57 protein-coding genes and 2 tRNA genes (1 of these 59 only partly in view) are annotated in these 55573 nt (G+C 71.0%); 37 read left to right on the top strand and 22 right to left on the bottom strand.

Annotated elements, in window-relative coordinates:
* Positions 1-11: 11 nt before the first annotated feature.
* Both AB0H84_RS02055 and AB0H84_RS02050 read left to right on the top strand, forming a co-directional pair.
* Positions 12-707 carry a class I SAM-dependent methyltransferase gene (locus AB0H84_RS02055; protein ID WP_357596751.1) on the top strand — a complete coding sequence of 232 codons (696 nt, stop codon included), beginning with the start codon at positions 12-14 and terminating at the stop codon, positions 705-707.
* Positions 708-852: 145 nt separating this feature from the next.
* Complete coding sequence (locus tag AB0H84_RS02050) at positions 853-3648, top strand: tetratricopeptide repeat protein (protein WP_357596748.1); 2796 nt, start codon at positions 853-855, stop codon at positions 3646-3648.
* Between the two features lie 41 nt (positions 3649-3689).
* Here the strand turns inward: AB0H84_RS02050 and pip are convergent, their stop codons facing one another.
* Complete coding sequence (gene pip, locus AB0H84_RS02045) at positions 3690-4652, bottom strand: prolyl aminopeptidase (RefSeq protein WP_357596745.1); 963 nt, start codon at positions 4650-4652, stop codon at positions 3690-3692.
* A gap of 109 nt (positions 4653-4761) precedes the next feature.
* On the opposite strand from pip, the gene AB0H84_RS02040 reads away from it, so the two are divergent.
* The gene (locus AB0H84_RS02040) at positions 4762-5421 is read left to right on the top strand and encodes a 1,4-alpha-glucan branching protein (RefSeq protein ID WP_357596742.1); all 660 of its coding nucleotides are present in this window, start codon (positions 4762-4764) and stop codon (positions 5419-5421) included.
* 55 nt (positions 5422-5476) lie between these two features.
* Here AB0H84_RS02040 and AB0H84_RS02035 read toward each other — a convergent pair whose 3' ends face one another.
* Both AB0H84_RS02035 and AB0H84_RS02030 read right to left on the bottom strand, forming a co-directional pair.
* A complete protein-coding gene (locus AB0H84_RS02035) occupies positions 5477-5965 on the bottom strand; it encodes a hemerythrin domain-containing protein (RefSeq protein ID WP_357596739.1) in 489 nt (162 codons plus the stop codon).
* Between the two features lie 22 nt (positions 5966-5987).
* On the bottom strand, positions 5988-6650 hold the full coding sequence (locus tag AB0H84_RS02030; protein ID WP_357596736.1) for a hypothetical protein: 663 nt from the start codon (positions 6648-6650) through the stop codon (positions 5988-5990).
* A gap of 264 nt (positions 6651-6914) precedes the next feature.
* Between AB0H84_RS02030 and AB0H84_RS02025 the strand changes: the two genes are divergently transcribed.
* Positions 6915-8120, top strand: a complete 1206-nt coding sequence (locus AB0H84_RS02025) for an MFS transporter (protein ID WP_357596733.1) — start codon at positions 6915-6917, stop codon at positions 8118-8120.
* A gap of 22 nt (positions 8121-8142) precedes the next feature.
* Here AB0H84_RS02025 and AB0H84_RS02020 read toward each other — a convergent pair whose 3' ends face one another.
* From AB0H84_RS02020 to AB0H84_RS02005, 4 genes are all read right to left on the bottom strand, one after another.
* Positions 8143-8814 carry a serine hydrolase gene (locus AB0H84_RS02020; RefSeq protein ID WP_357596730.1) on the bottom strand — a complete coding sequence of 224 codons (672 nt, stop codon included), beginning with the start codon at positions 8812-8814 and terminating at the stop codon, positions 8143-8145.
* Positions 8814-9419: a serine hydrolase domain-containing protein gene (locus tag AB0H84_RS02015; RefSeq protein ID WP_357596727.1), complete on the bottom strand. Its 606-nt coding sequence runs from the start codon at positions 9417-9419 to the stop codon at positions 8814-8816. The genes AB0H84_RS02020 and AB0H84_RS02015 overlap by 1 nt, the downstream gene beginning before the upstream one ends.
* Positions 9420-9526: 107 nt before the next feature.
* Positions 9527-10003: a GNAT family N-acetyltransferase gene (locus tag AB0H84_RS02010; RefSeq protein WP_357596724.1), complete on the bottom strand. Its 477-nt coding sequence runs from the start codon at positions 10001-10003 to the stop codon at positions 9527-9529.
* 20 nt (positions 10004-10023) lie between these two features.
* Complete coding sequence (locus tag AB0H84_RS02005; RefSeq protein WP_357596721.1) at positions 10024-11283, bottom strand: alpha/beta fold hydrolase; 1260 nt, start codon at positions 11281-11283, stop codon at positions 10024-10026.
* Between the two features lie 119 nt (positions 11284-11402).
* Here AB0H84_RS02005 and AB0H84_RS02000 point away from each other — a divergent pair, with 119 nt between their 5' ends.
* Entirely contained in the window at positions 11403-12059 is a 657-nt protein-coding gene (locus tag AB0H84_RS02000) for a maleylpyruvate isomerase N-terminal domain-containing protein (protein WP_357596718.1), read from the top strand.
* Between the two features lie 6 nt (positions 12060-12065).
* Here AB0H84_RS02000 and AB0H84_RS01995 read toward each other — a convergent pair whose 3' ends face one another.
* A complete protein-coding gene (locus tag AB0H84_RS01995; RefSeq protein ID WP_357596715.1) occupies positions 12066-12770 on the bottom strand; it encodes a class I SAM-dependent methyltransferase in 705 nt (234 codons plus the stop codon).
* A gap of 97 nt (positions 12771-12867) precedes the next feature.
* On the opposite strand from AB0H84_RS01995, the gene AB0H84_RS01990 reads away from it, so the two are divergent.
* The 8 genes from AB0H84_RS01990 (at position 12868) to AB0H84_RS01955 (ending at position 21298) form a co-directional block, all read left to right on the top strand.
* Positions 12868-12996: a hypothetical protein gene (locus AB0H84_RS01990; RefSeq protein WP_357596712.1), complete on the top strand. Its 129-nt coding sequence runs from the start codon at positions 12868-12870 to the stop codon at positions 12994-12996.
* A gap of 160 nt (positions 12997-13156) precedes the next feature.
* The gene (locus AB0H84_RS01985) at positions 13157-13690 is read left to right on the top strand and encodes a PadR family transcriptional regulator (protein ID WP_357596709.1); all 534 of its coding nucleotides are present in this window, start codon (positions 13157-13159) and stop codon (positions 13688-13690) included.
* Positions 13687-14427 (top strand): ABC transporter ATP-binding protein, encoded by a 741-nt coding sequence (locus AB0H84_RS01980; RefSeq protein WP_357596706.1) that lies wholly within the window; start codon positions 13687-13689, stop codon positions 14425-14427. Before AB0H84_RS01985 ends, AB0H84_RS01980 begins: the two co-directional genes overlap by 4 nt.
* A gap of 5 nt (positions 14428-14432) precedes the next feature.
* On the top strand, positions 14433-16223 hold the full coding sequence (locus AB0H84_RS01975) for an FtsX-like permease family protein (protein ID WP_357596703.1): 1791 nt from the start codon (positions 14433-14435) through the stop codon (positions 16221-16223).
* A 222-nt stretch (positions 16224-16445) separates the two neighbouring features.
* Positions 16446-17525, top strand: coding sequence for a hypothetical protein (locus AB0H84_RS01970; protein ID WP_357596700.1), 1080 nt, complete (start codon positions 16446-16448; stop codon positions 17523-17525).
* 445 nt (positions 17526-17970) lie between these two features.
* Complete coding sequence (locus tag AB0H84_RS01965) at positions 17971-18648, top strand: VWA domain-containing protein (RefSeq protein ID WP_357596697.1); 678 nt, start codon at positions 17971-17973, stop codon at positions 18646-18648.
* A gap of 23 nt (positions 18649-18671) precedes the next feature.
* A complete protein-coding gene (locus AB0H84_RS01960) occupies positions 18672-19577 on the top strand; it encodes a protein phosphatase 2C domain-containing protein (protein ID WP_357596694.1) in 906 nt (301 codons plus the stop codon).
* Entirely contained in the window at positions 19574-21298 is a 1725-nt protein-coding gene (locus AB0H84_RS01955; protein ID WP_357596691.1) for a hypothetical protein, read from the top strand. The genes AB0H84_RS01960 and AB0H84_RS01955 overlap by 4 nt, the downstream gene beginning before the upstream one ends.
* 121 nt (positions 21299-21419) lie before the next feature.
* Here the strand turns inward: AB0H84_RS01955 and AB0H84_RS01950 are convergent, their stop codons facing one another.
* From AB0H84_RS01950 to AB0H84_RS01940, 3 genes are all read right to left on the bottom strand, one after another.
* A complete protein-coding gene (locus AB0H84_RS01950; protein ID WP_357596688.1) occupies positions 21420-22184 on the bottom strand; it encodes a class I SAM-dependent methyltransferase in 765 nt (254 codons plus the stop codon).
* A gap of 26 nt (positions 22185-22210) precedes the next feature.
* On the bottom strand, positions 22211-23431 hold the full coding sequence (locus AB0H84_RS01945; RefSeq protein WP_357596686.1) for a riboflavin synthase: 1221 nt from the start codon (positions 23429-23431) through the stop codon (positions 22211-22213).
* Between the two features lie 268 nt (positions 23432-23699).
* Positions 23700-25952, bottom strand: a complete 2253-nt coding sequence (locus tag AB0H84_RS01940) for an excinuclease ABC subunit UvrA (RefSeq protein ID WP_357596683.1) — start codon at positions 25950-25952, stop codon at positions 23700-23702.
* Positions 25953-25984: 32 nt separating this feature from the next.
* Here AB0H84_RS01940 and AB0H84_RS01935 point away from each other — a divergent pair, with 32 nt between their 5' ends.
* The 7 genes from AB0H84_RS01935 to AB0H84_RS01905 all read left to right on the top strand — a co-directional run bounded on the left by AB0H84_RS01935 (position 25985) and on the right by AB0H84_RS01905 (position 33707).
* Positions 25985-26965 (top strand): YafY family protein, encoded by a 981-nt coding sequence (locus AB0H84_RS01935; protein WP_357596680.1) that lies wholly within the window; start codon positions 25985-25987, stop codon positions 26963-26965.
* A 67-nt stretch (positions 26966-27032) separates the two neighbouring features.
* Positions 27033-27488: a signal peptidase I gene (lepB, locus tag AB0H84_RS01930; RefSeq protein WP_357596677.1), complete on the top strand. Its 456-nt coding sequence runs from the start codon at positions 27033-27035 to the stop codon at positions 27486-27488.
* Between the two features lie 10 nt (positions 27489-27498).
* Positions 27499-30384, top strand: a complete 2886-nt coding sequence (locus tag AB0H84_RS01925) for a BTAD domain-containing putative transcriptional regulator (RefSeq protein ID WP_357596674.1) — start codon at positions 27499-27501, stop codon at positions 30382-30384.
* Between the two features lie 73 nt (positions 30385-30457).
* Complete coding sequence (locus tag AB0H84_RS01920; RefSeq protein ID WP_357596671.1) at positions 30458-30649, top strand: hypothetical protein; 192 nt, start codon at positions 30458-30460, stop codon at positions 30647-30649.
* 60 nt (positions 30650-30709) lie between these two features.
* Positions 30710-31207 (top strand): hypothetical protein, encoded by a 498-nt coding sequence (locus AB0H84_RS01915; RefSeq protein WP_357596669.1) that lies wholly within the window; start codon positions 30710-30712, stop codon positions 31205-31207.
* Positions 31204-33036, top strand: a complete 1833-nt coding sequence (locus tag AB0H84_RS01910; protein WP_357596666.1) for an ABC transporter ATP-binding protein — start codon at positions 31204-31206, stop codon at positions 33034-33036. The genes AB0H84_RS01915 and AB0H84_RS01910 overlap by 4 nt, the downstream gene beginning before the upstream one ends.
* A 146-nt stretch (positions 33037-33182) precedes the next feature.
* Positions 33183-33707 carry a MauE/DoxX family redox-associated membrane protein gene (locus AB0H84_RS01905; RefSeq protein ID WP_357596663.1) on the top strand — a complete coding sequence of 175 codons (525 nt, stop codon included), beginning with the start codon at positions 33183-33185 and terminating at the stop codon, positions 33705-33707.
* A gap of 1 nt (position 33708) precedes the next feature.
* Here AB0H84_RS01905 and AB0H84_RS01900 read toward each other — a convergent pair whose 3' ends face one another.
* The 4 genes from AB0H84_RS01900 to AB0H84_RS01885 are packed head-to-tail and all read right to left on the bottom strand — an operon-like array spanning position 33709 to position 36693.
* Complete coding sequence (locus AB0H84_RS01900; protein WP_357596660.1) at positions 33709-34494, bottom strand: inositol monophosphatase family protein; 786 nt, start codon at positions 34492-34494, stop codon at positions 33709-33711.
* Between the two features lie 17 nt (positions 34495-34511).
* The gene (locus tag AB0H84_RS01895; RefSeq protein ID WP_357596657.1) at positions 34512-35015 is read right to left on the bottom strand and encodes an NUDIX domain-containing protein; all 504 of its coding nucleotides are present in this window, start codon (positions 35013-35015) and stop codon (positions 34512-34514) included.
* Between the two features lie 12 nt (positions 35016-35027).
* Entirely contained in the window at positions 35028-35771 is a 744-nt protein-coding gene (locus tag AB0H84_RS01890; protein WP_357596654.1) for an ABC transporter permease, read from the bottom strand.
* The gene (locus tag AB0H84_RS01885; protein WP_357596651.1) at positions 35752-36693 is read right to left on the bottom strand and encodes an ATP-binding cassette domain-containing protein; all 942 of its coding nucleotides are present in this window, start codon (positions 36691-36693) and stop codon (positions 35752-35754) included. Before AB0H84_RS01885 ends, AB0H84_RS01890 begins: the two co-directional genes overlap by 20 nt.
* 483 nt (positions 36694-37176) lie before the next feature.
* On the opposite strand from AB0H84_RS01885, the gene AB0H84_RS01880 reads away from it, so the two are divergent.
* The 12 genes from AB0H84_RS01880 (at position 37177) to AB0H84_RS01825 (ending at position 44083) form a co-directional block, all read left to right on the top strand.
* On the top strand, positions 37177-38145 hold the full coding sequence (locus AB0H84_RS01880) for a GH25 family lysozyme (protein WP_357596648.1): 969 nt from the start codon (positions 37177-37179) through the stop codon (positions 38143-38145).
* 84 nt (positions 38146-38229) lie between these two features.
* Positions 38230-38757 (top strand): NlpC/P60 family protein, encoded by a 528-nt coding sequence (locus AB0H84_RS01875; RefSeq protein WP_357596645.1) that lies wholly within the window; start codon positions 38230-38232, stop codon positions 38755-38757.
* A gap of 72 nt (positions 38758-38829) precedes the next feature.
* Entirely contained in the window at positions 38830-39060 is a 231-nt protein-coding gene (locus tag AB0H84_RS01870; protein ID WP_357596642.1) for a transposase, read from the top strand.
* A gap of 39 nt (positions 39061-39099) precedes the next feature.
* Positions 39100-39172: transfer RNA gene (locus AB0H84_RS01865), tRNA-Thr, on the top strand.
* Between the two features lie 58 nt (positions 39173-39230).
* Entirely contained in the window at positions 39231-39476 is a 246-nt protein-coding gene (locus AB0H84_RS01860) for a hypothetical protein (RefSeq protein WP_357596640.1), read from the top strand.
* A gap of 244 nt (positions 39477-39720) precedes the next feature.
* A tRNA-Met gene (locus AB0H84_RS01855) sits at positions 39721-39794 on the top strand.
* A 71-nt stretch (positions 39795-39865) separates the two neighbouring features.
* Positions 39866-40030 carry a 50S ribosomal protein L33 gene (rpmG, locus tag AB0H84_RS01850; RefSeq protein ID WP_019632658.1) on the top strand — a complete coding sequence of 55 codons (165 nt, stop codon included), beginning with the start codon at positions 39866-39868 and terminating at the stop codon, positions 40028-40030.
* Positions 40031-40219: 189 nt separating this feature from the next.
* On the top strand, positions 40220-40669 hold the full coding sequence (locus AB0H84_RS01845) for a MaoC family dehydratase N-terminal domain-containing protein (protein WP_357596637.1): 450 nt from the start codon (positions 40220-40222) through the stop codon (positions 40667-40669).
* Position 40670: 1 nt separating this feature from the next.
* Complete coding sequence (locus AB0H84_RS01840; protein WP_357596634.1) at positions 40671-41099, top strand: MaoC family dehydratase; 429 nt, start codon at positions 40671-40673, stop codon at positions 41097-41099.
* A gap of 101 nt (positions 41100-41200) precedes the next feature.
* Positions 41201-42214, top strand: coding sequence for a hypothetical protein (locus tag AB0H84_RS01835; RefSeq protein ID WP_357596632.1), 1014 nt, complete (start codon positions 41201-41203; stop codon positions 42212-42214).
* An 11-nt stretch (positions 42215-42225) separates the two neighbouring features.
* Positions 42226-43263 carry a UDP-N-acetylmuramate dehydrogenase gene (locus AB0H84_RS01830; protein ID WP_357596629.1) on the top strand — a complete coding sequence of 346 codons (1038 nt, stop codon included), beginning with the start codon at positions 42226-42228 and terminating at the stop codon, positions 43261-43263.
* Positions 43264-43516: 253 nt separating this feature from the next.
* Entirely contained in the window at positions 43517-44083 is a 567-nt protein-coding gene (locus tag AB0H84_RS01825) for a TMEM165/GDT1 family protein (protein WP_357596626.1), read from the top strand.
* Positions 44084-44093: 10 nt separating this feature from the next.
* Here the strand turns inward: AB0H84_RS01825 and AB0H84_RS01820 are convergent, their stop codons facing one another.
* Together AB0H84_RS01820 and AB0H84_RS01815 are read right to left on the bottom strand one after the other, a co-directional pair.
* Entirely contained in the window at positions 44094-46949 is a 2856-nt protein-coding gene (locus AB0H84_RS01820) for an AAA family ATPase (protein ID WP_357596623.1), read from the bottom strand.
* Positions 46950-47059: 110 nt separating this feature from the next.
* Positions 47060-47206, bottom strand: coding sequence for a hypothetical protein (locus AB0H84_RS01815; RefSeq protein WP_357596621.1), 147 nt, complete (start codon positions 47204-47206; stop codon positions 47060-47062).
* A 197-nt stretch (positions 47207-47403) separates the two neighbouring features.
* Here AB0H84_RS01815 and deoC point away from each other — a divergent pair, with 197 nt between their 5' ends.
* The 4 genes from deoC to AB0H84_RS01795 are packed head-to-tail and all read left to right on the top strand — an operon-like array spanning position 47404 to position 50785.
* A complete protein-coding gene (gene deoC, locus AB0H84_RS01810) occupies positions 47404-48333 on the top strand; it encodes a deoxyribose-phosphate aldolase (protein WP_357597879.1) in 930 nt (309 codons plus the stop codon).
* Positions 48333-49760, top strand: a complete 1428-nt coding sequence (locus AB0H84_RS01805) for an aldehyde dehydrogenase family protein (protein WP_357596618.1) — start codon at positions 48333-48335, stop codon at positions 49758-49760. The genes deoC and AB0H84_RS01805 overlap by 1 nt, the downstream gene beginning before the upstream one ends.
* On the top strand, positions 49753-49947 hold the full coding sequence (locus tag AB0H84_RS01800; RefSeq protein ID WP_357596615.1) for a hypothetical protein: 195 nt from the start codon (positions 49753-49755) through the stop codon (positions 49945-49947). Before AB0H84_RS01805 ends, AB0H84_RS01800 begins: the two co-directional genes overlap by 8 nt.
* Positions 49940-50785, top strand: coding sequence for an aldehyde dehydrogenase family protein (locus AB0H84_RS01795; RefSeq protein WP_357596612.1), 846 nt, complete (start codon positions 49940-49942; stop codon positions 50783-50785). The genes AB0H84_RS01800 and AB0H84_RS01795 overlap by 8 nt, the downstream gene beginning before the upstream one ends.
* Positions 50786-50789: 4 nt before the next feature.
* Here the strand turns inward: AB0H84_RS01795 and AB0H84_RS01790 are convergent, their stop codons facing one another.
* From AB0H84_RS01790 to AB0H84_RS01780, 3 genes are read right to left on the bottom strand one after another with little or no spacing between them, the layout of a single operon-like run.
* Positions 50790-51140, bottom strand: coding sequence for a hypothetical protein (locus tag AB0H84_RS01790; RefSeq protein ID WP_357596609.1), 351 nt, complete (start codon positions 51138-51140; stop codon positions 50790-50792).
* A complete protein-coding gene (locus tag AB0H84_RS01785; RefSeq protein ID WP_357596606.1) occupies positions 51127-51465 on the bottom strand; it encodes a hypothetical protein in 339 nt (112 codons plus the stop codon). Before AB0H84_RS01785 ends, AB0H84_RS01790 begins: the two co-directional genes overlap by 14 nt.
* A gap of 41 nt (positions 51466-51506) precedes the next feature.
* The gene (locus AB0H84_RS01780; RefSeq protein ID WP_357596603.1) at positions 51507-52949 is read right to left on the bottom strand and encodes an amidase; all 1443 of its coding nucleotides are present in this window, start codon (positions 52947-52949) and stop codon (positions 51507-51509) included.
* 58 nt (positions 52950-53007) lie between these two features.
* Between AB0H84_RS01780 and AB0H84_RS01775 the strand changes: the two genes are divergently transcribed.
* A complete protein-coding gene (locus tag AB0H84_RS01775) occupies positions 53008-54240 on the top strand; it encodes a pyridoxal-phosphate dependent enzyme (protein WP_357596601.1) in 1233 nt (410 codons plus the stop codon).
* On the opposite strand, the gene AB0H84_RS01770 is transcribed toward AB0H84_RS01775, so the two are convergent.
* Together AB0H84_RS01770 and AB0H84_RS01765 are read right to left on the bottom strand one after the other, a co-directional pair.
* Positions 54214-54882 carry a hypothetical protein gene (locus AB0H84_RS01770; protein ID WP_357596598.1) on the bottom strand — a complete coding sequence of 223 codons (669 nt, stop codon included), beginning with the start codon at positions 54880-54882 and terminating at the stop codon, positions 54214-54216. The genes AB0H84_RS01775 and AB0H84_RS01770 overlap by 27 nt on opposite strands.
* On the bottom strand, positions 54879-55573 hold the final stretch of the coding sequence (locus AB0H84_RS01765) for an ATP-dependent helicase C-terminal domain-containing protein (RefSeq protein ID WP_357596595.1). It continues 1909 nt past the right edge of the window; only the last 695 of its 2604 coding nucleotides appear in the window; its start codon lies beyond the right edge, outside the window; its stop codon occupies positions 54879-54881. Before AB0H84_RS01765 ends, AB0H84_RS01770 begins: the two co-directional genes overlap by 4 nt.

Here is a 55573-nt window from a genome sequence, read left to right as displayed (position 1 = left end):
ATGATGTTCCGATGGACAAGGCGACCGCTTACCATGACGCGCTCGGCGATCACTTCGCCAGGCATGCGGAGACGAGCCCCTACAACGCCTACACCGACAGGCCCGCGATGCTTCAGCTCGCGGGCGACGTCTCCGGGGCCAGGATCCTGGATGTCGGCTGTGGGGCAGGCCACTACGCGGCCGAGCTCTCGGCCCGCGGTGCCCAGGTGGTCGGGATCGAAGGCAGCGCCACACTGCTGCGCCACGCGCGGGCACGCGTGAACGGCCACGCCGAACTGCTTCTCCATGATCTCGAAGAGCCGCTCGGGTTCGCCGCTGACGCATCGTTCGACGGGGTGGTCTGCGCCCTCGTGTACGAGCACATCAGGAACCGGGTGCAACTGCTCGGCGAACTACGCCGCGTCCTGCGGCCAGGCGGATGGTTCCTGATGTCGACCACCCATCCGACAGCCGACTGGCGTCACTTCGGGGGCTCGTACTTCAGCCACGACTGGAGAGAGCTGCCCCTCGGGGACGGCGAGCTCTCGATCCACTACCAGCGCATGCCCTTGGAGACCTTCCTGGGCGAGCTGCTGGCCGCCGGGTTCGTGCTGGAGCAACTGATCGAACCGCGTCCCACGGCCGGCCTCCGGGAGATCGACGAAGCCGCCTACGACAAGCTGCACCAAGCGCCGTCCTTCCTGGCGGTGAAGCTGAAGCGCCCTTGAACGCACTCTGCGGACTCCATGACACGGCATTCCCGGTGCACTATTGAGCCATTGCGGGACCCTGCAGCTCTGGAGAGGACCGAGCATGGCCCCTCATCGCAATGCCGCACCTCGCCGGCGCCCAGCCGGGAAGACCGCGCGCAACGTGGCGTACGTCATCGCCGCAGCGGTGCTGACGATCAGCCTGGGTGTGGCGACCAACCAGGTTCTCAACGGCACCGATTTCCAGCCGCTGTGGCTGGTCCTCGGGCTGGTGCTGGCGGTGCTCACCATAGTGCTGCAGCGGTGGCTGGACCGGCGGAACCTCGCCGACGCCGAACTCCGGCCGGTCCTCTGGCCGGAGCTCATTGACGGCAGTGGCCGCCCCAAAGAACTGAGCGGGATCACTCCGCAGGATCTGGGGGCGCATGTCAACCGGTTCGCCGTCAGCGGGCAGCCACCCTACATTCCGCGTGCCGCCGACGATGCGCTGGCGGCGGCGTTCACCGGCGACGACGGCCCGCGGCTCGTGATCGTCCACGGGCCGCGGCTGGCGGGAGCCACCGCCACGCTCGCGCACGCGGTGCTCACTCACCTGCCCGGCCACTATCGGGTGGTGGCCTACCAGGACGATCCTCGCCTGCCGATCAGCGCGATGATCGAGCACGCGGGCCGTCATCGCGCCGATCACGGCGGTGTGGTGCTCTGGCTGGACGGCCTGACCCCGCAGCGCCTCGGCGAGCTGGCGGCGATCCCGCTGGAGCAGTTCACGCCGGGCTTGTGGGTGGCGGCCACCCTGGCCGACGGCGGGCCCCGGGAAGAGCCGCTCTCCGGCCGGGTGGCCAGATTCCTCGACGAGAACGCGGCGCGGGTCGAACTGCGGACCATCACGCCGACCGAGCGTCGAGCCCTCGAGTCCTGCGACGCCTACGCGGCTCTGCGGCCGGTGCTGGCCGAGGGGCATGAAGTGCTGATGGGCCGCCTCATGGTGGCCTGGGAGGAGATCCGCCGTGCCCTGGCGGCTGACGGGGAACGCTCCACCGACCGCATCGCGCTGCTGCACGCCGTCACCGATTGGTACCGGCTGCACCTGGACAGCCGGCGGCTGCTCACCCGCGACATCCTGGACCATCTCTTCCAGACCTACCGGCGGGAGATCGCCGCGCTGCCGCCCGATGCTCCCGTTCCCGTCACCGGCTACCGCTCTGCCCTGAAATGGGCCATGGCCGCCGACAGCAGCCGACCGCGGTTGATCGAGCTCAAGGCTTCCGGGTCGGGCCGGTTCTACGCTCCTCACTCGCTGCTGACCGTGTTCGCCGAGGACTTGGACGAAACGGCCTCCTGGCCCGTACACGACGCCTTATGGCTTTACGCCGACGAGTTCTTCGACGGGGACCAGCGCCGGGACATCGGCTATGCCGCCCTGCAGCGGCAGGCGTACGCGGCGGCGTTCTCCCTGTTGGACCACACCGACACCGACGTCGAGGCGGGCGTGTGGGGGCGCACCGCCCTTCAGTTGCATGACGCCGGAGACTTCGACGGGGCGCGCCGCTGGTGGCGGAGGGCGATCGCCCTCGGCCATCCTGACCACTCGCCGGAGGCGATGTACGAACTCGGCCTGATGGAGAAACGCCAGGGCAATTTCGAGGAGGCCCGGCGCTGGTACGGCGAGGCGATCGCCAGCGGTCATCCCGACCACGAAGCGTGTGCCAAAGGCGCCCTGGGGCTGATGGAGGAGCAGCAGGGCAATCTGGACGAGGCCCGGCACTGGTTCGGTGAGGCGATCGCCACCGGCCACCCCGACCATGCGCCCTGGTCCATGATCCATCTGGGCTGGTTGCTGCAGGAGCAGAACGAGATCGCCCCCGCCCGGCTCTGGTACGGCGAGGCGGTCGCCTCCGGCCATCTCGACCACGCCCCGTACGCGATGCACAACCTGGGGTTGCTGGAAAGGCAGCAAGGGCATGTGGAGGAGGCCCGGCGCTGGTACCGGGAGGCGATCGCCTCCGGTCACCCGAACGAGGCGCCCGCCGCGATGAACAGCCTGGCTGGTCTGGAGAAGGAGCAGGGCGATCTGGACGAGGCCCGGCGCTGGTACCGGGAGGCCGTCGCCTCTGGTCACCCGGATGCGGCGCCCATCGCGTTGCGCACGCTCGCCTGGCTGGCAAAGGACCGGGGTGATCTGGACGAGGCCCGAGACCTGTACCGGCAGACGATCGCCTCCGGTCATCCGAACGAGGCGCCCGCCGCGATGTGCAACCTCGGGTGGCTTGAACAGCAGCAAGAGAACATGGATGAGGCCAGGCGCTGGTATCACGGAGCGATAGCCTCCGGCCACGCCGGCAACGCGCCCATCGCCAAGCACAATCTTGGGTGGGTGGAGGAGCAGCAGGGCAATATGGAGGAGGCCCGGCGCTGGTGGCGGGAGGCGATCGCCTCCGGTCATCCGAACGAGGCGCCCGCCGCGATGCGCGCCCTCGCGTGGCTGGAAGATCACCACTGGGGGAACACGGAGCAGGCGCGGCAGTGGTACAGCAGGGCGATGACGTCCGGTCACCAGAAGGAGGCGCCTGCCGCGATGTGCAACCTCGCGGAGCTGGATGTGCGCCAAGGGAAGTTCGAGCAGGGCCGCCACTGGTATCGGGAGGCGATCGCCTCCGGCCACCCGGACTACGAGCCCGCCGCCAAGTATGGTCTCGGGTGGCTGGAGGAGCAGCAGGGCAACAAGGACGAGGCTCGCCGCTGGTACGGGGAGGTGATCGCCGGCGGGCACCCCGAGCAGGAGCCGCTCGCCCGCAAGGCGCTGCGTGATCTCGAGAGGCGGGAAGAGGATCTACGGCGGGCCGAGCACTACTCCCGGTACGGTTACCTCGCGTACGCCGACCCGTCGATGATGCGTCCCTCGCCCACCCCGGCCCCTGAGGACCGCCCGCCCGCGCAGGACCCTTCACCGCCCCGATGAAGCCGACAATGGGGAAACGCCGCGGGCGGGGTGGCCCAGGTTCAGCCCGCCCGGTCTGCGAAGCCGTCCAGTGCGGTGAGGATCTCCGTGTTCATGGTGGTGCTGCCGGTGTGCCCGGAGTCGTCGACGACCACGAGGCGGGCGTCCGGCCAGGCTTGTGCCAGTTCCCAGGCGTACTGGAGCGGCGCGCCCAGGTCGAAGCGGCCGTGGATGAGCACGCCGGGGATGCCGGCCAGCCGGTGGGCCTCGCGCAGCAGGACTCCCTCCTCCAGCCAGGCGCCGTTGGAGAAGTAGTGGCTGCAGATGCGGGTCAGGGCCAGCAGGGCGTCCGGCGGACGGTCGCTGTAGGCGTTCGGCTTGCCGTTGGTCTCCAGGGAGATCACGGCGTCCTCCCAGGCGGTCCAGTCCCGGGCGGCCCGGGCGCGGACGGCGGGGTCCGGGTCGGACATGAGGCGGGCGTAGGCGGCCAGCAGGTCGCCGTCGCGTTCGGCCTCGGGTACGCCGTCCCGGAAGCGCTGCCACTGCTCGGGGAAGAAGCGGCCGACGCCGCGGTACAGCCAGTCGATCTCGTAGCGACGGGTCATGGTGACGCCGGTGAAGACCATCTCTGACACCCGTTCGGGGAAGGCCTCGGCGTAGGCGAGCATGAGCGTGGATCCCCACGATCCGCCGTACAGCAGCCATCGGTCGACGCCGAGGTGCTCGCGCAGGCGCTCCATGTCGGCCACGAGGTGGTGCGTGGTGTTGGTGGACAGGTCGGCGTCCGGGTCGCTCGCGTGTGGTCGGCTGCGGCCGCAGTTGCGCTGGTCGAACAGGATGATGCGGTAGCGCCCGGGGTCGAACCAGCGGCGCTGACCAGGTGTGCAGCCGGAGCCTGGGCCGCCGTGGACGACCAGGGCGGGCTTGCCGCCGGGGTTGCCGCAGACTTCCCAGTAGACAAGGTGGCCGTCGCCGGTGTCGAGATATCCGTGGTCGTAGGGCTCGATGGGAGGAAAGCGGTGCATCCGACTAAAATAACAGCACTGTTGTATTCCTTGTCGGCTGAAGGACCGTTCTGCCGGTAGATGGGAAGATGCGAAGGCCGTACTGGCTGAATGGAAGAGAATCCTCGGCATGGCCGTCATCCACCACACCACCCTCAAGCCGACCAAGCTGGAACTGCTCACCTCCTGGCTGCCCTCCCGGCCGTGGTACGTCGGCGGCGCGGGCGCCCCGGCGCTGGCCAAGGCCGGCGGCTTCCGGCTGGACGACCCGCAGGGTGAGGTCGGGATCGAGTTCATGGTGGTCACCGACACCTCCGGCGCTGACCCGGCCAGCTACCTGGTGCCGCTCACCTATCGCGGCGCCCCGCTCGACGGGGCGGAGCACGCTCTCGTCGGCACCATGGAGCACGGCGTGCTGGGGCAGCGCTGGGCCTACGACGGCTGCCACGACCCGGTGCTGGTCGCCCAGTTGCTCGCCCTGGTCCAGGGCCGGGCCCAGGCCCAGGACCAGAACACCAGCGGCACCCCCGACCGGGAGGTCATCCGTTCCTACGACGGAGACGGCCTCTCCTCGCCGGACTTCACCGCCGCCGACGACCAGGAGGGCACCGAGCTGCTCGGGTCGCAAGGCACGTCCATCCGCTTGCAGCGGGTCCTTCGTCCCGCCCAGGACGGCGGGCCTCTCCTTCCGGCGGAAGCGATCGGCCACGTCGCCGGCTCCTGGCAGCTGCCGGATGGCACCCGCGCGCAGGGTCTGTTCGTCGTCTTGCACACCAGCCCGCGGATTTGACCGGTACGGTCGCCTTGACGGGGCGGCCGCCGCGCTGCCTTGGTGGTCAGAGCGCTCAACCCGGAGATCGGCCTGCGTGACGTCCGAGCCGACCTGCAGGAGATCGGCTACCCGTTCGAGCCTGGGCGCTGAGCGCCTCCAGTTCCTCCGCTCTGCGCTTCTTGAACGCTCTGCCGAGGTCCTCAAGCCGCTTCTTGCTGACGGACTTCGCCAGCTTGGGCAGGACCTTGCTCTCCTCCTCCTGCACGTGGCGATCGACCGACTTGGTCAGCTTGCCGAGCGTGCGGTCGAACTGTTTCGTCCCCGGCTCGGCCCGCATGAGCGCGTCGAGCAGGATCTCGATCTCTTTGTGCTCCTCGAAGCTGTGGTGGGCGTCGATATCCGGGTAGACCCGGTCTTCCTCCGCCCGCGAGTGCGCGATCAGGAGGGCGTGCAACTCGGCCACGACGGCCTGCTGGTCGCCCTCCTTGTTCTTGAGCCTCTGGAAGAGGCCCTCCACGGTCCGGTGGTCCTTGGTGATCAGGTCGATGACGTCGGTAGCCATGAGTCGGCAGCTACCCAGCAGGTCAGAGGCCATTCGCGGGGTAACGGCTCGACGTCGTCCAGCACGGCCACCTGCGCCGAAGCCAGGTCGGCGCGAGAGCGCAGGAGGCGGACCGGGTGCCGGTAACGACCGTGCTCGGTGGCGACATCGGCCAGGACCTCCACCACCACGCCCGGCTCGACCTTGATGTAGCTGATGGGGTCCGGCCGTCCGTAGACCCCGCCGGCCCACGCCGGCGGCAATCGCGGCGGCCAGGGATGGTCCGATCCGGCCGGCGCAGGTCACCGGTCAGCCCGCCCACGATCGCCTCCGTCGTGCTGCGGTACTTGAGTTTGAGCCAGCCCTGCGCCGACGGCTCGTACCGTGACCGGGCCGGCTTGATGACCAGCCCTTCGACGCCCGCCAGGTGCAGCGAGCCGTACCAGGCGCGGGCTTCGCTTTCGTCGGCCGTCTGCATGCCCAGCGCGAGCACGCCGGCCGCGGGGACGGACGTGAAGAGCTTCTCCAGCACCTTGCGGCGTTCGATCAGCGGCCTGGCCATCATGTCCCGGCCACGCACTCTCAACACGTCGAAAACGACGTAGTGGCACGGCTGCGTCCGGGCCAACTGCTCGGCCCCTCGATGTCCGGCGACCATGCGGTGCTGCAGCGCGGCGAAGTCGAGCCTGCCCGCAGACCAGCGCACGATCTCGCCATCGGCGCCATCAGGCTACGCAGACGCATGCCGCTCCCCCTGGTGACGCGGGGGGAGAACTCGGTGCCCGTCTACCCAGGTAGCAGGCACTCATGTGGCGGCGGTCGCCCCGTGCGAACTCAGTCGAACCCGTGGTGGCATAGTGGGGCCTCGGCGCCGCGCGTGTCCGGCTTCGGGCCGCACGCGTGCGGTTCGGGATCCGGGCGTCCACACGCCGCGGCGGGCCTCGTCGGGTGCGCGATTGGAGAGCGACGGATGCCGGGTGGACTCATCGCGCTGGCACTCGGCGGTTTCGGCATCGGTCTCACCGAGTTCCTGATCGCCGGGCTGCTGCCGCAGGTGGCGTCGAGTTTCGCGGTGTCCGAGGCGGCGGCGGGCTGGCTGATCTCCGGATACGCGTTAAGTGTCGCGGTCGGCGCGATCGCGCTGACCGCGGCGACGGCGCGGCTGCCCCGCAAGAGCGTGCTGGTCGGCCTGGTGGCGCTGTTCGTCATCGGCAACTTGCTGTCCGCCGTCGCGCCGAGCTACCCGGTGATGCTGCTCGGGCGGATCGTCGCGGCGTTGTGTCACGGTTCGTTCTTCGGTATCGGCTCGCTGGTCGCTCGCAGCCTGGTCGCGCCGGAGAGGAAGTCCCGCGCGGTGGCGGTCATGTTCGCCGGGCTGACGGTCGCGAACGTGCTGGGCGTGCCGTTCGGCGCGCTGGTCGGTGAGCACTGGGGCTGGAGAGCGGCTTTCTGGGCGGTCACCGGGATCGGCGTGCTCGCGCTGGCGGGGATCGTCGCTCTCGTCCCCGGCCGGGCCGGAGAGACGCGGCCGCCGGCAGTGACGGGCCGCTCCGATCCGATGCCGCCCAGCGGCCTGCGGGCGCAGTTTCGCGCGTTCCGGTCCTGGCAGGTCTGGCTGACCCTGACGGCCACCGCGCTCAGCTACGGCGGGATGTTCGGCGCGTTCAGCTACATCGCTTACACCTTCACCGAGGTCAGCGGCTTCTCCTCGGCGGATGTCGCCTGGTTGCTGATGGTGTACGGAGTCGGCCTGGTCGCCGGGAACCTGATCGGCGGCCGAGCGGCCGACCGTGACCGCGACCGCGCCCTGGTCCTCTCCCTGGTCGGACTGACCATCACCCTGGCCGTGTTCGGCCTGCTGGCCGGTAGCGCCACCGCGTCGGTGATACTGGTGTTTCTGATGGGGGTGTTCGGGTTCGCCAGCGTGCCCGGCATGATCACTCGCGTCACCGACGTCGCCCACGGGGCGGCGCTGGCCGCCAGCGCCAACGTGTCCGCGTCCAACATCGGCAACGCCCTTGGCGCCTGGCTCGGCGGTCTGGCCATCACCGCGGGCCTCGGATATGCCGCGCCGCTCTATGTCGGCGCGGGCATCGCCCTGACCTCCGTCGTCGTCATGGTCGTCGCCGCGCGCCCCGCCAGGTCATTCGCACGGCAGACCGGCCACTCCGTGTGAGCAGGCGCCTGAGGCGCCGCGCTCAACTCGCCGCCTGGTAGGCGGTGGTCCAGAAGTCGCGGTGCAGGCGCGGTGTGTGTGTCGAGTCCATCGCGCTCTGGGTCAGCAGGATGCCGACGAGGTCCTCGGCCGGGTCGGCGTACGCGGTGGTGCCCAGGCCGCCGTCCCAGCCGAACTGGCCCGGCGAGGCCAGGTCGCGGCGGTGGGTGCGGACCGCCATGCCGAAGCCGAACCCGCCGTGCCGGCCGAAGTGGTCGCCGAACGCGTCCTTCTCGACCTTCTGCGCCGGCGTCAGGTGGTCCATCGTCATGAGCTCGACCGAGGCCCGCGACAGGACGCGCTCGCCGCCCAGCGCCCCCTTGTTGAGCAGCATCCGGTAGAACGCGTGGTAGTCGTCCACGGTCGAGACCAGCCCGTCGCCGCCTGCCTGGAACACCGGCGGACGGCTGTACTTCCCGCCGGTGGCCTCGTCCCAGACGACCGGTTCGCCGGTCTCGGGGTCGTGCGCGTAGCTGGTCGGCAGCCGGTGGATCCGGTCGGCGGGTACGTGGAAGCCGGTGTCCTTCATGCCGAGCGGGGCGAACAGCCGCTCGCGCAGGAACTCCTCCAGCGACTGCCCGGTCACTCTGGCGACGAGCACGCCGAGCACGTCGGACCCGACGTGGTACTGCCACAGCTCGCCCGGCTGACGCATCAGCGGCAGCGTCCCGAGCCGCCGGATCCACTCCTCCGGACCGAAGTCCGGTGAGGTGGTGTCCAGGCCGAGCTCGCGGATCGCGGTCTGGATGGGTACGTGTCCGGCGCCGCCAGCACGACACCGAACCCGAAGGTGAAGGTCAGCAGGTCGCGTACGGTGATGGGGCGGGCCGCGGGCACCGTCTCGTCCAGCGGGGCGTCGATCCGGGCGAGCACCTGGCGGCCGGCCAGCTCGGGCAGCCACTCGTCGACCGGCTCGTCCAGCCGCAGCCGGCACTCCTCGACGAGGATCATCACTCCGGCGGCCGTGACCGGCTTGGTCAGCGACGCCATCCGGAAGATCGTGTCCCGCCGCATGGGCTCGGCGCCACCCGCGTGCATGGTGCCCATCGCCTCGACGCGCGTGTCGTCTCCCCGGCTGACCAGCGCGACCAGGCCGGGGACCGCGCCGGAGGCGACATGGCCGTTCAGCACGTCACGCATCCGCCGCAGGCCCGCCTCGGACAGCCCGGCGCGCCGGCCCTCTTCCCGGCGTCCCTGGGTCTCCCAAGCACCGCTGCCGTCCCAGGTGCCCTTCATGTCCCAACTGGTGATCTTCGACATGGTTCCCACTTCCGTTCGCGTGCGTCGTTCGCGTTATGCGCACAGTGTACTCACATGGGGAACGAAGTACGCAAGCTGGATCTTCCCGGGAACTCCGCCGGTCCGGATCAGCCCTGGTCGCGGGCCAGATCCAGCACCCCGACCGTCTGGCCTCCGCTCTGCTCGCCGGTGAGCCGGAACCCGAGCTTCCGGTAGAAGCCTTCGGGGCCGCCCTCTCCCGGCTCCCAGGAGACGTACATCTGCGTGCCGCCGCGACGTCTCACCTCGGCCGCCACCGATTCGACGGCGAAGCGGCCGACTCCGCGCCCCTGCGCGTCGGGTGTCACGTTGAGACGCCACAGGCCGGACCGGAAGTCGACCCCCTTGCCGTTCCAGTCGATGTCGAGGAAGGCCATGAGGAAGCCCACGGCGCGGTCGCCGTCGAGGATGAGCCGGGGCCAGGCTACGTTCGGGTAGACGTACGCCTCGGCCAGCGACTTCACCACCGGTGAGACGAAGTGCTCCTGGTCGGGGCGGACTTTCACCGCAATGGCCATGTCGATATTGGCGCGGGTGATAGGTGCGAGGCGGAGGCTTATGGTCATGTAAGAACCATATGAGCCGGTCACGCCCCCTGGCGGACTGCCAGCCAGTCGGCGATGTCGGCGACCACGGCGGGATCGACGTGCTGCGGAGAGGCGTAGTCCGCGGGCGTGGACGGGCCCGAGCCGGGGAAGAACAGGTGGTCGTCGGCGTCGTGGACGCGGATGGTGACGTCCGGCCGGTGGGCGAGGCCCGCCTGCCAGCCCGCGAGGTCGTCGGCGACGGTCACCTGATAGTCGCGGCCGCCCTGAAGGATGAGCATCGGCCTGTCCAGCGCCGCCGCCGTCGCCACGGGGTGATAACCGCGCAGGTCCAGCCAGTAAGCGCCCGAATACCCGAACGGCAGCTCCGCGGCCGGCGTGTCGGACGACAGGGCGGGGCTGTCGACGAGCGCGGCCTGACGCGTGATCGTCTCAACCGCGGCCTGCGCGCCGGGGTCCAGCGAGGCGAGGTGGCGAGCGACGCGTACGGCGGCCTGGTGCATGGGCTGGGTGTCGCCGGCCAGGATCACCAGGCCGGCCACGGACGGCTCGGCGGCGGCGACCCGTGGGGCGACCTTGCCGCCCATGCTGTGGCCTGCGACGTACACGCGCGCGGCATCGACGGCCGGGTGGCGCTGGAGCAGGCGGACGGCGGCGACGGCGTGCGGGACGTACTCGTCGCTCATCGTGAAACCGGGCTCGGCCGAGACCTCGCTGTGGGCGTACGTCACCTTGTCGAAGCGGAGCACCGCCACGCCACGGCCGGCCAGCCCCCAGGCCAGGTCCTTGAGCGGCTTGTTCGGGCCGGCGGTGCCGTCGCGGTCGAACGGTCCGCCGCCGCTGAGCAGCACCACGCCGGGCCACGGGCCGTCGCCGCGCGGCAGGCTCATCGTCCCGGGCACGGCCAGTGCGCCGGAGCCCACGGTGACCTCGTGCTCGCCGAACCTCTCGCGGCGGGCGTACGGCGGAGGCGTCCACTGCGGGGCGAGCGCGGGCGCGAGCCGCAGGCCCTGCAGCAGGCCCGTCTCGTCGACCGACATGACCACCGTCAGCCCGCCGCCCTCGCCCGTCACCGGCACGCTCACCCGGACCAGCCCTGCTCTGACCGGCTCGCCGGCCGGCGTCCCGATCGCGGAGATCCCCCCGATGCCGGAGGTCTGGCGCTCCCACTCGGCCTGCAACGTCTGCGCGGAAACCACCGCGCGCAGTGGCGGGGCGAACCGCTCCTCGATCTCCGCGAAACGCCCGTCGCGCGCCATCTCAACGACCGCCGCGGCGACCATGGCGGGGTCTGTTCTCATCGGCGATCCTTTCTCAATTTATGCGAACGGTAGCACATCATGAGATCGTTGGGATCCCACGATGGTGAAAGGGGCTAAATCGGTCGCCGCGGCGCTCCGGGCGCTGTTAGCTTGCGGCGGTGGACCTCTTCTCACGCTCCTGGACGGCGCTGCGCTCTGCCGTCGCCGAACTCCCGGACCAGGACTTCGCACGGCCGTCCGGCTGCGCCGGCTGGCTCGTGCGGGATCTGGTGTGCCACCTGATCATCGACGCTCAGGACGTCCTGATCACCCTCGTCACGCCCGCGGAAACCGAGCCGACGCGCGACGCGGTGACGTACTGGGAGGTCTCCCGGACGCCGCCGACCGGGGACGACCCGCTCGACGCGCTGACCGTGCGGCTGGCGGCCGCGTACGAGGAGCCCCGGCTGCTCAAGTTCCACCTCGACGACGTCGGCTCGGCCGCCGGTCGTGCCGCCGAACTCGCCGACCCGAAGCTCCGGGTCGGCACCCGGGACGAGGTGATCACCGTGGGCGACTACCTTTCCGTGTACGTCATGGAATGGACGCTGCACCACCTCGACCTGATCGCGCACCTCCCGGACGCGGCGGAGCCGCCCGCCGAGTGCCTGGCCCGTTGCCGCCAGATGCTGGAGGAGATCGCCAGGGCGGCGTTCCCCGCGTCGTTCTCCGACAAGGACGCGCTGCTGGTCGGCACCGGACGTCGGGTCCCGACCGACGCGGAGCGGGCCGAGCTGGGCGAGCTGGCCGGGAGGCTCCCCTTCGTCCTCGGGTGAGCGTCCTCAGGCGAGCCGCCAGGTGAGCAGCCCCTCCGGCGCGTCGGCCTGGACGAATCCGGCACCCACGAGTTCGCCTTGGAGCGTCTGCCAAGTCGGTCGGTAGCCGTGGCCCACGAGCTCTTCTTCGCTGATCACCTTGTCGCCCTGGGTGATCCGGTAGAGGTAGCGACCTCTGAAGGACTCCTCGTCCGACTCGAAAATCTCGGACGAGACCGTGTAGGTGTGCCGGCCCACCTGGCGGGAGTCCAGTTCCTTCAGCGGACGCGGTGCGGGGAGGCCGCCGTCGCGCCAGGTGAAGACCAGGAGACCGCCCGGTTCCAGGTGCTCCGCCAGCACCGGCCAGAGCCGCTTGCGGTAGTCGGGCTCCAGGGCGTACATCACGTTGATCATGACCATGGCCTCGACCGGCTCGTCCAGATCCAGGCTGAGCGCGTCATAGGGGAGCACGGTGACCCGCTCGAGCAGCTCCGGCCGCTCGCTCAGCCGGGAGAGCAGCATCCCGCGCATACCGGCGGACGGCTCCAGGGCGAAGAGCTCGGCCGAGGTCCATTCGGCCAAGGAAACGGTGATCAGGCCGCTGCCCGCGCCGATCTCCAGGACGCTCCTGTGGACCCCTGCGAGGACCGGCGGCAACTTCTCGCGCATGGTCGCCACGTGACTGTTCTCGGCGAGCAGGTCATAGAACGGGACGGAGATGAAGTGGGCCATGGGCGGCCATGGTAGCCCCCGGATTTCTTGATCGACTTCGTCGCAACGGCTCGCTACGGTAAGGCGTCCGACCTCGTCCGCCCCCAGGAAGTGCCGCGTGCTCCGTCACCGGTTATCCATCCCTGCCCTGCTCATCGTAGGTGTGTACGTCATCGCGCTGGCGGTCGCCGCCGTGTTCGCGCTGGCCGCGCTCGACGGACTCGTCGGCGGCGCGGCGGCGCAGTGAACCGTCCTCGCCGGGACAGGTCCGCCGGCCCGCCCCCTTGCCTCTGCCCTTCCTCCATCCCTCAGTTGATGGCGGGCCAGGCCAGGAGATCGCCAGATGTAGCGTTTTGACACCTCCCACGGGTAACCGCTATCTATTGGCTAACCGTTAGGGGGGTGGAGTGCAGGACGCAGTGCTGGCGATGCTCGCCAAGGAGCCGTCGCACGGGTACCACTTGCACGCTCGGCTGCGGCGCAGTCTCGGCCCGCTGGGCGAGTCGATGAACCGTGGTCAGATCTATGTGACGTTGGCCCGGTTGGAGCGAGCGGGGCTCGTGGTCTGTGAGCGGGCGGACGGCCTGCCCGAGCGGCCGGAGCGCAAGGTCTATGCGCTGACACCGGCCGGGCAGCAGCGGGTGGCCGCCTGGCTGGCCGAGGTGGGCTGGCCGAAACCGGACCTGGCGGAGTTTCATCTCAAGCTCGCCGTGGCCGCCGCGGCCCGGCTGGCCGACCCGGTGGAGCTGGTGGCGGCGCAGCGCCGGGAGTTGCTGCGCCGCTTGCGTGAGGCGCAGCAGGCGGCGCTGGCCGAGCCGGTGGGATCGGCCGCCGGCCTGCTGCTGGAAGGGGTCGTGCTGCGGTTGCAGGCGGATCTGCGCTGGCTGGATGCCTGTGAGCGGGCCTGGTCCAGGGTCGATGACGAAGTTGAGGATGCGTGAACGAGTCAAATGCCGCGGTCCGGGCCTGCGCCCTGGTGAAGACGCATGGTCAGGGGCACAGCCGGGTCCGCGCGGTGGACGAGGTCGATTTGGAGGTGCCGCAGGGGCAGATGCTGGCGGTGATGGGACCCAGCGGCTGCGGGAAGTCCACTCTGCTGCACTTGCTGGGTGGCCTGGAGCGGCCCACCGGTGGGGAGGTGTGGGTGGCCGGGCGGCGCATCGACACCTTGAGCGAGCGGGCCTTGGCGCGCATGCGGCGCCGGTTGGTGGGGTTCATCTTCCAGGCCTTCCATCTGGTGGAGGAGTTGTCGGCGGCTGAGAACGTGGAGCTGCCCGCGCTGCTGGCCGGGAGTTCGCGCCGCCAGGCCAGACGGCGCGCGAGCCTGCTGCTGGAACGGGTCGGGCTCACCGACCGTGCCCGGCACTTGCCCTCGCAACTGTCCGGCGGGCAGCGTCAGCGGGTCGCCGTCGCCCGCGCGCTGGTCAACGACCCGCTGGTGCTCCTGGCCGACGAGCCGACCGGCAATCTCGACACCGCCGCCACTCTCGACGTGCTGAGGATCTTCCAGGAGCTGCGTTCGGCGGGGCAGACCTTCGTGATCGTGACGCACGACGAGCGGGTGGCGGCCACCGCGGACCGGCTGGTCTCGATGCGCGACGGGATGTTCGTCGACGACACCCGGCTGGACGGCTCCCCCACGCGCGGGCTCGGCGGGCTGATCGGGCTGGAGGGCTGAACGTCATGGGCTCCATCGTGCTCGTCGTCCGCCTCGTCCTGGCCGACGTCCGCCGGCACAAGGCCCAGGCCGTGATGCTCCTGCTCGCGGTGACCGTGGCCACCGCCACGATGGCACTGGGCCTGTCCCTGCGCGGCGTGAGTGACGCGCTGTACGAGCAGACCCGCGCGGCCACCGCCGGGCCGGACGTGGTGGCACTGTCCGGCGACACGGACCCAGCCGTGACCTCGGCCCTGACCTCGCTGGCGAACGAGCCCGAAGTCACCGCCCACCACGGCCCCTATCGCATCGTCTACGCCACCCTCACCACGCGCGATTCCACCTCGTCCCCCGTGGTGGTGCAAGGCTTCGCCGAGACGCCCGGCACGGTCAACCGGCCGCTGGTGACCTCGGGGCGCTGGGTACGCTCCGGCGGCACGGTCCTCGAACGCGGCTTCGCCACAGCGCTGGGCGTCACCGTCGGCGACCGCGTCACCATCGCCGGCCGGTCGTACCCCGTCGTCGGGATCGCCGTGACCGCGGCCACCTCCATCTACCCCTGGGCGGCGCAGATCGGGCCGGGCGGCGGTCCCAGCGACTACAGTGGCCTCGCCTGGATGACCCGATCAGATGCCCGGGCCCTGGCGTCGTCCCACCACCTCCCGGTGACCCTGGCCCTGGACGTCAAGTTGCGTGACCCCGCCACGGCGCAGGCGTTCCTGGACGCCAACAGCGTCCCCACCGTCCCGGTGAACTTCCATACCTGGCAGTTCATTGCCGAGCAGGACATGGTGATCGTCAGGAACACCCAGCCGATCCTGGTCGTCGGCAGCTGGCTGCTCGGCTTCCTGGCCATCACCGGAGTGGCGGCGCTGGCCGCGGGGCGCGCCGTCGAGCAGACGCGCCGGGCCGGGCTGCTCAAGGCCGTCGGCGCCACCCCCGGTCTGATCGCCACCGTCCTGCTCACCGAATACCTGGCGCTGGCGCTGGTCGGCGACGCGCTGGGGCTGGTGATCGCCCGCCTGACCGTACCCGCCATCGCCAGCCCCACCGCCAGCCGGATCGGCGACGCGGCCGGACCGACCGGCGCCACCGTTGCCACGGCGACCCTCCTCGCCGTGGCGGTGGCGGTGCTGTCCACGCTGCGTCCCACGCTGCGGGCCATGCGGACGGCGACCGTCACGGCGCTGACCGCCACCGCGCACCAGCCACGTCACCGACCCTGGCTCACCGCGCTGTCCGCGCTGCTGCCCACGCCGCTCCTGCTCGGGCTGCGGCTCACCGCCCGCCGGCCGGGCCGCGCTGTGCTGCAGGCGTGCTCCACCGCCACCACAGTGATCGCGATCGTCGCCCTGCTGACCCTCTACGCCCAGCCGGAGAGGGGCTACGGCCTGGATGGCTCCTCCACCCTGCCCAACCTGCAGGGCGAGCACGACCGTCAGCTGATGCTCGCCGTCACCATCCTGCTGATCGCCCTCGCCGTCGTGAACACCATCACCTTCACCTGGACCACCGCCATAGAGGCCCGGCCGAACATGGCCATCGCCCGCACGCTCGGCGCCACCCCCGGACAGATCACCGCAGGCCTGTCCACCGCCCAGCTCCTGCCCGCGCTGCCCGGCGCCATCATCGGCATCCCTCTGGGCACCGGCCTGCTCTCGCTCTTCGCCGCCAGGAACTCGACGGAACCCCCCTCCTCCTGGCTGCTCGGCGCCGCACTCGCCACCCTCCTGACGACGGCGGTACTCACCGCCCTACCCGCACGCCTGGCGGCCCGCCGACCCGTGGCGCAGGCCCTCAGCGCCGAAGCAGCGTGACCGGCCCCGCTCAGCAGGCATCGGCAGCAGCGGCGCTCAGCGGACCGAGGCCCGCACAACCCCGCAGAGACCGCATCCGCCTCACCAGCGCTCGCCGACGACCGCCCGGCCCACCGGCGTCTGGACGAATCGTTTTGATCAACGGAAAGGGACCCCGAAGTGGCATCTGACGCCGCCGGCACTCGGCGCTTCACGGCGGACACGGGGGAGCCCCGCGGATGGGTGTCCCCCAGGACAGACCTGGTGACGGCGCTGCTCGGCATCTGGTTCGGGGCCGGACTGATGATCGACGCCTGGGCGCACAGCAACCTGACGGAGCTGGAGACGTTCTTCACTCCCTGGCACGCGGTGTTCTATTCCGGCTTCGCCGTGGTCTCCGGCTGGATCGTCTGGCAGGTGTGGCGCAACGTACGCGCCGGCCGGCAGGGGCTGGCGGCCGTCCCCACCGGCTATCTCGCCGGGCTGGTGGCGATTCCCGCGTTCGCCGCCTTCGGGCTCGCCGACATGATGTGGCACACCATCCTCGGCATCGAGACGACCATCGACATCTTCTTCAGCCCGTCACACCTCGGCCTCGTCGTGACGATGATGCTCATCATCACGACACCGCTGCGCTCGGCGTGGAACGCCCCCGATGTCGGCGCCCGGCCTTCGCTCGGCCGCCTGCTGCCCGCGCTGGTCGGGCTCGCGTTCGCCACCACGCTGGTGTCGCTGTTCCTGTCGTACGGCGACGCCTTGCAGTACCGGCCCCAGGCAATCGTCCAGGCGTTCTCCTTGGCACAGGACTCGGGCGCCGTGCCACGGGGAGCCGGCCCCAGACCTGTCGCTGTAGGCGCCGATCGGGTGGCCGTCACGATGGTCGTCAGCAACGTCGTCATGCTCAGCCCGGTGCTGTTCCTGGTGCGCCGCTGGCTGTTGCCGTTCGGCTCGGTGACCGTCATGTACACGATCATGGCGCTCATGCCGGGTGCCCAGACGGCCTTCCGTAACCTGCCGATCCTTTTGTCGTTCGTGGCCGCTGGGTTCGTGAGCGACCTGCTGATCCGCCGGCTGCGGCCGTCGGGTGAGCGGCGCGCCGCCTACTGGACCTTCGCCGGGCTGTCGGCCTTGGCCACCTGGTCGCTGTACATCGGGGTCGCCTCAGCCATCGGGGGCGGCCTGCCCACCGTTGTGCCCGAGCTGTGGACAGGCGCGCCGGTCGTCGCTGGGCTGATCGGGCTGGCGCTCGGGGCGCTGCTCCTGCCCAACGCGGTCACTGCAGAGCCGGTTCCGCACGGCGTGGCCGTCGCCGAGTGTGCATAATCCGAGTTCTGTGCCTCACCGCTGAGGAACTACGCAGCGATCAGGCCTCATAGCTCCAGGCCGCCCCGGAACCGCGGTACTCCCTGACCGGGATCGGATCTACTCCGGGGCGCATTCTGGCCCTGTACAGCGTCCCCGCGAGGTGGTCGACTTCGTGCGCTACCAGGCGGGCAAGTCCACGCTCGAACGCGGAGGCGCAACGGACGCCCTCACCAGCAAAGACAGGACCTCTCACCACAGCAGCGCCGGATAGAAGGTGATCTGGCTGGTCCGCTCCGGACACGATCTCGCCGACCCGCGCGAGGAGCCAGAACGCCTCACTTACACAACATCAACGCATCCTCTATAACCGACACATCCTGGTTTCCATGTCTTTGATCTTCTATACAGGGACGTTAGTGTCGCTCTGATACTGAGCCGAAGCCGAAGGGGCGGTGGGTGCGCGATGGTCGAGACCAGGGGAGTGCTGCTGCCCGCCTACGTGGTGGCGGACGAGTCGGCGTCGATGGGCCCGTACTACCAGGATCTGTCCGGGGGACTGGCGGCGCTGTGCAACGGGTTACGCGCGGAGCCGATGATCGCGGCGAAGGTGCGGCTCGCGATCCTGGGGTTCTCCGAGGACGTGCAGCTGCGGCAGGGGCTGAGCGACATGCGCATGGTCGACAGGCTGCCGCAGCTCGCGGTCCGCGGCGCGACGAACTACGGCGCCGCCTTCGCCGACCTGCTGCAGCGCATTCCCTATGACGTGCGGATGCTCAAGAACGACGGCTACAAGGTGCACCGCCCGGTGGTCTTCTTCCTGAGCGACGGCCAGCCCACGGACGGGCAGCACTGGCACGGCCCGCACCGGATGCTCGTCGACCGGAACGCCGCGCCGTTCGCGCCCAACATCATCGCCTGCGGCATCGGGTCGGCGCGGGCCGACACGATGCTGCAGGTGGCGACCCGCCGGGAGTTCGCCTTCGTCGCGGTGCCCAGCGCCGACATCGGCAGGGCGATCGCCGAGTTCTTCCACGCGCTGACGGCCAGCCTGGTCGCGTCGGGCCGCGCCATGGCCGACGGCAACCCGACACTCGTCATCAACCGTCCGGACCAGTTCCGGCTGGCGATCGACGAGATCTGACGCCGGCGCGAGCTCAGGAGGTCGTGTACGTGCAGCACGTACGGCGGCAAGCCGACCAGATCCAGCCCTGGCAACGTGTCGTGATCGACATTCCCGGTCCGGAGTTCGAGCCGACACCCCCGCGTCTGCTGGGCGGCACGTGCCCCGATTCCGAATGTGACGGCTGGTCCACCGCGGAGGTGACGCTCCGATCGGCTTCCGTACGGGGAGAGCGGCACCGCTACTACCGCCAGCCCCGGCAGGACGCCACCTGCGCCGTGGTCCACGAGGGAACGGGCACCGTGGTGTTCGCCGTGGCCGACGGGGTGTCCAGCGCCACCGCGGCGGGTGTCGGAGCGGCCGAGGTCTGCTGGGCAGCGGTCTGTGCCATTCACGCGCAGCTCGACGAGGGCCGGCCAGGGCACGATTTCCCCGCGGTCGTCCGGTACGCGGTCGAGACCCTGCACCGGCAGGCGGCGGCGATGCTCCAGCGCGAGCCGGACCTGGCACAGGTGGAGGAGCTCTTCGCCACCACCCTCGTCGCGGGCACGGCTCGCCGCGGCCCGGACGGCATCGAGATCTCCCTGTTCCGGGTCGGTGACTCGGGCGCCTGGGTGCTCGACCTGGCCCGGCCCCGGTACCATCCGCTGTTCGGCACGAAGACCGAGGGGGACGTGGTCGCCACCGCGGTCAGCGCGCTGCCCAGGGTGCCGCGGAAGCTGGAGCAGTGGTTCGGGAGGCTGGTGCCCGGCCAGGTCCTGCTGGTGGGGACCGACGGGTTCGGCGATCCGCTCGGCGACGGGGACGGCCAGGTCGGCGCGCTGTTCGCCGAGCACCTGGCCACGCCGCCGGCGCCTCTGTGGCTGGCCCACCTGCTCGACTTCTCCCGGGAGACGTTCGACGACGACCGCACCTTGCTGGCCCTCTGGCCGCGGAGCGGCGCCCGATGAGCCGTACGGACCGCGCCGCTCTCACGCTCGGACGGCGCCTCGGCCAAGGCGGCCAGGGGGCGGTCCACGAGGTGCTCGACCGCAAGATCAACGGTCAGTGGGACGTCGTCTACAAGGAGTACGAACCCGACGCCCTACGCCATCTCGACGTCGCCGCCCTCACCGCGATGACGGACCTGATCGGCCGGCTCCCGGGGTGGGACGCGGCGTGGTTGTGCGACAAGACGGCCTGGCCCGCCGGGCTCGTGGAGGCGGGTGAGGCCGTCACCGGTTTCCTGATGCGGTCCGTGCCTCACAGGTTCTCCTTCGACCTGCGGACCCTGTCGGGCGCCGAGCGGAAACTGGCGACGGTGGAGTTCCTGCTCAACGACGACGCGTACGTCGGCCGGATCGGCCTGCGGGTCAGCGAGCGCGACCGCCTGCTGCTCCTGGCCGACCTGGCCGACACGCTCACCCGACTGCACTCGATGGACATCGTCGTGGGGGACCTGTCGCCCAAGAACCTGCTGTTCGCCACGGAGGGTTCGCCGGAGTGCTTCCTCATCGACTGCGACGCGATGCGGCTGGGCGGGGTGGAGGCCCTGCCCCAGGTGGAGACGCCCGACTGGCAGATCCCCGACGGCGAGCCGAAGGGCACGCCGCAGAGCGACGCCTACAAGTTCGCGCTGCTGGCCGTCCGCGTCTTCGCCCGCGACCAGTCCTCCACGGATCCCGGCCGGCTGGCCGCCGTCAGCCCCGCACTGGCCGACCTCGCGGCGGCGGCGCTCCATCAGCCCCCGGACCAGCGGCCCCTTCCCGCGCAGTGGGCCGCGCAGTTGAGGCCGGCCGCGCTCTCCGCCTCCACCACGCCCACCGTCGTGCCGCCGCCTCCGCCCGGCCCCCCGGGGCCGGGCCCCACCCCCTCATTCGCAGCACGACCCGTCCCCAGCCCCGCCCGGTCGGCGAAGATCGGCCTCGGTGTCGCCGCGGGAGTGATCGGCCTGATGCTCGCCGTGGTGGCCGGGATCACCGCGGCCGAGAGCTCGGACGAGGGCGGCTCGAACGCGTCGTCCTCCAGCACGCCGTCCTCCAGCACCCCGTACGCCGCGGCCGAGCCCTCCTCCACCTCCCCTGAACCGGAGCCCTCTGAGACGCGGTCCGAGGAGCCGTCCGAGGATCCGTTCGACCCTTCCGACCTCGACACGAAGGGCACCGACCCGACTCCGATCATGGCGCAGGCGCTGCTCCCGAACTCCTTCACGACCGCCAAGGGCGTGCGCTACACCCTCAGGGCCGGCGGGCTGGAGAAGTGTCCGGGCTCGTACCACGAAGGCAGCGTCCGCTCCGCCCTCAGCAGAGCGCGCTGCGGCAAGATGGTCACGGGTGCGTACGTCAACCCGGGCGCGCCCGCGGGCAGGCGCATCATGGTCTCCGTGTGGGTCGTCCCGCTGAACAGCGCGGACCGGGCCGACACCGCGTACGCGAAGCTCGACGACCTCTATGCGGAGGCCTGGGGCATCGTGTGCCCCAGGAAGGGCCCGGGAGCCGGCCTCTGTGACTCGGGCAGCTGGACCAACGCGCAGACGTACGGGTGGACCGGGTACACCCACCGATATCTGGTCCATACCGTGGCCATCTACACCAATCGCGCCACGGCCTCCAGCGCGAAGCCGTGGCTCAAAGACGCCTCCAAGGCGGCGTTCCACGCGGTCGGGCCCAAGGTCTATCACGACGGAGAGTGAGGCTCAACGGCGGCTCTCCGGCTGTTCGCGCCTTTTAGCGTCTGGCGGCCTGCCGCGACCAGTGACCTCTGCGCCTCGGGGCTCGCCTGCTGCTGTCGCGTCTGGTCCTCCATGGCTTCCCTCAATGGGCGGCGGCCATGACGAGGCGGTAACCGAGGTCGAGGGCGTCGGCGTCGAGGAGAGCCCGGTGGCGTTCATGCCAGCGCCCGGTGGCAAGGTCCGCGTCGAGGCGCCGCACCGCGCGCTCGACCTGCTCCTGGTCGAGGATCGCCAGGGCGGAGATGGCGGCGCGGACCTGCGGATCGAGGTAGCGGTGCGGGCGCCGCCAGTACGCGCCCAGGAATCCGTCGGTGCAGTCGGCGGGCACCGGCACCGGGACGACGGCCACCGGCGCGCCGTCACGCTCGAGATGAGTCCGGACCGCGTCGAGCGCGGCGAGCCGGGCGTCGGCTACGGCGATCTCCGGGAGGTACTCCGCGACCAGCCAGAACCGCGCGGAGACGGCCGGGTCCCAGGTGAGGACGACCTGCCGGGCGGACACCCGGCGCAGCTCGGCGAGGCCCGCGGCCGCGTCGCTCCAATGATGGACGGTGAGGATCGCCATCGCGGCATCGAACGACTGATCGGGGAAGGGGAGGGACTCGGCATACCCCTGGACGACCGGCGCGGAGCCGGGTGCACGCTGCTCGATCATCACCGTGGACGGCTCCACGGCGGTGACCTCCCGGCCGCGCGGTTCATAGGAGCCGGTTCCGGCGCCCACGTTGATCACCGTTCGGGCGGATCCCAGGGCCTGGTCGATCAGGGCGGCGATCCGGGGGTCGGGGCGGCGGTGGTGGGAGTAGCCGAGCCCGATCGTCTGGTACGGATTCGCGTTCGCCGTCATTCGGGCGCTCCTGTCCGTCATGGAGGTCACAGGTGCTTCCTGAGGTCGGCCACGTCCAGCAGGGGCAGGCCCCAGCGCAGGGCGGCGATCTCCAGGTCGGCGGCCTGGGCCATGGTCCCGTCGGGGTTCATGACCTCGCAGCACACGCCGACGGGAGGCAGTCCGGCCGCCACGCACATGGCGACGGTGGCCTCGGTGTGACCGGCGCGTTCGGACAGCCCTCCGGGGCGGGCGGCGAGCGGGAACACGTGTCCCGGCCGCAGGAAGTCGGCCGGCCCGGCGTCCGGGTGGGCCAGACGGCGCACGGTCGCGGCGCGTTCGGCGGCCGACACCCCGGTGCCGGTCCCGGTGGCCAGATCCACCGGGACGTGCGGACGGGTGCCGTGCCGGTCGCCGGGGCCGGGGATGGGGTCGATCTCCAGGCGCTCCAGCACCTCAGGAGCGCACGGCACGGTCGGATGGCCGCATACCTGGGTGAGCAGGAAGGTGAACGCCTGCGGGCGCAGCCGCGCTCCCGCGAACACCACGTCGCCTTCGCCCTCCCGGTCGGGATCCCAGATCACCACGGCTCCTCCGGCGGCGAGCTGCGCGAGCGCCTTCTGCACGCCCCGCCCGCCGGACAGCCGTCCGGCCCACGGAAGCGCCGCTACCACGTCGGTCACCGCCTGCGCCAGGTCGGGCAGCCGGCGCCGTACCAGGCGGACGACCAGGTCGGGTTCCAGGTTGACCCGATCGCCGGCGGACAGCTCCGACAGCGTGGTGGCCTGGAGGGTCAGCGGGATCAGCGCCACCGAGAACCGGTCGCGGGCCACCTCGGCGACGGTCAGGCTCACGCCGTCGACCGCGATCCGGCCCTTCGCGACGATCAGGGGGAGGAAGCGCTCGGGTGGTTTGATCCACAAGCGCCGCGCGGCTCCCTCGTCATCGATCCGTACGATCCTGCCCACGGCGTCCACGTTGCCCTGGACCAGATGGCCGGCGAGCGGGTCACCCAGAGCCAGAGGGGTCTCCACGTTGACCCGTGTGCCCGGCCGGACCTGGTCAAAGGTCGATCTGCGCCGGGTGTCGGCCGAAAGCCCGGCCTCCAGCACCTCCGTTCCGTGCGCGGCCTGGAGGACGGTCAGGCTCACGCCGTTCACGCAGACCGAACCCGGCGCGCCCGCGGCGGCCTTGGGAGCGCTGACCGCGATGCGAGCCTCGTCGACGGCCACGACCGTGCCGATTTCCTGGATGTTCCCGGTGAACATGCGACACCACCTCTCGACAGCGGGAGGACGAGCCCTCACCGCACGAAGAACCAGGGGCCCGGAACAGGCCCGAGAGGTGGCGGGGTGTCACCGCATGGCCCGGATTCGCACCGAGTCGTCCCGCCAGGCCCGGCGGAACCGGCGGGCTCTCACCGCCGCACCTTGGAATCGCACCGATCTACCTTTTATCACCCACCGCCGCAGAGATCAAAGATCCTTTCGGCCCTGCTTCGTCCGCCCGCGCTCGGCCGTCGACAGCCGACAGGCGTCAGCTGAGTGCGCGCAGGTGGCGGCCCGTCAGGGAGTCCGGCGCGTGGACGAGGTCGCGTGGCCGGCCCTGGAAGACCACCTGCCCGCCGTGGCGTCCCGGCCCCGGCCCGAGGTCGATGACCCAGTCAGCCTGGCTGATCACGTCCAGGTCGTGCTCGACCACGACCGCCGTGGCGCCCCCGTCGACCAGGCGGTTCAGCAGCTCGACGAGGTCGGCGACGTCCGACATGTGCAGCCCCGCGGTGGGCTCGTCGAAGATGTGGACGCGGCCGGGCCGGTCGAGCTCGCTCGCGAGCTTGAGCCGCTGCCGCTCCCCGCCCGACAAGGTGCTCAGCGGCTGCCCGAGCGGCAGGTAGCCGAGCCCCACCTCCACGAGGCTCTCGAGCACCCGGCGGATCCGCCGCTCGGGAAAGACCTCGAGCGCCTCCCGTGCCGTGAGGTCGAGCACCTCGCTGATCGTGCGACCGCGATGGCGATAGCGCAGGACTCGAGGGGTGAACCGGCGGCCGTCGCACTCCTCGCAGATGCTGACCATCGGGTCCATGAACGCCAGGTCCGTGTAGAGCACGCCGAGCCCGCCGCACCGCGGGCACGCGCCTTCGGCGTTCGGGCTGAACAGCGAGGCGCTCACCCCGTTGCCGGCGGCGAAGAGCGAGCGGATGGGGTCGAGGATCCCGGTGTACGTCGCCGGGCTGGAGCGGCGGGACCCGCGGACCGCGGCCTGGTCGACGAGTACGGCGTCGGGACACACCTCGGGCAGGAAGCCCCGGATGAGGGTGCTCTTGCCGGATCCCGCGACGCCGGTCACCACGGTCAGCGCCCCGATCGGGATGTCGACGTCGACGCCGTGCAGGTTGTGCCGGGTGGCGCCGCGGATCTCGATGAACCCCGCCGGTTCGCGCGTGACCGCCTTCGGCCGCGGCCGGTGCCGGAGGTGCCGCCCCGTGGCCGAGCCGGACGCGGCAAGCCCGGCCACGTCGCCCTGGTAGACGATCTGGCCGCCGTCCAGGCCGGCTCCCGGCCCCAGGTCGATCACGTGGTCCGCCGCCGCGATGACGTCGGGGTCGTGCTCGACGACGATGACCGTGTTGCCCTTGTCACGCAGCTCGCGCAGGAGCGCGGTCAGCTGGGCCACGTCGTGCGGGTGCAGGCCGACGCTCGGCTCGTCGAAGAGGTACGTCATGTCCATGAGGCTGCTGCCCAGGTGGCGTACCATCTTGACCCGCTGTGACTCCCCGCCGGACAGCGTCGAGGTCGGCCGGTCCATGGTGAGGTAGCCCAGGCCGACCGAGATCAGGCGCTCCAGCTGGGTGACGATGGCGGGGACCACCGGCCGCGCCTCCGGGGCGTCGAGGGCCCTGATCACCTCGACCAGCTCGTCGGCCTCCATGGCCGCGCACTCGGCGATGTTACGGCCGCCGATCCGGCTGGACAGCGCGGCCTCGGAGAGGCGGGCGCCGTGACAGGCGGGGCAGGGTCCCCTGGTCACCACCCGTTCGTAGGCCTCCCGGGTCCTGCCCTTGAGCGACTCGGCGTCCTTGGGCAGCCAGATCCGTTCGAAGCGCGGCAGCAGCCCCTCGAAGTTGGCGGCCGGCCCGCTCTGCCCGCGCGGGCTCGCGGGCACGCCCTTGCCGTGCAGGAACGCCTCCCACTCCCGCGCTGTGTAGCGGGCCAGCGGCTTGTCGAGGTCGAACAGGCCGGATTCGGCGAACGTACGCCACATCCAGCTTCCTACCTGGAACGTGGGGAAGCGGATCGCGCCCTCGTTGAGCGACAGCCGGCGGTCGACGAGCCGGTCGACGTCGACGGTACGCGTCGTGCCGAGGCCCTCGCACCGCGGGCACATGCCCTGCGGATCGTTGAAGGAGAAGGCGTTCGAGTACCCGGCGAACGGGCGGCCCGCCCGCGACCAGAGCAGCCGCATGAGCGCGTAGATGTCGGTGATCGTGCCGACCGTCGAGCGGGCGTTGCCGCCGAGGCGCCGCTGGTCCACGACGATGGCGGCGGACAGGTTCTCGATCTCGTCCACGTCCGGCCGGCCGTAGCGGGGGAGCCGGTTGCGGACGAACGTGGTGAAGGTCTCGTTGAGCTGGCGCTGGGCCTCGGCGGCGATGGTGTCGAAGACCAGCGACGACTTGCCGGATCCGGAGACACCGGTGACGACCGTGAGCCGGCCCTTCGGAACGGCCACGGTGACGTCCTTCAGGTTGTGCTCCCGTGCTCCGGCGATGCGGATGTGATCGCGTGCCATGCGGTGAGGCTAGGACGGGTTGTGGTCAGATCATGGCCACAACCCTGTGCGAAGCTGACAGGGTGCCCGATCCGAGCAAGCGGATGCTGGAGCTCCTGTCGCTCCTGCAAGACGGTCGTGCCTGGCAGGCCGCCGAACTCGCCGAGGCGCTGCGTACCTCTCCGCGTACGCTGCGGCGTGACATCGAGCGGCTGCGGGACCTCGGCTACTCGGTCCGCTCGGTCCGGGGCCCGGGCGGCGGCTACCAGCTCCTGGCGGGCCGGGCCATGCCGCCGCTGGTGCTCACCGACGACGAGGCCGTGGCGACCGTGGTCGGCCTGCGCTTCGCCGCGCTCTCCCGCGCCGACGGCGCCGTCGCCGCGGCGGACAGCGCTCTGCGCAAGCTCGGCCAGGCACTCCCGCCGCGGCTGCGCCATCGGATCGAGGCGCTGTCGGCCTCCACCGAGGCCGTCTCGCGGGTGGCCCGGCCGCTGGACCTGCGGACCGTGCAGCTGCTGGGCACCGCCGCGCACGCGCACCAGGACGTGCGCTTCCACTACACCAGCCGCACCGGGCACAGCACCGAACGCCGGGTCCAGCCGTATCGGCAGGTGCTGTTCGGCGGCCACTGGTACCTTCTCGGCTGGGACGCCGACCGCCAGGACTGGCGCACGTTCCGCCTCGACCGGATCGATCGCCTCGCCGTTCCCGGCACCACGTTCACCCCGCACGAGCCGCCCTCCGGCGAGGGCGTGGGCTTCCCCCAGGGCGGCCAGTCCCACGGCGTGGTCCGGTTCGCCGCCCCGCTGGCCCACGTCTCCGGACGGCTGATGGCCCAGGCCGGCTCGCTGGAGGCGATCGACGACGACACCTGCCGCTACGTCACCGCCGCCGACTCCTGGGAGTGGCTGGCCGTCATGCTGGCCGCGGTCGGCGTGCCGTACACGATCGAGGGGCCGCCCGAGCTGGTCGAGTGCTCCCGGCGGCTGGCCGAACGGATCGCCGCCGCCACGCGGCAGAGCCCTCCGTATTGACAGTTCGGAGAGTCGGCGGAGATCTTAGCCAGTTGAAGATCGATAAGTCCGACGGCGGGAGTGAGCGATGAAGCCGATCAGCATGGGGTTGCTCGCCGGTGTTCTCGTGGCGGCGGCCGCCGCCCTGGTGGCCCGCCGTCGCTATGTGGTGGTCACCGTCAACGGGACGAGCATGGCCCCGACACTCAGCGACGGCGACCGGGTCCTGGTACGGCGGCGCCGGCTCGACCAGGTGTCCAGGGGCGATGTCGTGGTGCTCGAGCCCCCGCTCGATCCCACCGGGAAGATCCTGCCCGGACCTCCCGGCACGGACGGCCGGCACTGGAACATCAAGCGCGCCGTCGCCCTGCCGGGTGACCCGGTGCCGCCGGGGATCGACGGCGCCGTGGACCGCGTGCCCGCGGGCTCGCTGGTGGTCTACGGCGACAACCCCCACAGCGTCGACTCGCGGCAGCGCGGCTTCTTCACGGGCGATCGCCTGCTCGGGGTCGCGCTGAGACGGCTGGGCGGATCCGCCCTGTAGGCGGCGTGAGGTGAAATTCCGGCTTCTCGGGCCGCTGCAGGTCGCGGCCGACGGCGCGCCGGCCAGGATCACGGCGCCCAAGCAGCGGACCGTGCTCGCCATGCTGCTCGCCCGGGCCGGCCATGTCGTCCCGATCCGGACATTGGTGGCGGAGGTCTGGGACGACCAGCCACCCCCGTCGGCCGTCGCGAACCTGCGTACGTACCTCATGCGGCTGCGCAAGCTGATGCCGCCCGCGGCCGACCCGGCGGTCGAGCGCCTGGTCACTTCGGACGCCGGATATCTGTTACGGGTCGAACCCGAGGAATTCGACCTTTTCCAGTTCGAGGCGCTGTCCGGGCACGGCCGCCAGGCGCTGGCCAGGCGCGATCTCAGCGGCGCCCTGGACGCGTACGCCCGGGCACTCGCGCTCTGGGAGGGGATGGCGGCCGAGGACGTGCCGCTCGGGCCGACCCTGCGGGAGGTGGTCGCGCGCCTCACCGACCACTACTTGAGCGTCGTGGAGGAGCACGCGGAGATCGAGCTCGCCCTCGGCAGGCACGCGATGGCGGCCAAGCGGCTGCGCGAGGTGATCGGGCAGTACCCGCTGCGCGAGCGGCTGTACGGCCAGCTCATGGTGGCCCTGTACCAGAGCGGAGACGTGGTCGGCGCACTGGACGCGTTCGGGGCCGCCCGCCGGGTCCTCGCCGATGAGCTGGGCATCGACCCGGGCCCTGACCTGCGCAGACTGCACCAGCTGATCCTGCGCAGGGACGCCACCCTCCTGACGGAGGCCCCCGTTGACGACGGGCGCACCCGGCCACGCCAGCTGCCACGGGCGCCGGCCGTGTTCGTGGGCCGTTCGGCCGAACTCCTCAGGATCCACATCGCGCTGAGCGCCGACGCAGGCCCGCCCGTGCTGGCACTGCACGGCCCCGGCGGGGTCGGCAAGTCGACGCTCGCCTTGACGGCCGCGTACCGCGCGGCCGACCGCTATCCGGACGGCCACCTCTACGTCGACCTGCAGGGATCGACCTCGGGCCTGGCGCCGTTGCGCCCCGCCGAGGTGCTCGGCCGCTTCCTGCGCGCCCTGGGGGTGCCTCCCGGAGAGGTGCCCGCGGCACCGGCCGAGGCGGCGGCCCTCTACCAGTCGTCGCTGGCCGACCGGCGTGTCCTGGTCGTACTCGACAACGCCGTCGGCGCCGCCCAGGTGGCCCCTCTGCTGCCGGCGGCCGGTGGCTGCGCGGCGCTGGTCACGAGCCGGTCGGCGCTGACCACGCTGGACGCCGTGCCGATCGCCGTGGACCCGCTCGACGAGGAGCAGTCGGTACGGATGCTGGCGTTGCTGGCCGGCCAGGCGCGAGTGGCGGCCGAGGCGGAGGCGGCGGCCGAGATCGCCCGCTGGTGCTGCCGCCATCCGCTCGCGTTGCGCATCGCCGGCGCCCGGCTCGCCAGCCGGCCGGACTGGTCGCTCGCGAGCTTCAGCGAGCGCCTGGGCAGCCGGCGACGGCGGCTGGACGAGCTGCAGGCGGCCGATCTGCGTCTCCGCTCGTGCTTCGAGGTCGGCTATGCGACCCTGACGAGCACCGCGAAGACGGTCTTCCGCCTGTTCGGCGTGCTGGAGGTGCCGGAGGTGGGCGTCGAGCTCGCCGCGGCGCTGGCCGACGCCGACCGGAAATCCGCCGAGGCCGCCCTCGACGAGCTGGTCGAGGCGCGCCTGATCGAGCCGGTCGGCGAGGGCCGGTTCCGCACGCACGACCTGCTGCGACTCTTCGCGGCCGAGCTGGCCGCCGCCCATGACCCGCCCGAGGAGCAGGCCCGGGCCGTACGGCGGGCCCTGGACTGGTACCTCGATCTCTGCCACCAGATGCGTGACCTGCTCCAGCCGCACCTGCGGGCCGGCGGCGGGAGCGGGCCACGCCGGCGCGATCCCGGCCTAGTCCTGCGTGACCCCGCCGCGGCGGTGCGGTGGTTCGACATGGAGCTGCGCTGCCTGGTCGCGGCGGCCGTCCAGGCAGCGCGCGGTGAACCGGACGTGGCGCGCTTCGTCGTCGAGCTGATGGCCCTGGTCAAGGCCATGGCGATGAAGGGCGGCTACTGGCGCGAGCTCGAGACCGTCGCGCGGCTCGCCATCGAGGTGGCGCGCAGGGACGGCGACCGCGGCGCGGAGGCGGCCACGCTCGCGACCCTGGGACTGCTGGAATGGCGGGCAGGCCAGATCGAGTCGGCCTACGACCTTCTGCGGCGGGCTCCCGAGCTCTGGCGCGAGCTGGGCGACCGCGAGGAGGAAGGGTTGGCCCTCCACAACCTCGGCTGGCTGTGCATGCGAACCGGCGATCTCGGCGCCGCGCTCGCCCATATCAGCGCGAGCCTGCGGCTGCTCAAGGCGCACGGGTCGAAGCGGGTCGGGCTGGCCGGCCACAACCTGGGCGAGGTCCTCCTCCGGCTGGGGAGGGACGCGGAGGCGGTGGACCGCTTCGAACGGTGCCTGACCGTCCGCCGGACCGATCGCGACCTGTACGGCGAGAGCATCACGCTGGCGGCGCTCGGCCGCGCCCACTGCCTGCTCGACCATCGGGACCAGGCGCTGGCCGTGCTGGATGAGGCGCTGGCCCGCTGCGAGCAGACCGGCAACAGGGAGGACGAGTGGGAGGTGCTGCTCAGCAGGTCCGAGATCCGGCTGCGGTCCGGTGACCCTGCCGTGGCGGAGGCCGACCTGACCAGGGCCCTGGAGCTGACCGCCCAGATCGGCGACGCGTACGGTTACGCCGCCTGCACCCGCCAGCTCGCCAGGGCCCGCGCGGCTTCGGGCGATCCGCGGGCCGCCGAGGACGCCCGAAGGGCCGAGGAGCTCTTCGCGGATCCGGCGGTGCGGCGCGATCCGGTGCTGGAGAGGCTGCTCACCGCGCGGATATAGACGGGGTGTATCGGCCGCTGTATCTCGCCCACATAGCGTTTCGGCCTGACCGCATCGCTACAAAGGAGCGAACATGACTGCTGTCTTGGGCAAGCTCGGCGACAGGATTCTCGAGAGGCTGGTGCCGAAGGCGTCCGCGAAGGCGGCCGCCGAATGGTACGTGCACTGCTACTGCAGGGAGCGTTCCGACTTCCGCAAGATCTGCACGACCGCCGGCGGCACCACCCGCTGCGGGTCCTGCTACGCGTTCAGAATCTGCGGCTAGGCAGAACACGTGGGTCGGCGGCGTCCACCGCCGCCGGCCTCCGGACACAAGGGGTGACCGATGCCTTTTCTGATCGCCGCTGTCGTGCTGGTCGGCGTGCTCTGCCTGATCGACCTGGTGCTCACCTTGGCAGTGGTGCGCCGGCTCCGCGAGCACACCGCCGAGCTGGAGCGCCTCGCGGGGAGGCCGGCGCTCATGCCGTACGATCCCGGAGTGCTGGTCGGCCGCACGCTGCCGCACGACGTGGCAGGAGCGCGGCTCGTGGGCTTCTTCGACGTCGGCTGCGACACCTGTCATGAGCGCGCGCCGCAGTTCGCCGTGGAGGCCAAGGACCAGACCGCCCTTGCGATCGTCGCGGGCGACGCCGGTGCGGCCGGCGACCTGATCGAGATGGTGGGCGGCGTGGCGAACGTGGTCACGGGCGACGACGCGCTCCGCATCGTGCACGCTCTCGGCATCGAGGCGTTCCCGACGTTCCTGAGGGCGGACGCGGACGGCAGGATCGTGGCCGCGCACACGGATCTGGACGACCTCGCCGCAGCGGCACCGGCCACGTGACCGAGCCCCCGGAGGGGTGGCGGGGTTCGCTGCGGCGAGCCGTCCCCCTGGCACTGCTGTGCTGGCGGGCCGGGCCGGTGCTGGCAGTGTCGCAACTGGCGATCACCGTCCTGTCCGGCCTGCTGCCCACGGGCACCGTGTGGGCGACCAAGCTGCTCGTCGACGGGCTGACGACGGGCCGCCCGGAACGCGTGCTGCCGCCGGTCGCCGCCCTCGTCGCGCTGGGGCTGGTCGCCGGGGTGCTGCCGTATCTGACCGGCTACCTGCGGGGCGAGGTGGACCGCCGGCTGGACCTGCTGCTGCAGGATCGCCTGTACACGCGGGTGAACGGGTTCCACGGCCTGTCGCGGTTCGAGAACCCGGTGTTCCTCGACGATCTTCGCATGGCCGTGCAGGCGACGGGCGGCGCCATGGGGCCGATCACCTCCGGCCTCTTCGACCTCGGCCGCAACGCCATCGCCCTGGCCGGACTCCTCGTCGCCCTCGCCGTGCTGAGCCCGCTCATGGCGGCCCTGGTGGCGCTGGCGGCGCTGCCCATCCTCGCGGCGCGGATGTCCCTGGAGAAGCGCCGGATCGAGATGATCGCCGGGCAGTCCGCCGCGGCCCGGCGGCAGATCTTCTACTCCTCCCTGATCACCGATGTGGAGGCCGTCAAGGAGGTCCGGCTCTTCGGGCTCGGCGACTTCCTCAAGCGCCGGGTGCTCGGCGAGCTGGCCTCCGTGCAGGCAGGGGAGCGCCGGCTGGACCGGCGGGAGGCGGTCACGCAGTCGGCGCTCGCGGCGCTCTCCGCCGCGGTCAGCGGCGCCGGGCTGCTCTGGGCGGTGTACTCCGCCCTGTCCGGCCGGCTCACCCTCGGCGACGTGACCGCGTTCGCCGCCTCCGTGGCGGGAACACAGGCCGCGCTGGTCGCCACCGTGGAGAACGCCGCGAACGCCCGCCAGGCGCTGCTTCTCTTCGCCCACCACGAACGGGTGATGTCGCTGCCCGGCGACCTGCCGACGCCCGGCGAACCGAGGTCGCTGCCGGCGCTGCGCCGCGGCATCGAGCTCCGCGACGTGTGGTTCCGGTACGACGAGAGCCATCCCTGGGTGCTGCGCGGGGTGAACCTGACGATCCCGCACGGCGCCGCCGTCGCGCTGGTGGGACTCAACGGAGCCGGCAAGAGCACGCTGATCAAGCTGCTCTGCCGCTTCTACGACCCGTCCCGCGGCGCGATCCTCTGGGACGGCATCGACCTCCGCGACGTGCCACCCGCCGAGCTGCGCGCCAGGATGGGCGTGCTCTTCCAGGACTACATGAGCTACGACCTCACCGCGGCGGAGAACATAGGGGTGGGCGAGCTCGAGGCGATCTCCGACCGGGCCAGGATCCGGGCCGCCGCCGAGCTGGCGGGCGCGCACGAAACCGTACAGGCGCTGCCCCGAAGCTACGACACCATGCTGAGCCGCATCTTCTTCGGCTCCGACGGCGACGACCCGCAGGCGGGCGTGACGCTCTCCGGAGGCCAGTGGCAGCGCCTGGCCCTCGCCCGCGCGCTGGTGCGCGAGGGCCGCGACCTGCTCATCCTCGACGAGCCCAGCTCGGGGCTGGACGCGCAGGCCGAGTACGAGGTGCACCGGCGGCTGCGCGAGCACCGGGCGGGACGCGCCAGCCTGCTGGTCTCGCACCGGCTCGGGGCGGTCCGCGACGCGGACCTGATCGTGGTGCTCGGTGACGGGCGGATCGTCGAGCAGGGGACGCACGACGAGCTCATCACCATGGGCGGCCGGTACGCCCACCTGTTCGAGACCCAGGCCAGCGGCTACCGGGAGGGCGCCGACATCGGGTGACCGGCAGGCGTGGGTGCCCGGCGGCGGGGCGGCCGCCGCCGGGCACGATCCATCGCGCCATGTAACCAGCCTGTGCGGCAGGCGGGTCGCATTGCGCGATCAATCACACTCTTGCCGGATTTGCTCGGAAGTGGCAGGTTTCGATCATGCAGTATGTCGATGTGGCGAGCAGGCTGCTGCTGCTCACGGTGTTCGCGCTCGCGCTCGGCAGCAAGATCTCCAGCCGCAGCGCGTGGAACGAGTTCGTCAGGTCGATCAGGACGATGGCGGTGATCGACAACGCGAAGGCGCCGGCCGCCGCGGTGGCGACGGCGGCGGCCGAGGCCGGCGTCATCGTGCTGGCCGCGGTTCCCCTCCGCTGGGCCGGATCCTTGTCGTTCATCCTCGCGGCGGGGCTGCTCGGCTGTCTCACCGTCGCCGTCACCATGGTCGTCCGGAGGGGCGCCGCCGTTCCCTGCCGCTGTTTCGGCGCCTCCACGACGCCCCTGGGGGTGGAGCACGTGGTCCGCAACGGCATTCTCATCGCGATCGCCCTGCTCGGGCTGGGGGCCTCCTTGGTGAACGGCTCCTTCGAGCCCGGCTTCGCCATCGTGGCCGGGGTCTTCGGCGCCGTTCTGGGGGTGCTCATGTCCCGCTGGGACGATCTCGTCTCGCTGCTGCGGGCCTCCTGAGCTACCTGTCGATGAGTTTCAGCAGCGCGGCGTGCGTCTCCCGGTCAGCCGCCACGACGAGCCCGCCCGCACCCGTGTGCAGCGGCTGACCGTGGATGCCGGTGACCACGCACCCGGCGGCCTGGCACAGCGCGATCCCGCCGGCGAAGTGCACGCTGTCCCGCACATGGCCGTCGGTGACGTACGCGGCCCGGCGGCCGGCGGCCACCCACGCCACGGCCAGGGTGGTGGAGACGACGCGCGGGCGGAAGCGCTCGGCGAACTCCGCCTCGGCGAGCAGCCGGACGGCCCGGAAGCCCGGTTCGTTCGGGAACGGCGGATCGAGGTTGACCTCCACCAGCCGCGAATCGGGCGACGGCGTCAGGCGCTCGTCCACGCCGTCGCGCCGGACGTACGCATGAGTGCCGTCCGTCCAGAACGCCTCGCCGGCGAACGGGTCCACCGAGGCCGCGACCGTGATCTCGGAGCCCACGCGCAGGGCGACGTTCACGGCGACCAGCATGGTGCGGGCGGCGTAGTTCAGCGTGCCGCAGAGGGGATCGACCAGCCACATGCGCTCCGCGCCGCCCCGGCCCGTGCTCCCGCTCTCCTCCCCTGTCACGGCGTCGTCCGGCCGAGCCGTGCGGATGACGTCGAGGATGGCCCGCTCCGCCTCGATGTCCGCCGCCGTGGCGAAGTCACCCGCGCCCTTCTCGAAGCGCGTCAGCGCCGCACCGTACATGGCACGCACGACGTCGGCGCCCGCTTGCGCCGCGGTCAGGGCCAGCCCCTGGTCAGTGATCGACATGGGCGCAGGATAACGGTCTAGCGCTGGTCCGCTCCGTCCAGCAGGGACAGCCAGGTGCGGCCGGGGCAGACGCGGTTGATCTCCGACGGCCGCAGCCACTCCGCGCTGGTGCTCTCCGAGCCCGCCGGCGGGTGGGTCGGCGGGCCCGGGTGGGGGAGGCGGGCCCTGAACATCGCCATGTACGTCAGCGACGGGTAGCGGTAGTCGGCCGGGGCGGCGTCCAGGAGCTCGATGCGCTGCCAGGCGAAGACGGACAGGGCGGAAGGAGGCAGGCGGAGGCCGGTCTCCTCATACAGCTCCCGGGCCGCGGCCTCGATCGCCGTTTCGCCGGGTTCGAGGTGGCCGCCGGGGATGTCCCAGCCGCGGCCCTCCTTGTCCACACAGGTCATGAGGGTTCTGCCGGTCTGGTCCGAGACGAAGGCGAACGCCGACGTGGTCTTGTCGAGGGGTGGGAGCGTTTCGGAGCGGATCACCTCGAGCCGGTGGCGTACGGGGATCCAGGGGACCGTCAGATGTGTCACCCCTCAAGGGTCTCAGACGCCCTGGCGCATGGCGCGGTTGCCGAGATACAGGCCGATCGCGGCCGTCGCGCAGGCGGCGGCGGTGCCGTAGAGGATCGAGGGGCTCGTCAGGTTCCCGGCGAAGAGGGCTCGCTGCGCGTCCACGATGTACGTGACCGGGTTGACGTACCCGAGCACGCGTAGCCAGCCAGGGGCCGTCTCCAGGGGGAGCAGCACCCCGGACAGGAGCAGCAGCGGGAAGAGGATCGACTGGCTGACGACGTAGAAGAGCGTGCCGCCGGGCGCGGACTTGATGGCCAGGACGAACGAGAGCGAGCCCAGGCCGACGCCGAACACGACCAGCTGGGCCAGGGCCGCCAGGACGCCCGCCGCGTGCAGGTCGAAGCCGAGGGGGAGGGCCAGGAGGATGATCAGGACGGCCTGCACCAGCAGGACCACCATGGCCTTCATGGTCCGGCCCACCAGCATCGCCGTGCGGTTCAGCGGGGTGACCAGCATGCGCTCCATCGAGCCGCCGATCAGCTCCACCAGCAGCGCGTAGCCGGCGCCCATGGGGCCGGTCAGGCACATCATGACCAGGATCCCCGGCACGAACCACTGCCACGACGACCCGACGGCACCGTCGAGCTGCGACCCGAACAGGAAGAGGAAGAGCAGCGGCTGGCCCATCTCGAAGAGCAGGGTGACGGGCTCGCGTACGGCCGGCTTGACCTCGCGGGAGAAAACGGTGGCGGTGTCACGCAGGAATGTCGTCATCGGTGAGGCTTCTCCCGGTAAGAGCGAGGAACACGTCGTCGAGGGTCGGACGGGCGGTCTCGGCGGCGGTGACCTTGATGCCGGCGCCGTCCAGGGTGCGGAGGTGGTCGGGGAGGGCGGCGGCCGCGTTGGGGACGCGAAGGCGCACGGTCGTGCCGTCGGCGGTGCCTCCGCCGAGGTCGGCCGCCCGGCGGGCCTCCTCCTCCGTGCTGGTGGTGATCGTGATGTGGTCGCCGGCGAGGTCGTTCTTGAGCTGCCCGGCGGTGCCGTCCGCGATGATCCGGCCGTTGTCGATGATCACCACGCGCTCGGCCATACTGTCGGCCTCCTCCAGGTAGTGGGTGGTCAGGAACAACGTCGTCCCGTACGTCTCCCGCAGCCGGAGGATGTGCTGCCAGATGTCCGCGCGGCTCTTCGGATCGAGGCCGGTCGAGGGCTCGTCCAGGAAGAGCAGGTCGGGGCGGTGGATGAGGCCGAGCGCGATGTCCAGGCGGCGGCGCTGGCCGCCCGAGAGCGTGCCGGGCCGCCGCCGGGCCAGCGGCTCGAGGTCGAGCAGGCCGAGCAGCTCGTCGGCGCGGGCGGCCGCCTCCCTGGTGCCGAGGCCGTAGCAGCGGCCCTGGGTGACGAGCTCGTCGCGGACGAGGAAGCCCTCTCCCGCGCTGTTGCGCTGGCCCACGTACCCGATGCGGGCGCGCACGCCCGCCGGGTCCCTGGCCACGTCGCTGCCCGCCACCGTGGCGGTGCCCGAGCTGGGCGGCAGGAGAGTGGTGAGCATGCGCAGCGTGGTGGATTTCCCCGCGCCGTTCGGGCCGAGGAAGGCGACGAGCTGGCCCGCCTCCACATCCAGGTCGATGCCGCGTACGGCCTCCACCCTCTCCTTCTTGACTTTGAACACTCGGGTCAGTCCCCGGGCATGGATCATGGTCGCCCTCCTGCGGGCATGGCGAAGAAACCCCTGGTCGGGGGCGCGATTGAGGATCGATCCCAGTTTGTGCAGCTGAAATCGGGTTTGGCAAACGCGAACATGACATTCATAAACGCCCCTGACCTGCGGAAACCCCGTCTGTCGGCGTCGCCTTCGACGGCCAATTTCAGGGGCTTGAAGTGCGGTTTTCCCGTTGCCCGGAAGAATCTCCGCCGTTTCTGGCGGCATGCTGGGTCGGTGTGCCGACCGGTGGTGCTGGTGAACGGGATGCCGGGAGCAGGGAGGACCACGCTCGCGCGAGCGCTGGGACGGGCGCCCCCGGCGCCGCTGCGGCCGGTGGTGCTCGCCGGGCTGGAGCGGGCCGGTCTATTGCGTCGATACGTCGAAAGCAGTTGATATCTCGGGACTTGCGGAATTGTGTGTGGCTCCGCAATGATCTGCCGCGTGAAACGTCTGTGGTTATTCGCGATAATTCCCGTTTTGGGGATCGGCGGGGTCGCCGAAGCGGCCGATGGCGTTCCCGGGGTCGACGTCAGTAACTGGACGGGCGACGTCGACTGGGAGACCGTGACCTCGGGGGGCGGCAAGTTCGCGTTCGTCCAGGCCACCGAGGGGACGAACTACCGGAACCCGCGTTTCGACGCGCAGTACGGCGGCGCCGCGAACGCGGGGCTGATCCGGGGCGCATATCACTTTGCGCAACCACACGAGTCCGACGGGACCACCCAGGCCGACTATTTCCTCCAGAACGGCGGCAACTGGAGCAGCGACGGCCAAACACTCCCGGGAGTGCTCGATATCGAGGACAACCCGTACAAGGACAAGAACGGCAAGAACAACTGCTACGACCTGTCCCCCGAGGACATGGTGACGTGGATCAAGGACTTCACCAAGAAGTACCGCCAGGCGACCGGCCGCCACGCGATCATCTACACCACCACGAGCTGGTGGCAGACGTGCACCGGCAACTCCGACAAGTTCAGGTCCAACCCGCTCTGGATCGCCCGCTGGGGCGACGACCCCGGCGAGCTGCCGAAGAGCTGGAAGAGGCACACGTTCTGGCAGTCGGCGGAGAAGGGCACGCTGGCCGGCGGCCAGAACTCGTTCAACGGCTCGGAGTCCCAGCTGAAGGAGCTGGCCAACCCGCCGGCCGAGGTGACGGTCTCAGGGGCGGCCCGGAGCAGGAAGACGTACACGGTGACCGTCTCGAACACTGGGCCGCACCCGGTCAAGGACGTCAAGGTGTCGGGGCGGACGTTCGGCGGGCAGCGCGTGGTGAAGGCGCCCGGGTGCAAGTTCAGCGGTACGGCGGTGCTCTGCCAGGTCGCGGAGCTGGCCCGGGACAAGAAGGTGACGTTCACGATCACCACCAAGCCGTCCCGGCCGAAGGGCACGGTCGGGATGAACGTCACGGTGGGGTCGGTGCAGCTCACCCTCAAGGCCAGATAAACCCTGATAGACCGGATAAAGCACTATAAATCGACATAAGGCAGGATGATTCCTGGGAGCCATGGAGAGCTGTCGGGGGTCGGGATGAGGCGGTGGCGGTCGGCGGCCGTGGCGACGGTGCTGGTCCTGACGGCCGTCACGGCCTCCGTGCCGCTCGGGCTGTACGTGTCGCGGAACATCGTGCGGATCGCGTACGAGATCGAGCAGCGCGGGATCGTGTACTCGTGGGGCGGCGGCCACGACGCCGAGCCCGGACCCTCGAACGGGACCTGCGAGGGCTACCACGGCCGGATCAGGCCCTGTCCGGCCGCGCGGACGCGCGGGCTCGACTGCTCGGGGTTCGCGCGGTGGGTGTACGCGATGGCGCACGGCTCGGACGTGCTGGGGCCCGGGAACACCAATGACCACGTGCGGCGGATGCGCCGGGTGGTGACGGCCATACCGGGAGATCTGGTCTTCTTCGGCAAAGTCACCAAAAAGGGCGTTAAAACTCGCCATGTAGGCATCTATCTCGGCGGCGGGAAGATGATGGACGCCCCCGAGACCGGCGCCGTGGTCCGCGTCGACGACATCGCGCGAAGGAAGGACTTCGCGGGCTTCTACCGGCTCTGAACCGATTCGGTATGTCTGTAACGCCTGTGGCGTGGCGAAAATTGAGAGACCCGGCGGCTACTCTGTGCCGCTATGGACAGGCGATGGGTCGGCCTCGACGGCTACGAGGTCGTGGGCGTGATGCGTGCCGGGCGGCAGGTGCTGCGGGTGCGCCGGCATGGGCAGGTGGTCGCCGACTGCACCTCTGTCGCGCAGGTGGCCAGGCACGTCGACCTGGCGGATCTGTGCGAAGTCGTCGAGCTGCCCCTGTGGCGGCGGGCCGGGGAGCACGCGGAGGCCCGAACGAGTTCGCATCATCGGTGAGTGCCGTGTATGGTTACACCTGTCCGCAGCGCCGGACAGGCCCCTATAGCTCAGTCGGCAGAGCGTCTCCATGGTAAGGAGAAGGTCAACGGTTCGATTCCGTTTGGGGGCTCTTATCGTGAGCAAGGAAAACGCCCGCTCTGAGAGATCTCGGAGGCGGGCGTTTCGCGTTGAGCGCGACTCTGGTGCGATGGGACCGCGAGATCGCCGACATCACGCCGGCCTCCTCGCTCATCCTCGGAGCCGCGCTCTACTCCACCGTCGCGCTCTGGCCGGCAGGGGCTGATGCCTCCGCCGTTCCGGATACGGGCTTTCACGCGACCGTGACAGCGGACCCGCCCAACCCCACCCCGTACCAGCTGTCCTACGGCAGAGGATTCGAGGACGCCGTCGCGAGATACTGCAAACCCGCATAGCGGGAGGGTGACGATCGGGCCCCGCCATCTCGAATGTGGGGCCTGATCGCTGCTACGCTGACCATCGCCATGGCTTGAGGTGACCCGGGCCGTTCGGGGGTGGACGGCGACGGGGTGGTTAATGGATTTCGGTTGTCGGGGGTTCCTGAGGCATACTGGGAGCACCCCACCCGTTCGGGCGAGTTACGAATGTGCTCGCCGCGTCGGGTATCCTCTACGGGGCTGGGATCCTTACCGGCCCAAAGGCGGAGTAGCTCAGTCAGGCAGAGCAAACGGCTCATAATCGTTGTGTCGCCGGTTCAAGTCCGGCCTCCGCTACTGCCCATCCCCAGGTCGACCGACCTGGGTACGGGCGTGTCCATGTCCCGAACGTAGAAAGGCACTCCCAAGTGGCTGCCACCGACGTTAGGCCGAAGATCACGCTGGCCTGCCAGGAGTGCAAGCACCGCAACTACATCACGCGGAAGAACCGGCGCAACGACCCGGATCGGCTTGAGCTGAAGAAGTACTGCCCCAACTGCCGCTGCCACCGCGCGCACCGCGAGACCCGATAGGTCTCCGAAGAGGGCTTCTCGTCCTTCATATCGCACAACCGGCGTCCTGCCACAGGGCGCCGGTTTGTCGTGTCTGCGCGAGGGCGAGCCGCCTGGCAAAAACCCGATAATCAGCGGCGACAGCCGAACCTTGTTCTGTTACCGTCGGCCTCGGCAGCGCTCGTCAGGAGAACACGCGAGGGAGCACTGATGGCCTTGAACCGTGACTTCGTGGGCAGGACCTATCCGCCCAGTCCCCCGTACGAGGTCAGCCGGGTGAAGATCAGAGAGTTCGCGGCCGCCATCGGCGACAACAACCCGCTCTACCGCGACAGGGAGGCCGCCCAGGCCGCGGGCTATCCCGACGTGATCGCGCCGCCGACGTTCCCCATCGTGTTCAGCCTGCAGAGCGGCGGTGAGGCGCTCGTGGATCCCGACCTCGGGCTCAACCTCGCCATGGTGGTCCACGGCGAGCAGCGCTTCGAGTACGTGCGGCCGGTGTGCGCCGGCGACCAGCTGGTCATGACCGCCATGATCACCGACATCCGCACGGCGGGGCGGAACGAGCTGCTGACGGTCAGGAGCGACGTGACGACCGTCGAGGGCGAGCCGGTCTGCGTGACCTACAACACGATCGTCGAGCGCGGAGGGGCCGGTTGAGATGACCGCCACGGTGAAGTACGACGAGGTCGAGGTCGGGCACGAGATCCCGGCCGTGGACTACAGCGTGCGCCGGCTCAACCTGGTGATGTACGCCGGGGCTTCCGGGGACTTCAACCAGATCCACTGGAACGAGCGGTTCGCCAAGATGGTGGGGCTGCCCGACGTGATCGCGCACGGGATGTACACGATGGCGCAGGCCGGGCGGTTCGTCACCGATTGGGTCGGGGATCCGGGAGCGATCGTGGACTTCGGGGTGCGGTTCTCCTCGATGGTGGTCGTACCCGACGACGATCAGGGGGCGACCGTCACGGTGAGCGGGGTGGTGGAGGAGAAGCTCGAGGACAAGCGGGTGGTCGTCGGGCTCACCGCCAGGTCGGGCGACGCGCAGGTGCTGTCCAAGGCCCGGGCGGTGGTCCAGCTGTCCTGACCGGGGGTGATATTCCGGGCGGGTCCCGGGTAGCGCGTTTACTCATGAGTGAAGCTGCGCGACAAGTCTGGCCCACGGTCCGATCGATTCCGGTCTCCGCCGTGACCGATGCCAAGCCACCCGCCCACCTGCGGCCCGTGCGGGCCGAGCAGGTGGCGGGGAGCACCGGCACCGGGCGGGACACGGCGGGTGGCACAAGTGCCGAGACCGAGCCCGGTACGAGTTCCCAGGTTGGGGGCGCGACCGGGGTCGGCACGGCGGGTGTGCGGCCCAGAGGGACGCACGCTCAGGCCAATCCCGCTGCCGAGCTGGGCTTCTCGGGAGACCCCGGCCAGCACGGCGACACGGGTGAGGCCATGCTGCACGCCCAGCGCACCTGGGACGGCACGCTGGCCACCAACCGCCTCGACGCCCTCGGCGTCAACCTGGAACGCCAGCGCATGGAGACCAAGGATGTCACCGTCAGCGTGAGCATCCTGGTCGACGGCCGGCCCCTGGACGTCAGGAAGAGCGTGCAGTCGGTCATCGACCACACGAACGCTCGCGTGCTCGCCCTCGACCTGGGCAACATCCAGGGCGCGGGTGACGTGCTGGACGAGCTGGCCGACCGCCATCCGGACCGGATCGCCGTATGGCACGTCGCCGAGTCGCCGCACTGGCGAGGGGGCACGGCGACCTGGGGCGAGTGCCGTACCAAGCTGCTGCGGCTCGACGAGGCGGAGGTGCACGTCCTCATGGAGGCGGACGTCGTGCTGCACGGCGACGCGCTGACCCCGCTGGTCGCGGCCGTCGCGGACGGCGCTGTGGCGGCGGGGCGGCAGGGCCTGGAGCTCGTGGAGGGCGACTGGCGGCAGGCGACGGGGAAGGTGCGGGCGCTCACCGGGGAGCTCATGGCGGTACGCCGGTCCGCGGCGCTGGGCGCGCTGCCCGAGGACGCCAACTACGGCAGGAACGCCGATCTGGAGCTCTCGCTCGCCCTCCACGGAGACCTGATCGTCCCCGAGGAGCCCCTGCCGGTGGAGCGCCTGGAATCCCACGACATCGACCCGGACTATGAGGAGCGGGAGTCAAGGAGGAACTACGACGCCGTGCTTCATCTACTGGGCACCTCATAAGCTAGTTGCCCATGGAGATGCTCGCGCCGTATACGACGCTGCGCCTTGGCGGCCCCGCCCGTGATTTCGCCGAAGCAACGACGGCGGAGCACCTCGTGTCCCTGGTGGCCGAGGCGGACCGGAAGGCGCTCCCCACCCTGGTGCTCGGCGGAGGCAGCAACGTCGTCGTGTCCGACGAGGGGTTCGACGGGCTGGTCATCAAGGTCTCGACCCAGGGGGTGGCCGTCTCGCGCGACGGCGAGCAGGCGGTGATCACGGTCGAGGCTGGGGAGGACTGGGATCGTCTGGTGGCCCGCGCCGTGGCGGAGGGCTGGTCGGGCATCGAGTGCATGTCGGGCATCCCCGGGCTGGTCGGCTCGACGCCGATCCAGAACGTCGGCGCGTACGGGCAGGAGGTTGCCCAGACCATCCGCTGCGTGCGTGCCTACGACCGCCGCACCAGGCAGGTGGTGGACCTGGAGGCCCGGCAGTGCGGGTTCTCCTACCGTGACAGCGCCTTCAAGCGCGACCTGGAGCGGTATGTGGTGCTGGCGGTGACGTACGCGCTGGATATTTCGGAAATGTCCGGCCCGGTGGCGTACGAGGAGCTGGCCGGGCGGCTGGGCACCGAGGCCGGCGGCCGGGTGCCGCTCGCGCGGGCCCGTGAGGCGGTGCTGGCGCTGCGGCGCGGCAAGGGCATGGTGCTCGACCCCGACGATCCCGACACGCGCAGCGCCGGGTCGTTCTTCACCAACCCGATCCTCTCGCCCGAGGAGGCGGAGGAGCTGGCGGTCCGCGCCCCCGGGCACCCGCGCTGGGAGCTGTCCGACGGGTCCGTCAAGGTGCCCGCCGCGTGGCTGATCGAGCAGGCGGGCTACCCCAAGGGGTACGAACGCGGGCCCGTACGCATCTCCACCAAGCACACGCTCGCGCTGACCAACCCCGACGGCGCCGCCACCACCGGCGACCTGCTCGCCCTGGCCAGGGAGGTCAGGGACGGGGTGCGGGAGAAGTTCGGCGTCACGCTGGTCAACGAGCCCGTGCTGGTCGGGTGCTCCCTGGCGGAGTAGGCGCCCGGAGTAGGTGCCCGGAATAGGCCCTCTGCGCGGGCTGTTATGGTTGGTTGGAATTACCCGAAGGGGAGTAGTCCCAAATCGCGTGATCGACACACTGGCGCTTCCCCGCGCCCGGTCACGCGGGCCTTCACGGGCGGACGAGACCTTCGGCCTGGTAGCCATCTGACAAGACGCTGCCGGGCCGAAGACGTGCCCGAAAACTCCCCGGGTTCCCGCCTCCGGCCCAGGCCGCGCGGAAGAGGATCGTTTGGAAGCCTTCTGGATCAGTCTCGCCGCCATTTTCGTGGCCGAGCTCGGTGACAAGAGCCAGCTCATGGCGATGACGTTCGCGACCCGTTTCAAGATCTGGCCCGTGCTCGCGGGCATCACGATCGCCACGACCGTCGTGCACCTGCTCAGCGTCGCCGTGGGCGGCCTCATCGGGACCGCGCTGCCGACGACGGCCATCTCGGTGGTGGCGGGCGTGGCCTTTCTCGGGTTCGCGGTCTGGACGTTGCGCGGCGACGAGCTGACCGAGGACGAGTCGAAGAAGGCCCAGCGCACCACCAGGAACGCCCTGGTCGCGGTGACCGTGGCGTTCTTCCTGAGCGAGCTGGGCGACAAGACCATGCTGGCCACGATCACGCTGGCGACGCAGCACGGCTGGCTCGGCACGTGGATCGGCTCGACCGTCGGCATGGTGGCGGCGGACGCGCTGGCCATCCTGGTCGGGCGGCTGCTCGGCAAGCACCTGCCGGAGAAGTTCATCCGGTACGGTGCCGCGGCGGCGTTCGCGGTGTTCGGCGTCGTGCTGCTGGTCGAGGCCCTCGTCTAGCGAGGGCCTGTCAGGAGGACAGCAGGGACAGCCGGTGGGCCGCGGCGGCGGCCTCGCCCCGGGTGGTGACGCCGAGCTTGGCCAGGATGTTGGACACGTGCACGCTCACCGTCTTGGCCGAGATGAACAGCTCGGTCGCGATGTCCCGGTTGGTCCTCCCCTGGGTCACCAGCCGCAGCACCTCCAGCTCGCGCGGCGTCAGCAGGTCCGAAGGCTCCTGTGCCGGCTGAACCCCGCCCACCCGCCGCGACAGGGACTCGATCTCCTCGATCAGCGGGGTCGCGCGCAGGGCCTGAGCCAGCGGGAGCGCCACCTTCAGCCGGGCCGCGGCGCCTTCGCGGTCGCCCCCGCGGGCGGCCACGGTGGCCGCGCGCAGCAGGGCCTTGGACTGGTTGTGCGGGCGGCTGAGCCGCTCCCAGGCCTCCGCCGCGGCGTCGAAGTCGCCGTTGTAGGCGAGCCGGTACGCCTGCGCGACCGGGCCGATGACGGTCAGCTCGGCCGCCACCCCGGCGGCGTGCTCGCGTACCGTCGCCGTCCTGGCGGGCTCGGTGGCCTCGGCGGCGTCGCAGACCACGCGGAGCAGGGCGAGCAGCCGCCAGCTGAGCATGGCCTTGCTCGACTGCCGGGGGTGGGCCAGCACCCGCTCGGCCACGGCCAGCGCGGACGCCGGCTCGCCCCGGAACAGGTGCCAGCCGATGTGCAGGCGGGCGTTGCTGATGATGTCCTGGACGAACTCCTCGGGACGGTCCTTCAGCACGCCGACCTCGGACAGGATGCTCTCGACGAGCTCCACCTCGCCCCTGGCCAGCGCGATGTCGGCGCGCACGCGCAGCATGGCGTGTCTGTGGCGCAGGGCGGGCCCGTGGCTGAGCGCGCCTTCGAGGATCTCGATGGCCTCGTCCCAGCGGCCGAGCGACTCCAGCACCTCGGCCCAGTTGTTCTTGATGAACAGGCCGCTGCCGCGCAGCCTGCCGTATTTCTTGGCCAGCTTCCAGCCGTGCTTGGCCAGGCGCAGCGCGTCCTCGTGGCGGCCCACGTCGATCAGCGAGTCGATGTTGTTGGCGATCGCTCTCGTGATCAGGCGGGCCGACTCCTTCGCCATGCCGATCTCCATGGCCTGCTCGTTGAGGGCGATCGTGGTCTCGATCTCGCCGTTGAGCGAGTGACCGAGCGCCAGGTTCATCAGCAGGTCGGCTTCGAGGCAACGGTCGCCGTGCTCCCTGACCAGGCGCAGGCCCTCGGCGATCAGCTCGCTCGCCTCGGCCACCTCGCCTCTCAGCATGAGGTGGCGGCTCAGCACCGCGACGACGTCGGCCCGGTCGAGGCCGTTCTCGGGCACGAGCTCGAGGGCGTGCCTGAGATCGGCGATGACGCCCAGCTGGCTCTTGGAGTTCTTGAACGCCACGCCGCGCACGATGAGCCGCGCGACGCGCGCCGGCTGCTCGCTCTCGTCGAGCTCCGCCAGGGCGGCCTTGACGAACTTGGCGCCCTTGTCCGCGTCGCCGCCGGCGTTCGCGGCCTCGGAGGCCCGTTCCAGCACGGCGGTGTGGTCGGCGCCGATGAGCTCGGCCGCGTCGGGCACCCGGTCCCAGAGCATGAGGACGCGTTCGAGCAGCGGGACGGCCTCGGTGTAGGCGAACGCCTTGAACGACTTCTGCGCCGCCTCCCAGGCGGAGATCAGTGCCCAGGTGTCGTTGCGGGCTCCGTACCAGTGGTGTGCGATCTCGACGGCGGCGCGGCCGGGCGGGACGAGCCCGCGGTCCTTGGAGATCTCCTCGGCGAACCTGGCGTGCAGGCGCTGGTGCTCGCCGGGCAGCAGCTCGTCGTGCACGGCCTCGCGGATGAGGGAGTGCCTGAAGACGTACGCGCGGTTGTCGGCGATCTGCAGGACGTTGCGCGCGATGGCGGGGCGCAGCGCGCTCTCCAGCTCGACGTCGGACAGGCCGCTCACGGCGGCCAGCAGCTGGTGGCCGACCCGGATGCCGCCGGCGGCGGCCACGCGCAGCACGCGCTGGGTCTCCTCCGGCAGCCGTTCGACGGAGCTGAGAATGAGGTCCTGCATGGACTCGGGGAACGCGCAGTCGATGCCGCACTCCAGCAGGGCCTCCACGAACAGCGGGATGCCCTCGCTGCGCTCGTAGACCTTGATGGCCTCGCCGTACTCGGGGACCTTGCCGAGGATGCCGGCCATCTGCTGGGCGACCTCGTCCCTCGACAGGCGGGGGAGGTCGAGCCGGTGCACGCCGTTGACCCTGCCGAGCTCGGCCAGGACCGGCCGGAGGGGGTGCTGGCGGTGCAGGTCGTCGGAGCGGTAGGTCATCACGATCAGCACCTGCGGGGCGTGCAGGTTGCGGCTGAGGAAGGCGATGAGGTCGCGGCTGGACCTGTCGGCCCAGTGGATGTCCTCGATGATGAGGACGGTGGGACGGGCGTAGGCGAGGCGTTCGAGAAGGGTGAGGAACTGCTCGAAGAGCCGGGCGCGTCCGGCGTCGGTCTCCCCGTCGCCGCTGGGCTCGCCGAACTCGGGCAGCAGCCGGGCGAGATCGCGCTCGGCCCCGCCGGGCAGCAGCGCGGCGACGGCGGCAGGGCCCTGCTCTCTGACGAGCTGCCGGAGCGCGGCGGTGAACGGCGCATAGGCCAGGCCCTCGGTGGACAGCTCCACACACGCGCCGAACAGCACGTGTGCGCCGCCGGCCTGGCACTGCTCGGCGAAACGCTGGACGAGCCTGGTCTTGCCGACTCCGGCCTCACCGCCCAGCAGGACGGAGGTCACCGTCCCCTTACGTGCCTCGTCAAAGCTGTCAGACAGAGCCGCCAGCTCCTCTTCCCGCCCGACGAAGACGGGACTGACAGAACGTCCCCGCATGTCATCCAGCATGTCATGCCCGTTCGGTTGCTTTCGACGCTTTTATGGGTTTTACGGAGGCATCGAGGCCCGGCCACAAGGGAGATGGTGGCCGGGCTCTCGTGTGGTGGTCATGACGAACGGCGCTTGCCGAAGACCGAGCGGCGCTCGGACTTGTTGGCACGCTCGGCCTCTCGTACGCGCCGGTGGTCGGCGGCGGCCCTGTGGAGCTCGCTCATGTGGGTCTTCATGAGCTCGAACTCGATCTCGGGATGCATGGTGTTCTCCTGAAATTTCGTGCTTCTTGCTGACACCTTCAAGATTCGGGCTAAGGCCCCGCCTCCCACATCGGGTGGATGCCTTATCTCCGGTACGCGGATGGGTAGGACATGCCTAAGACCTGGGCGCAGGCCGCCTAAGGCGGTCCGGTTTGGAGCTCACGGGCCTGGTCGGCGATGCTGTGGTGGTGTCAACTGTGACTACCTCGCTCGCGGACGTCGCCTCGTCCGACGCGGCGCTGCGAGCTTTCCTGCACGGCCTGCCCGGGGTTGACCGGGTCGGCGCGGACCAGCGGGCGGCGATGCTGGGCACCCGTTCGATCAAGACCACGGCCAAGGCTCAGGCGATCGACCTGGCCATCTCCATGGTCGACCTGACGACCCTGGAAGGGGCGGACACGGCGGGCAAGGTGCGCGCGATGTGCACCAAAGCCGTGCGCCCCGGGGGCGGCGCTCCCCGGGTGGCGGCCGTGTGCGTCTATCCCGACCTGGTGGCGGTGGCCGCCGAGGCGGTGCGCGGCTCGGGGGTGAAGGTGGCCTCGGTGGCCACGGCCTTCCCCAGCGGCCGCTCCTCGCTGGAGGTCAAGGTGGCCGACACCGCGCTGGCGGTGGCGGCGGGCGCCGACGAGATCGACATGGTGATCGACCGGGGCGCGTTCCTGTCCGGCCGGTACCTGACGGTGTTCGAGGAGATCGTGGCGGTCAAGGCCGCGTGCGGTCCTGCGCATCTGAAGGTGATCCTGGAGACCGGTGAGCTGGCCACCTACGACAACGTGCGGCGGGCGTCGTGGCTGGCGATGCTGGCGGGCGCGGACTTCATCAAGACCTCCACCGGGAAGGTGGCGCCGGCGGCGACGCTGCCGGTGACGCTGATCATGCTGGAGGCGGTGCGGGACTTCCGCGAGGTGACCGGCCGGCAGGTGGGCGTGAAGCCGGCGGGCGGCATCCGCACGACCAAGGACGCGATCAAGAACCTGGTCCTGGTTCATGAGACGGCCGGTGATGACTGGCTGACTCCTGACTGGTTCCGGCTGGGCGCTTCCTCGCTGCTGAACGATCTGCTGATGCAGCGCGAGAAGCTGGCCACCGGCCGTTATGCCGGCCCCGACTACTTCACTCTGGACTGATGATGGCGATCTTCGAGTACGCACCCGCGCCCGAGTCGCGCGACATCGTCGACATCAAGCCGTCGTACGGGCTGTTCATCGACGGCGAGTTCGTCGACGGTTCCGGTGCTCCGTTCAAGACGATCAACCCGGCGACGGAGGAGACGCTGGCCGAGGTGGCCACCGCTTCCTCCGATGATGTGGATCGGGCGGTGCAGGCGGCGCGCAAGGCGTTCGGCCTCTGGAGCGGCCTGCCGGGGGCCGAGCGGGCCAAGTATCTGTTCCGGATCGCGCGCCTCATTCAGGAGCGGGCGCGCGAGCTGGCGGTGCTGGAGTCGCTGGACAACGGCAAGCCGATCCGCGAGTCGCGGGATGTGGACCTGCCGTTGGTGGCGGCGCATTTCTTCTACTACGCGGGCTGGGCCGACAAGCTGGAGTACGCGGGGTTCGGGAGCAAGCCGCTGGGGGTGGCCGGGCAGGTGATCCCGTGGAACTTCCCGCTGCTGATGCTGGCGTGGAAGATCGCTCCGGCGCTGGCCTGCGGGAACACGGTGGTGCTCAAACCGGCCGAGACGACGCCGCTGACCGCGCTGCTGTTCGCCGACATCTGCCGGCAGGCCGAGCTGCCGCCCGGGGTGGTGAACATCGTCACCGGCGCGGGCGAGACCGGCGCGGCGGTGGTGGGCCACCCCGATGTGGACAAGGTGGCTTTCACCGGTTCGACCGAGGTAGGGCGGATCATCGCCCGCGCGGTGGCGGGCACCGACAAGAAGCTGACCCTGGAGCTGGGCGGCAAGGCGGCCAACATCGTGTTCGAGGACGCCGCGATCGATCAGGCGGTGGAGGGGATCGTCAACGGGATCTTCTTCAACCAGGGGCATGTGTGCTGCGCCGGGTCGCGGCTGCTGGTCCAGGAGTCGATCCAGGACGAGCTGCTGGCCTCGCTCAAGCGCCGGCTGGCCACGCTGCGGGTGGGTGACCCGCTGGACAAGAACACCGATGTGGGCGCGATCAACTCCGCCGAGCAGCTCGCCAAGATCCGCGAGCTGTCGCAGATCGGTGAGTCGGAAGGGGCCGAGCGCTGGTCTCCTGCGTGTGAGCTGCCCGAGCGGGGGTTCTGGTTCCCGCCGACCCTCTTCTCCGGGGTCGCGCAGTCGCACACCATCGCCCGGGACGAGATCTTCGGGCCGGTGCTGTCCGTGCTGACCTTCCGCACGCCCGCCGAGGCGGTGGAGAAGGCCAACAACACCCCGTACGGGCTGTCGGCCGGCATCTGGACCGAGAAGGGCTCGCGCATCCTGTGGATGGCCGACAAGCTGCGGGCCGGGGTCGTGTGGGCCAACACGTTCAACAAGTTCGACCCCGCCTCCCCGTTCGGCGGCTACAAGGAGTCGGGCTACGGCCGCGAGGGCGGGTTGCACGGGCTGGAGGCGTACCTTGATGTGTGATCATCGCCGTCCCCGTCGCGCCGAGCGGCGGGCGCAGGCCACCAGGGGCCACGCCTTCGCCCGGGCCGGGCGGCCCGTCCGCACCGGCTGGTACGCCCACCGCTGCGGCGTGAGCCGGTGCGGCCAGGTCTTCGTGCCGGTCCAGATGTCGCAGGAGTCCACGTGGAGAGGGCGGGGCGATGAGTAGGTTGTCCGTCAGAAAGACCTACAAGCTGTACATCGGAGGGGCGTTCCCGCGCTCGGAGAGTGGGAGGTCCTACCCTGTGACCTCGGCCAAGGGCGAGTTCCTCGCCAACGCGTCCCGTGCTTCCCGCAAGGACGCCCGAGACGCCGTGGTGGCCGCGCGCAAGGCCTTCCCCGGCTGGTCGGGCGCGACGCCGTACAACAGGGGGCAGATCCTCTACCGCGTCGCCGAGATGCTGGAGGGCCGTCGCGGCCAGTTCGCCGACGAGCTCGGCGGCGGCAAGAAGGCGGCGCTGGAGCAGGTGGACGCCGCCGTCGACCGGCTCGTCTGGTACGCGGGCTGGTCCGACAAGATCGCCGCGGTGCACGGGGCGGCCAACCCGGTCGCGGGCCCGTACTTCAACCTGTCCTCGCCCGAGCCGACCGGCGTGGTGGCCGTGATCGCGCCCGCCGATCCGCTGCTCGGGCTGGTCTCGGTGGTGGCGCCCGTGATCGTGACGGGCAATACCTGCGTCGTCGTGGCGTCCGAGCCCGCGCCGCTCGCGTCGATCACGCTGGCCGAGGTTCTGGCCACGTCCGACCTGCCGGGCGGCGTCGTGAACGTCCTCACCGGCCACCAGGCCGAGCTGGCGCCCTGGCTGGCGGCGCACATGGATGTCAACGCGCTCGACCTGACCGGGGTCGAGGACGCCGACCTGGCGCTGAGCTGCGAGCAGGCGGCGGCCGAGAACCTCAAGCGCGTCCTGCGCCCCTCCCGGGAGGACTGGGCGGCCGATCCAGGGACCGGCCGGATGACCCGGTTCCTGGAGACCAAGACGGTCTGGCATCCGGTCGGGATCTGAGCCGTCACGTGCTGAGCAGGCCTCGGGCGCGCAGGTCGGACAGGATGCCGGAGGGCAGTGCGGGGCAGTCCCGTACGGAGACCTCCGTCAGCCCTGGCAGGTCGGCGACCGACCCGAGGTCGCTCAGCGCGGAGCATTTCCACACCTCCAGTGTGCGGAGGGCGGGCAGGCCGCTGGGGTCGCCGAGGTGGTCCATGCCCTGGAGGGTCAGCTCGCGCAGGGCCGGCATGCGGGCCAGCGCGGAGAGGTCGGTCAGGGTCGTGGCGTAGCACAGGTTGATCTTGCTGATCGATGGGTGCCCTTCGAGCCCGTCGAGCGAGGTGAGCGCTCGGAGAGGTCCGTCAGGCCCTTGCACAGTGGTCCAGGCGGAGCGTCCGCAGCATCGTCAGGTGCCGCAGGCCGATGATGGAGTCGCGCCTGCGCAGTGTCAGCTCGGTGCGTCCCTCGGCGGCGAAGGCCGGGGCGAGCAGGTGCTCGGCGAAGCCGTCCGGGTCGAGGGCCTGTGGCCAGAGCCTGAGCAGGTTGTCGAGGGCGGGTTCGGCGACCTCCGCGAACTCGGCGGCCAGCTCCAGGGCCTCGCCCTTGCCTTCGAGCGCGAGCCGCCGGACGATTTTCCAGGCGTTCTTCGGGGACGTGGACGGCAGCTGGGCGCGGAGAGCGGAAAGATCAACTGATTGCATGCCACGGCACCCTAGGGGTGGCACGGACAAACGGCTGTGAATCAGGAGGAGAAGCCCGGCGGCCGGACCGGTGGGTGGGCGGACTGGAGCTGGGCCGCCAGGCCGAGGAGGTGCGGCTCGCCGCCGGGCGGGGCGACGATCTGGACGGCGATGGGCAGCCCGCTGGAGTGCGTGGCCAGGGGGACGGTGATGGCGGGCCAGCCGCACATGTTCCAGGGGCCGGTGGCGGGGGCGTACCTGACGTTGGCCACCGCGTTGCGGACGAGGCCGCGATCCCCCCAGCGCTCGGCCTTCGGCGGGACGGTCGCCAGGGCCGGCATGAGCAGCACGTCCGCGTCGCCGAACCACTGGTCGGCCCCGTAGCCGCTCCAGCGTTCGCGGCCGCGAACGCCGTCCAGCTTGAGCGCGGCGAGCACCCGCCCGGTGCGGGCGAGCGCGAGGGTGCGGCGTTCGAGCCGGCGCCGGTCGAGGTCGCCCAGCGAGGCCGCGGCCCTGGTGAGCCAGGTGGCGATCGTGGCCGGCCCGAGCCAGGCAGGCAGCCTGTGGCCGTGCTCGACCACGGTGTGCCCGGCCAGGCGCAGCGTCTCCGCCGCCCCGCGCACCGCGGCCTGGAACTCCTTGTCCATGGGCAGGCCGGCGGGCAGCGGCTGGGGCGCGTACGCCACCCGCAGGTCGAACGGCTCCGGGCTCTCCTGCGGCGGCTGCGGCTCCCAGATCTCGTCGTCGTCCGCCCAGACCGAGCGGAGCATGAGCGGCCGGGGCTCGACGCGGCTGCCGCCCCGCCAGGACTCCGCGAGGGCCGGGTCCGCGGCCAGTACGGACAGCGCCAGCGCCAGGTCGGACGCGGTCGTCGCGAGAGGGCCGTTCTCCGACAGGCGGTCCCAGTCGTCGGCCGGTGGCGGCACGAGCCCCGCGCCCGGCTTGATGGCCAGCACGCCGCAGCAGGCAGCGGGGATGCGGAGCGAGCCCATGCCGTCGTTGCCGAGCGCGACCGGTACCATGCCCGCCGCCACGGCCGCGGCGCTGCCCGACGACGACCCGCCGGCCGTGCGCGACGGGTTCCAGGGGTTGCGTACGATGCCGTACGCGCTGTCGCCGAACGCCGTCAGTCCCAGCTCCGGCATGTTCGTCAGGCCGACCACCACCGCGCCCGCCGCGCGCAGGCGCGCCACCGTCGGGTGGTCGTCCGGCGCGGGCGCGTCCGCCGTGGCCCCGGACCCGGCACGGGTGGCCTCGCCCGCGACCTCGAGATTGTCCTTCACCGCGACCGGCACGCCGGCGAGCGGCAGCTCCGCCAGGTCGCGCCGCTTCTGCAGGGCCTTCGCCTCCTCCACGGCCTGCGCTCTGACCAGCCGGAACGCCCCTACCTTGGGATCCCGCTCCGAGATGGCGTGAAGGTGCTCCTCGACGACGGTCGTGGCCGTGACATCCCCACGCCGGACGGCCGTCGCGATCTCGATGGCGGACCTGCCTGTCCACAACATGACTAGAGTCTGCCTGCTGCCCGCTCGCCTCGATAGGGCCCCGCTAGGGTCGGTACACGTGAACGGACCGTCCCTTGCCCTCCGCCAGCGCTCTCTTGGCGACCCGGCGACCGAGTTCCCGCTGTTCCCGCCGCTGACGCGCGGCTGCCCGAAGACCAGTACGGACGAGATCGCGTATCCGCTCGAGATCACCTACGACTACGCCCGAGTGGACCGCCGCCTGTTCGAGCAGGAGCCGGGCACGGACATCGCGCGGTGGGCGCCGCTGCTGCCGCCGCTGGAGGCGCCCTCGCTGGGGGAGGGCGGGACGCCGCTGGTGGAGTTCGACGGCATCTACGGTGCGCCGCGTTCAGCGGCGCACCGCAGATCGCAGAACTGCGTCTATGTCAAGGACGAGTCCCGCAACCCGACCTGGTCGCACAAGGACCGCCTGAACCGGGTCGCGGTCAGCGCCGCCGTCGCCTCGGGCGCGCCCGGGGTGGTCGTGGCCTCCTCCGGCAACCACGGCGCGTCGGCCGCCGCCTACGCCGCCCGGGCCGGACTGCCCGCGATCGTGCTGACCTCGGCGGACTCGCCGCCCGCCGTGCAGGCTTTCGTCCGCGCGTACGGCGCCAGGGTCCTCTCCGTGCCCGCCGAGAAGCGGTGGCCGCTGCTGCGGGAGGTCGTGGACCGGCTCGGCTACCACCCGGTCAGCAACCAGACCGTGACGCACACCGGGCATCCGTTCGGGCCCGAAGGGTACAAGACCATCGCCTACGAGCTGTTCCTGCAGCTCGGGCGCGTCCCCGCAGCCGTCTTCACGCCGACCGGGTACGCCGAGCTGCTCTACGGCGTGTGGAAGGGGTTCGTGGAGCTGCGGCTGCTCGGGCTGGCCGGCACCGTGCCGCGGATGTTCTCCTGCGAGACGGCCGCCGGCGGGCCGCACGCGCGGGCCCTGGCCACCGGCACCCCCGCGGCCGTCGTCGAGGTCGGGTCCAGCGACGCGTACGGCATCGCCGGGCCGGTCGGCGGGCACCGAGGGGTCGTGGCCGTGCGGGACAGCGGCGGCGCGGCCCTGCTCGTGACCGACGAGGAGCTGCGGTCGGCGCAGCGCGACCTCGCCCGGCAGGGGTTGTGGCAGGAACTGTCGGGGGCGGCCGGGCTGGCCGGATACCGGCAGGCGCGGCTGGACTTCGACGGGCCGGTCGTGTGCGTCGCCACGTCCAGCGGGTTCAAGGACGTGGGGGTGGGGGCCGAGCGGTTCGCAGTTCTCGAGCACCCGACGCTAGAGGATCTTGCTCCAGACGCGTAGCGGGCCGATCGTGGCGAAGCCGTGCTCCACGGCGTCCGCCGGGTCGATCTCCCAGCCGACCAGGGGGCGGCCGGGGTGGAGGTCGGCGGCCATGGCCAGGGTGCCTTCCCACGCGGTGCCCATGTCGCAGCCGGAGGCGTACACGTTGGAGACGCCCACGACCTGGTCGCGGGCGGTGAGCACCGAGCCGCAGACGATGTCGCCCTCGATCCGGCCGCAGACGATCGTGACCTCCTCCAGCAGCGCCGGCAGGAACAGGCCCGTGACCCCGCCCACGAAGCACGCCTGCTCCCACTCGCCCAGCGTGGCGGCGTCGTTCACCACCTCCCAGGCGATCGCGGGCTCGCGCCGCTCCGGTGGCTCGCGGTGGATCCACTGCGCCTCGAACAGCACCTCGAAGCCCGGCAGGTCGAGCGTGGCGAAGCTGTCCTTGACCGACGCGCCCGGACCGGCGTCGATGTGGTCGAGCACGTCGGCCGCCGTCGCGTCGGGGGAGAGCGTGACGGCGTCCGGGTAGAGGGGTGGCGTCCTGGCCGGGTTGGTCCAGGCCAGGGCCGTGAACGTGCCCGGCGAGCCGTGCGCGCGGCACATCGCGTCGCACCACTCGGCGTTGTCGCGGGCGGCGGTGGCCACGCTCGTCATGGTCGTCTCTCTTTGGTACGGCGGGTGGGAGGCGCGGTGAGCGGGTCCTCCGGCCAGGGGTGCTTCGGGTAGCGGCCGCGGAGCTCTGCGCGTACGGAACGGTAGCCGTCACGCCAGAACGACGCCAGGTCCGCGGTGACGGCCACCGGGCGGCCCGCCGGGGAGAGCAGGTGCACCAGCACGGGCACGCCGGAGATCTCGGGCGTCTCCTGCCAGCCGAACAGCTCCTGCAGCTTGACCGCCAGCACCGGCTGGTCGCCGGAGTAGTCCACGCGGACCTGGGAGCCGCTGGGCACCTCGATGCGTTCGGGGGCGGCCTGCTCCAGGCGCTCGCTCCAGGGGATCAGGCGTCTGAGCGCGGTGGCGACGTCGATGCGTTCGAGGTCGGCCCGGCGGCGGGCCCTGGACAGCTCCGGCTCCAGCCACTGGTCGGCCAGGTCGATGAGGGCGTCCATCGAGGGCCAGGGGGCGCCGATGGCGCGGTGGCAGAACGCCAGGCGGTCCCTCAGCTCTCTGGCCTGTTTCGTCCAGGTGAGGACGTCGGGTTCCGTGCGGAGGCCGTACAGGATGGCCTCGCGGACGTCGGCGTCCTTGAGCGGGGCGGCGGAGAGCTCGATCGCGCCCAGCCGCTCGACTGTCCGGGCGAGCACGTCGCCGCGGCGCGAGCCCGGGGGCACGTGCCAGGTGATCT

It is taken from the genome of Nonomuraea sp. NPDC050786, assembly GCF_040654115.1.
GTDB lineage: Bacteria > Actinomycetota > Actinomycetes > Streptosporangiales > Streptosporangiaceae > Nonomuraea.
This window is presented reverse-complemented; position numbering and strand designations above follow the sequence as displayed.

Coding starts and splice junctions, on each gene's coding strand:
- AB0H84_RS01795 (WP_357596612.1), top strand. CDS start 49,940: ATGAGTAGGTTGTCCGTCAGAAAGACCTACAAGCTGTACATCGGAGGG.
- AB0H84_RS01900 (WP_357596660.1), bottom strand. CDS start 34,494: ATGTCGATCACTGACCAGGGGCTGGCCCTGACCGCGGCGCAAGCGGGC.
- AB0H84_RS01915 (WP_357596669.1), top strand. CDS start 30,710: ATGCCTTTTCTGATCGCCGCTGTCGTGCTGGTCGGCGTGCTCTGCCTG.
- AB0H84_RS01945 (WP_357596686.1), bottom strand. CDS start 23,431: ATGTTCACCGGGAACATCCAGGAAATCGGCACGGTCGTGGCCGTCGAC.
- AB0H84_RS01875 (WP_357596645.1), top strand. CDS start 38,230: ATGAGGCGGTGGCGGTCGGCGGCCGTGGCGACGGTGCTGGTCCTGACG.
- AB0H84_RS01800 (WP_357596615.1), top strand. CDS start 49,753: ATGTGTGATCATCGCCGTCCCCGTCGCGCCGAGCGGCGGGCGCAGGCC.
- AB0H84_RS01845 (WP_357596637.1), top strand. CDS start 40,220: ATGGCCTTGAACCGTGACTTCGTGGGCAGGACCTATCCGCCCAGTCCC.
- AB0H84_RS01780 (WP_357596603.1), bottom strand. CDS start 52,949: ATGTTGTGGACAGGCAGGTCCGCCATCGAGATCGCGACGGCCGTCCGG.
- pip (WP_357596745.1), bottom strand. CDS start 4,652: ATGCACCGCTTTCCTCCCATCGAGCCCTACGACCACGGATATCTCGAC.
- AB0H84_RS01920 (WP_357596671.1), top strand. CDS start 30,458: ATGACTGCTGTCTTGGGCAAGCTCGGCGACAGGATTCTCGAGAGGCTG.
- AB0H84_RS02055 (WP_357596751.1), top strand. CDS start 12: ATGGACAAGGCGACCGCTTACCATGACGCGCTCGGCGATCACTTCGCC.
- AB0H84_RS01905 (WP_357596663.1), top strand. CDS start 33,183: ATGCAGTATGTCGATGTGGCGAGCAGGCTGCTGCTGCTCACGGTGTTC.
- AB0H84_RS01770 (WP_357596598.1), bottom strand. CDS start 54,882: ATGACGAGCGTGGCCACCGCCGCCCGCGACAACGCCGAGTGGTGCGAC.
- AB0H84_RS02005 (WP_357596721.1), bottom strand. CDS start 11,283: ATGAGAACAGACCCCGCCATGGTCGCCGCGGCGGTCGTTGAGATGGCG.
- AB0H84_RS01785 (WP_357596606.1), bottom strand. CDS start 51,465: ATGCAATCAGTTGATCTTTCCGCTCTCCGCGCCCAGCTGCCGTCCACG.
- AB0H84_RS01965 (WP_357596697.1), top strand. CDS start 17,971: ATGGTCGAGACCAGGGGAGTGCTGCTGCCCGCCTACGTGGTGGCGGAC.
- AB0H84_RS01975 (WP_357596703.1), top strand. CDS start 14,433: ATGGGCTCCATCGTGCTCGTCGTCCGCCTCGTCCTGGCCGACGTCCGC.
- AB0H84_RS02015 (WP_357596727.1), bottom strand. CDS start 9,419: ATGTCGAAGATCACCAGTTGGGACATGAAGGGCACCTGGGACGGCAGC.
- AB0H84_RS01885 (WP_357596651.1), bottom strand. CDS start 36,693: ATGATCCATGCCCGGGGACTGACCCGAGTGTTCAAAGTCAAGAAGGAG.
- AB0H84_RS01950 (WP_357596688.1), bottom strand. CDS start 22,184: ATGACGGCGAACGCGAATCCGTACCAGACGATCGGGCTCGGCTACTCC.
- AB0H84_RS01820 (WP_357596623.1), bottom strand. CDS start 46,949: ATGCGGGGACGTTCTGTCAGTCCCGTCTTCGTCGGGCGGGAAGAGGAG.
- AB0H84_RS02040 (WP_357596742.1), top strand. CDS start 4,762: ATGGCCGTCATCCACCACACCACCCTCAAGCCGACCAAGCTGGAACTG.
- AB0H84_RS01890 (WP_357596654.1), bottom strand. CDS start 35,771: ATGACGACATTCCTGCGTGACACCGCCACCGTTTTCTCCCGCGAGGTC.
- AB0H84_RS01935 (WP_357596680.1), top strand. CDS start 25,985: ATGGCCACAACCCTGTGCGAAGCTGACAGGGTGCCCGATCCGAGCAAG.
- AB0H84_RS01995 (WP_357596715.1), bottom strand. CDS start 12,770: ATGGCCCACTTCATCTCCGTCCCGTTCTATGACCTGCTCGCCGAGAAC.
- AB0H84_RS02010 (WP_357596724.1), bottom strand. CDS start 10,003: ATGACCATAAGCCTCCGCCTCGCACCTATCACCCGCGCCAATATCGAC.
- AB0H84_RS02020 (WP_357596730.1), bottom strand. CDS start 8,814: ATGCGTCAGCCGGGCGAGCTGTGGCAGTACCACGTCGGGTCCGACGTG.
- lepB (WP_357596677.1), top strand. CDS start 27,033: ATGAAGCCGATCAGCATGGGGTTGCTCGCCGGTGTTCTCGTGGCGGCG.
- AB0H84_RS01815 (WP_357596621.1), bottom strand. CDS start 47,206: ATGCATCCCGAGATCGAGTTCGAGCTCATGAAGACCCACATGAGCGAG.
- AB0H84_RS01805 (WP_357596618.1), top strand. CDS start 48,333: ATGATGGCGATCTTCGAGTACGCACCCGCGCCCGAGTCGCGCGACATC.
- AB0H84_RS01830 (WP_357596629.1), top strand. CDS start 42,226: ATGGAGATGCTCGCGCCGTATACGACGCTGCGCCTTGGCGGCCCCGCC.
- AB0H84_RS01955 (WP_357596691.1), top strand. CDS start 19,574: ATGAGCCGTACGGACCGCGCCGCTCTCACGCTCGGACGGCGCCTCGGC.
- AB0H84_RS01840 (WP_357596634.1), top strand. CDS start 40,671: ATGACCGCCACGGTGAAGTACGACGAGGTCGAGGTCGGGCACGAGATC.
- AB0H84_RS01870 (WP_357596642.1), top strand. CDS start 38,830: ATGGACAGGCGATGGGTCGGCCTCGACGGCTACGAGGTCGTGGGCGTG.
- AB0H84_RS01940 (WP_357596683.1), bottom strand. CDS start 25,952: ATGGCACGCGATCACATCCGCATCGCCGGAGCACGGGAGCACAACCTG.
- AB0H84_RS02025 (WP_357596733.1), top strand. CDS start 6,915: ATGCCGGGTGGACTCATCGCGCTGGCACTCGGCGGTTTCGGCATCGGT.
- AB0H84_RS02035 (WP_357596739.1), bottom strand. CDS start 5,965: ATGGCTACCGACGTCATCGACCTGATCACCAAGGACCACCGGACCGTG.